General features: G+C 67.3%; 45 protein-coding genes and 2 tRNA genes. 32 read left to right on the top strand and 15 right to left on the bottom strand.

The genetic code is table 11. From position 1 onward, the window contains the following. The 3 genes from QZ755_RS00670 to QZ755_RS00680 all read right to left on the bottom strand — a co-directional run. Positions 1 to 1,000: alpha-ketoacid dehydrogenase subunit beta (locus tag QZ755_RS00670; protein WP_294318577.1), on the bottom strand; the 1,000-nt coding region annotated here is incomplete at its 3' end. Positions 1,001 to 1,010: 10 nt separating this feature from the next. Continuing rightward, positions 1,011 to 2,303 carry a 3-methyl-2-oxobutanoate dehydrogenase (2-methylpropanoyl-transferring) subunit alpha gene (locus QZ755_RS00675; RefSeq protein ID WP_294318460.1) on the bottom strand — a complete coding sequence of 431 codons (1,293 nt, stop codon included), beginning with the start codon at positions 2,301 to 2,303 and terminating at the stop codon, positions 1,011 to 1,013. Positions 2,304 to 2,443: 140 nt separating this feature from the next. After that, positions 2,444 to 4,576: a M3 family metallopeptidase gene (locus tag QZ755_RS00680; protein ID WP_294318463.1), complete on the bottom strand. Its 2,133-nt coding sequence runs from the start codon at positions 4,574 to 4,576 to the stop codon at positions 2,444 to 2,446. 102 nt (positions 4,577 to 4,678) lie between these two features. Here QZ755_RS00680 and QZ755_RS00685 point away from each other — a divergent pair, with 102 nt between their 5' ends. Beyond that, the gene (locus QZ755_RS00685; protein WP_294318466.1) at positions 4,679 to 5,149 is read left to right on the top strand and encodes a hypothetical protein; all 471 of its coding nucleotides are present in this window, start codon (positions 4,679 to 4,681) and stop codon (positions 5,147 to 5,149) included. Between the two features lie 146 nt (positions 5,150 to 5,295). On the opposite strand, the gene QZ755_RS00690 is transcribed toward QZ755_RS00685, so the two are convergent. Genes QZ755_RS00690 through QZ755_RS00700 form a run of 3 tightly spaced genes read right to left on the bottom strand, consistent with a single transcriptional unit; the run spans position 5,296 to position 7,900 of the window. Next, entirely contained in the window at positions 5,296 to 5,943 is a 648-nt protein-coding gene (locus QZ755_RS00690; RefSeq protein ID WP_294318469.1) for a DUF4893 domain-containing protein, read from the bottom strand. A gap of 7 nt (positions 5,944 to 5,950) precedes the next feature. After that, positions 5,951 to 6,736, bottom strand: a complete 786-nt coding sequence (locus tag QZ755_RS00695) for a 3-hydroxybutyrate dehydrogenase (protein ID WP_294318472.1) — start codon at positions 6,734 to 6,736, stop codon at positions 5,951 to 5,953. A 3-nt stretch (positions 6,737 to 6,739) separates the two neighbouring features. After that, positions 6,740 to 7,900, bottom strand: a complete 1,161-nt coding sequence (locus QZ755_RS00700) for a patatin-like phospholipase family protein (RefSeq protein ID WP_294318474.1) — start codon at positions 7,898 to 7,900, stop codon at positions 6,740 to 6,742. A gap of 128 nt (positions 7,901 to 8,028) precedes the next feature. On the opposite strand from QZ755_RS00700, the gene QZ755_RS00705 reads away from it, so the two are divergent. The 4 genes from QZ755_RS00705 to QZ755_RS00720 are packed head-to-tail and all read left to right on the top strand — an operon-like array spanning position 8,029 to position 10,009. Further along, on the top strand, positions 8,029 to 8,904 hold the full coding sequence (locus QZ755_RS00705) for a neutral zinc metallopeptidase (RefSeq protein ID WP_294318477.1): 876 nt from the start codon (positions 8,029 to 8,031) through the stop codon (positions 8,902 to 8,904). Then, positions 8,904 to 9,371, top strand: coding sequence for a GreA/GreB family elongation factor (locus QZ755_RS00710; RefSeq protein WP_294318480.1), 468 nt, complete (start codon positions 8,904 to 8,906; stop codon positions 9,369 to 9,371). Before QZ755_RS00705 ends, QZ755_RS00710 begins: the two co-directional genes overlap by 1 nt. Beyond that, entirely contained in the window at positions 9,368 to 9,820 is a 453-nt protein-coding gene (locus QZ755_RS00715) for a YaiI/YqxD family protein (protein WP_294318482.1), read from the top strand. Before QZ755_RS00710 ends, QZ755_RS00715 begins: the two co-directional genes overlap by 4 nt. Before the next feature lie 9 nt (positions 9,821 to 9,829). Then, positions 9,830 to 10,009, top strand: coding sequence for a hypothetical protein (locus QZ755_RS00720; protein ID WP_055763497.1), 180 nt, complete (start codon positions 9,830 to 9,832; stop codon positions 10,007 to 10,009). A 37-nt stretch (positions 10,010 to 10,046) separates the two neighbouring features. Here the strand turns inward: QZ755_RS00720 and QZ755_RS00725 are convergent, their stop codons facing one another. After that, entirely contained in the window at positions 10,047 to 11,036 is a 990-nt protein-coding gene (locus QZ755_RS00725) for an NADP-dependent oxidoreductase (protein WP_294318486.1), read from the bottom strand. 106 nt (positions 11,037 to 11,142) lie between these two features. Next, positions 11,143 to 12,303, bottom strand: a complete 1,161-nt coding sequence (locus QZ755_RS00730; RefSeq protein WP_294318489.1) for a DUF2171 domain-containing protein — start codon at positions 12,301 to 12,303, stop codon at positions 11,143 to 11,145. Positions 12,304 to 12,522: 219 nt separating this feature from the next. Here QZ755_RS00730 and QZ755_RS00735 point away from each other — a divergent pair. The 15 genes from QZ755_RS00735 (at position 12,523) to QZ755_RS00805 (ending at position 26,014) form a co-directional block, all read left to right on the top strand. Continuing rightward, positions 12,523 to 12,598, top strand: a tRNA-Ala gene (locus QZ755_RS00735). Between the two features lie 185 nt (positions 12,599 to 12,783). After that, the gene (locus QZ755_RS00740; protein ID WP_294318491.1) at positions 12,784 to 13,038 is read left to right on the top strand and encodes a hypothetical protein; all 255 of its coding nucleotides are present in this window, start codon (positions 12,784 to 12,786) and stop codon (positions 13,036 to 13,038) included. Positions 13,039 to 13,220: 182 nt separating this feature from the next. After that, complete coding sequence (epsC, locus tag QZ755_RS00745; protein WP_294318580.1) at positions 13,221 to 14,069, top strand: serine O-acetyltransferase EpsC; 849 nt, start codon at positions 13,221 to 13,223, stop codon at positions 14,067 to 14,069. 67 nt (positions 14,070 to 14,136) lie between these two features. After that, positions 14,137 to 14,832 carry an endonuclease/exonuclease/phosphatase family protein gene (locus QZ755_RS00750; RefSeq protein ID WP_294318493.1) on the top strand — a complete coding sequence of 232 codons (696 nt, stop codon included), beginning with the start codon at positions 14,137 to 14,139 and terminating at the stop codon, positions 14,830 to 14,832. Then, positions 14,829 to 17,126 (top strand): patatin-like protein, encoded by a 2,298-nt coding sequence (locus QZ755_RS00755; RefSeq protein ID WP_294318495.1) that lies wholly within the window; start codon positions 14,829 to 14,831, stop codon positions 17,124 to 17,126. Before QZ755_RS00750 ends, QZ755_RS00755 begins: the two co-directional genes overlap by 4 nt. Positions 17,127 to 17,201: 75 nt before the next feature. After that, complete coding sequence (locus tag QZ755_RS00760) at positions 17,202 to 17,522, top strand: LapA family protein (protein ID WP_294318498.1); 321 nt, start codon at positions 17,202 to 17,204, stop codon at positions 17,520 to 17,522. After that, positions 17,519 to 18,196, top strand: a complete 678-nt coding sequence (gene pyrF / locus QZ755_RS00765; RefSeq protein WP_294318500.1) for an orotidine-5'-phosphate decarboxylase — start codon at positions 17,519 to 17,521, stop codon at positions 18,194 to 18,196. Before QZ755_RS00760 ends, pyrF begins: the two co-directional genes overlap by 4 nt. A gap of 512 nt (positions 18,197 to 18,708) precedes the next feature. Next, positions 18,709 to 19,476, top strand: a complete 768-nt coding sequence (locus QZ755_RS00770; RefSeq protein ID WP_294318503.1) for an SDR family oxidoreductase — start codon at positions 18,709 to 18,711, stop codon at positions 19,474 to 19,476. Beyond that, positions 19,473 to 20,429, top strand: coding sequence for a glycosidase (locus QZ755_RS00775; RefSeq protein ID WP_294318505.1), 957 nt, complete (start codon positions 19,473 to 19,475; stop codon positions 20,427 to 20,429). Before QZ755_RS00770 ends, QZ755_RS00775 begins: the two co-directional genes overlap by 4 nt. 158 nt (positions 20,430 to 20,587) lie before the next feature. Next, positions 20,588 to 21,223, top strand: coding sequence for a phosphoribosylanthranilate isomerase (locus QZ755_RS00780; RefSeq protein ID WP_294318507.1), 636 nt, complete (start codon positions 20,588 to 20,590; stop codon positions 21,221 to 21,223). A 40-nt stretch (positions 21,224 to 21,263) separates the two neighbouring features. Further along, complete coding sequence (gene trpB, locus QZ755_RS00785) at positions 21,264 to 22,493, top strand: tryptophan synthase subunit beta (RefSeq protein ID WP_294318509.1); 1,230 nt, start codon at positions 21,264 to 21,266, stop codon at positions 22,491 to 22,493. Between the two features lie 44 nt (positions 22,494 to 22,537). Continuing rightward, complete coding sequence (locus QZ755_RS00790) at positions 22,538 to 22,918, top strand: endonuclease domain-containing protein (RefSeq protein WP_294318512.1); 381 nt, start codon at positions 22,538 to 22,540, stop codon at positions 22,916 to 22,918. A gap of 1 nt (position 22,919) precedes the next feature. Beyond that, positions 22,920 to 23,720 carry a tryptophan synthase subunit alpha gene (gene trpA, locus QZ755_RS00795; RefSeq protein WP_294318514.1) on the top strand — a complete coding sequence of 267 codons (801 nt, stop codon included), beginning with the start codon at positions 22,920 to 22,922 and terminating at the stop codon, positions 23,718 to 23,720. Beyond that, on the top strand, positions 23,717 to 24,568 hold the full coding sequence (gene accD / locus QZ755_RS00800; protein WP_294318518.1) for an acetyl-CoA carboxylase, carboxyltransferase subunit beta: 852 nt from the start codon (positions 23,717 to 23,719) through the stop codon (positions 24,566 to 24,568). The genes trpA and accD overlap by 4 nt, the downstream gene beginning before the upstream one ends. A gap of 141 nt (positions 24,569 to 24,709) precedes the next feature. After that, positions 24,710 to 26,014, top strand: a complete 1,305-nt coding sequence (locus tag QZ755_RS00805) for a bifunctional folylpolyglutamate synthase/dihydrofolate synthase (protein ID WP_294318522.1) — start codon at positions 24,710 to 24,712, stop codon at positions 26,012 to 26,014. 179 nt (positions 26,015 to 26,193) lie between these two features. Here the strand turns inward: QZ755_RS00805 and QZ755_RS00810 are convergent, their stop codons facing one another. Further along, entirely contained in the window at positions 26,194 to 27,837 is a 1,644-nt protein-coding gene (locus QZ755_RS00810) for an MFS transporter (protein ID WP_294318524.1), read from the bottom strand. A gap of 148 nt (positions 27,838 to 27,985) precedes the next feature. After that, positions 27,986 to 28,420 carry a response regulator gene (locus tag QZ755_RS00815; protein ID WP_294318527.1) on the bottom strand — a complete coding sequence of 145 codons (435 nt, stop codon included), beginning with the start codon at positions 28,418 to 28,420 and terminating at the stop codon, positions 27,986 to 27,988. A 173-nt stretch (positions 28,421 to 28,593) separates the two neighbouring features. Here QZ755_RS00815 and QZ755_RS00820 point away from each other — a divergent pair, with 173 nt between their 5' ends. The 3 genes from QZ755_RS00820 (at position 28,594) to QZ755_RS00830 (ending at position 31,877) form a co-directional block, all read left to right on the top strand. Beyond that, positions 28,594 to 30,075: a pseudouridine synthase gene (locus tag QZ755_RS00820; protein WP_294318582.1), complete on the top strand. Its 1,482-nt coding sequence runs from the start codon at positions 28,594 to 28,596 to the stop codon at positions 30,073 to 30,075. Next, positions 30,075 to 30,614, top strand: coding sequence for a 16S rRNA (guanine(966)-N(2))-methyltransferase RsmD (gene rsmD, locus QZ755_RS00825; RefSeq protein WP_294318529.1), 540 nt, complete (start codon positions 30,075 to 30,077; stop codon positions 30,612 to 30,614). The genes QZ755_RS00820 and rsmD overlap by 1 nt, the downstream gene beginning before the upstream one ends. Before the next feature lie 81 nt (positions 30,615 to 30,695). Beyond that, positions 30,696 to 31,877, top strand: a complete 1,182-nt coding sequence (locus QZ755_RS00830) for a GGDEF domain-containing protein (RefSeq protein WP_294318532.1) — start codon at positions 30,696 to 30,698, stop codon at positions 31,875 to 31,877. A gap of 1 nt (position 31,878) precedes the next feature. Here QZ755_RS00830 and QZ755_RS00835 read toward each other — a convergent pair whose 3' ends face one another. Next, positions 31,879 to 33,144: an MFS transporter gene (locus QZ755_RS00835; protein ID WP_294318535.1), complete on the bottom strand. Its 1,266-nt coding sequence runs from the start codon at positions 33,142 to 33,144 to the stop codon at positions 31,879 to 31,881. 135 nt (positions 33,145 to 33,279) lie between these two features. Further along, on the bottom strand, positions 33,280 to 33,582 hold the full coding sequence (locus tag QZ755_RS00840) for a UrcA family protein (RefSeq protein ID WP_294318537.1): 303 nt from the start codon (positions 33,580 to 33,582) through the stop codon (positions 33,280 to 33,282). Between the two features lie 187 nt (positions 33,583 to 33,769). On the opposite strand from QZ755_RS00840, the gene QZ755_RS00845 reads away from it, so the two are divergent. From QZ755_RS00845 to QZ755_RS00870, 6 genes are all read left to right on the top strand, one after another. Next, positions 33,770 to 36,049, top strand: a complete 2,280-nt coding sequence (locus QZ755_RS00845; RefSeq protein WP_294318540.1) for a UvrD-helicase domain-containing protein — start codon at positions 33,770 to 33,772, stop codon at positions 36,047 to 36,049. Between the two features lie 101 nt (positions 36,050 to 36,150). Next, entirely contained in the window at positions 36,151 to 36,333 is a 183-nt protein-coding gene (locus QZ755_RS00850) for a hypothetical protein (protein ID WP_294318543.1), read from the top strand. 85 nt (positions 36,334 to 36,418) lie between these two features. Continuing rightward, on the top strand, positions 36,419 to 37,243 hold the full coding sequence (locus tag QZ755_RS00855; protein WP_294318545.1) for an alpha/beta hydrolase: 825 nt from the start codon (positions 36,419 to 36,421) through the stop codon (positions 37,241 to 37,243). A gap of 190 nt (positions 37,244 to 37,433) precedes the next feature. Further along, a complete protein-coding gene (locus QZ755_RS00860; RefSeq protein WP_294318548.1) occupies positions 37,434 to 38,762 on the top strand; it encodes an MFS transporter in 1,329 nt (442 codons plus the stop codon). Further along, a complete protein-coding gene (gene cysK / locus QZ755_RS00865) occupies positions 38,759 to 39,679 on the top strand; it encodes a cysteine synthase A (RefSeq protein ID WP_294318554.1) in 921 nt (306 codons plus the stop codon). The genes QZ755_RS00860 and cysK overlap by 4 nt, the downstream gene beginning before the upstream one ends. Before the next feature lie 134 nt (positions 39,680 to 39,813). After that, entirely contained in the window at positions 39,814 to 41,136 is a 1,323-nt protein-coding gene (locus tag QZ755_RS00870) for a cell wall hydrolase (protein WP_294318556.1), read from the top strand. Here QZ755_RS00870 and QZ755_RS00875 read toward each other — a convergent pair. Continuing rightward, positions 41,126 to 42,580 carry a PH domain-containing protein gene (locus tag QZ755_RS00875; protein ID WP_294318559.1) on the bottom strand — a complete coding sequence of 485 codons (1,455 nt, stop codon included), beginning with the start codon at positions 42,578 to 42,580 and terminating at the stop codon, positions 41,126 to 41,128. The two genes, QZ755_RS00870 and QZ755_RS00875, sit on opposite strands and share 11 nt — an antisense overlap. Beyond that, complete coding sequence (locus tag QZ755_RS00880) at positions 42,580 to 43,053, bottom strand: PH domain-containing protein (protein WP_294318562.1); 474 nt, start codon at positions 43,051 to 43,053, stop codon at positions 42,580 to 42,582. The genes QZ755_RS00875 and QZ755_RS00880 overlap by 1 nt, the downstream gene beginning before the upstream one ends. 125 nt (positions 43,054 to 43,178) lie before the next feature. Between QZ755_RS00880 and purS the strand changes: the two genes are divergently transcribed. Then, positions 43,179 to 43,409, top strand: a complete 231-nt coding sequence (gene purS / locus QZ755_RS00885; protein ID WP_294318567.1) for a phosphoribosylformylglycinamidine synthase subunit PurS — start codon at positions 43,179 to 43,181, stop codon at positions 43,407 to 43,409. After that, on the top strand, positions 43,406 to 44,074 hold the full coding sequence (gene purQ, locus QZ755_RS00890; RefSeq protein WP_294318570.1) for a phosphoribosylformylglycinamidine synthase subunit PurQ: 669 nt from the start codon (positions 43,406 to 43,408) through the stop codon (positions 44,072 to 44,074). Before purS ends, purQ begins: the two co-directional genes overlap by 4 nt. A 7-nt stretch (positions 44,075 to 44,081) precedes the next feature. Here the strand turns inward: purQ and QZ755_RS00895 are convergent, their stop codons facing one another. Continuing rightward, on the bottom strand, positions 44,082 to 44,831 hold the full coding sequence (locus QZ755_RS00895; RefSeq protein ID WP_294318574.1) for a queuosine precursor transporter: 750 nt from the start codon (positions 44,829 to 44,831) through the stop codon (positions 44,082 to 44,084). A gap of 56 nt (positions 44,832 to 44,887) precedes the next feature. Between QZ755_RS00895 and QZ755_RS00900 the strand changes: the two genes are divergently transcribed. Continuing rightward, positions 44,888 to 44,964 (top strand) — tRNA-Arg (locus tag QZ755_RS00900). Positions 44,965 to 44,967: the final 3 nt, after the last annotated feature.

Here is a 44,967-nt window from a genome sequence, read left to right on the forward strand (position 1 = left end):
CCTGCATGATCTTCTTGAGCGCCTGTCCGATGCGGACCGGCCCCGGGAAATACGCCCATTCGAGGCTGTGCGGATACGGCGTGTCGAAGCCGGTCACGCGCTCGATCGGCGCTTCGAGATGGTGGAAGCAGCGTTCCTGCACCAGCGCCGACAATTCGGCGCCGAAGCCGCCCGTCCGGGTCGCTTCATGCACGATCATGCAGCGACCGGTCTTCTTCACCGACGCCTCGATCGCCTCGATATCGAGCGGCACGAGCGTGCGCAGATCGAGGATTTCGGCATCGATCCCGGCGGCCTCCACGGTCGCCTGCGCGACATGGACCATCGTGCCATAGGCCAGGATGGTCAGGTCGCTGCCCTCGCGTACGACCTTCGCCTTACCCAGTTCGATCCGGTAATAGTCCTCCGGCACTTCGCCACCGGGATGCTTCGACCAGTTCTGCGCCGGCTTGTCCCAGTTGCCGTCGAACGGGCCGTTATAGATGCGCTTGGGTTCGAAGAAGAGGACCGGATCATTGTCCTCGATCGCGGCGATCAGCAGGCCCTTGGCGTCGTACGGCGTCGACGGGATCACCGTCTTGATGCCCGAAACGTGGGTGAAGATGCCCTCGGGCGACTGGCTGTGGGTCTGCCCGCCGAAGATGCCGCCGCCGAAGGGCGAGCGGACCGTGATCGGCGCGGTGAAGTCGCCGGCCGAGCGATAGCGCAATCGTGCCGCCTCGCTGACCAGCTGGTCGAGCGCGGGGTAGATGTAATCTGCGAACTGGATTTCGGGCACCGGACGCAGGCCATAGGCGCCCATGCCGACCGCAACGCCGATGATGCCGCATTCGGTGATCGGCGTGTCGAACACGCGGGTCTTGCCGTATTTGGACTGGAGGCCGGCGGTCGCACGGAACACGCCGCCGAAATAGCCGACATCCTCGCCCATCACGATCACGCTAGGGTCGCGGTCCATCACCACGTCCATCGCGGAATTGATCGCCTGGATCATGTTCATCCGCGCCATGTCAGTGGCCCTCCTTGCGTGCCCAGGGGCGGCCGGAGGCTTCCTCTTCCGCCATCATCTGCGCCTGTTGTTCGCGAAGGTGCCACGGCATGTCCTCGAACACGCCATCGAACAGCGTGTCGAGCGGCTGGTGCAGGCCATGGCCGAGGATGCCGTTGGCCTCCGCCGCCTTCTGCGCGGCGCGGACCTGTTCGGCGACCTCGCGGTCCATCGCGGCGTGGCGTTCGTCGTCCCACTCGCCGATCGCGACGAGGTGCGCCTTCAACCGGGCGATCGGATCGCCCAGCGGCCAGGCGGTCGGCTCCCCGGCCGAGCGATATTGCGACGGATCGTCCGACGTCGAGTGCCCCTCGGCGCGATAGGTGAAATGCTCGATCAGCGTCGGCCCCTGATTGGTCCGCGCCCGCTCGGCGGCCCAGGCGGTTGCGGCATAGACCGCCAGCGCGTCGTTGCCATCGACGCGCAGGCCGGCGATGCCATAGCCGATCGCGCGCGCGGCAAAGGTCGTCGCCTCCGCGCCGGCGAACCCCGAAAAGCTGCTGATCGCCCACTGGTTGTTGACGACGTTGAAGATCACCGGCGCGCGATAGACGGTGGCGAAGGTCAGCGCGGAATGGAAGTCACCCTCGGCGGTACTCCCCTCCCCGCACCATGTCGCCGCGATGCGGGTATCGCCCTTCGACGCCGACGCCATCGCCCAGCCCACTGCCTGCGGATATTGGGTGGTCAGGTTGCCGGAGATCGAGAAGAAGCCGAAGTCCTTCGACGAATACATGATCGGCAACTGCTTGCCCTGCAACTTGTCGCCGCTGTTCGAATAGATCTGGTTCATCATCTCGATCAGCGGATAATCGCGCGTGATGAGGATGCCCTGCTGGCGATAGCTGGGGAAGGTCATGTCGTCGCGGTCGAGTGCCATGGTTCCGGCAACCGCAATCGCCTCTTCGCCCGTGCATTTCATGTAGAAGCTGGTCTTGCCCTGCCGCTGGGCGCGGAACATGCGTTCGTCGAACGCGCGTACCGTCGCCATCTTCAGCAGCATCCGCCGCAGCATGTCGGGGTCGAGGCGCGGGTTCCACGGACCGACCGCCTGGCCTGCTTCATCAAGGACACGGACCAGCGTGTAGCTGAGGTCGTGGAAGCTGTCGGGCGCGGCGGCGGTGTCGGGGCGGGCCTGCGCCCCTGCCGGCGGCACGGCGACGTCGGCGAAATCCACCGCGTCGCCGGGACGGAATTTGGGTTCGGGCACGTGCAGCGCCAGGCGCGGCAGATTCGTGCGGCTGTCGCCGGTCATGCACTCTCCATGTCCGCTGCGTCGACCGATCGGCCGCGCAGACTCGTTACAAACGCTTGTTATATAATTTCAACGCGCTTGGCGAGAGGCTGGTAGCAATTGTTACGGGTTTTCCCCCGGCATTGACCGGGGGAAACAGATCACTTCGTCGGAAAGCCGCGCCGCTTGAACAATGCGGTCACGTCCGGGTCGCGGCCACGGAACGCACGATAGGCGTCCTTGCGATCCGTTTCGTTACCGGTCGACAGCAACGTCTTGCGGAAGCGGTCCGCCGTCGCCTTGTCCCACACGTTGCCCGTCCCCACGAACGCGGCCCAGGTGTCGGCATCCATCGTTTCCGACCACAGATAGGAATAATAGCCGGCAGAATAGGCATCCGAGGAGAACAGGTGATTGAACTGCGGCAGGCGGTGCCGCATCACGATCTCCTTCGGCATCCCGAGCTTCGCCAGCGTGTCGCGTTCGAACGCTGCGACGTCGGTCACCGGCGTTTCACGATCGTGCAATTCCATGTCGACGATCGCCGAGGACAGATATTCAACCGTGTCGAATCCCTGGTTGAAGGTCGACGACTTTTCAATCTTGTCGACCAGCGCCTGCGGCATCGGCTGTCCGGTCTGGTAATGCTTGGCATAGCGATCCAGCACATCGCGGGTCAGCAGCCAGTTTTCGTTCACCTGGCTCGGATATTCAACGAAGTCGCGCGGCGTGCCGGCAAGCCCCGGATAGGTCACGTCCTGCAGCAGCGAATGGATGGCGTGGCCGAATTCGTGGAACAGCGTCGACGCATCGTCGAGGCTGATGAGGGTCGGCTGCCCGGCGGCGCCCTTCACGAAGTTGTTGTTGTTCGACGCCAGCACGTTCGTATCGCCGCCCAGCTTCTGCTGCCCACGATAGCGCGTCGCCCATGCGCCCGACCGCTTGCCGCTGCGCGCGAAGCCGTCGAAGTAGAACACGCCGACATTCCGGCCCGTCCGCGCGTCCGTCACGACGAAGGTGCGGACATTCTTCTCGAACACCGGAATCTGCCCGGTATTCTCGGTGAACTTCAGGTCGTAGAGCCGCCCTGCCGCATAGAAGGCACCGGCGAGGATGTTGTCGAGCTGGAGATACGGCTTCACCTCGCTTTCATCGAGGTCGTATTTCGCCTTGCGCACCTTTTCGGCGTAGAAGCGGTAATCCCACGGCTCGATGGTGAGGTTCGCGCCGTCCTTGCGCGCCAGCGCCTGCATGTCGGCGACTTCCTCGCGCACCCGCGCCACCGCGGCCGGCCACACGCGCATCATCAGCGCCTTGGCATTGGCGGGCGTGCCGGCCATCGTGTCGTCCATGCGCAGATAGGCATGGTTGCGGAAACCGAGCAGCTTCGCCCGCTCCTGCCGCAGCTTCAGGATGGTTGCGATCGTCGCCTTGGTATCGTTGGCATTGCCGTTGTCACCGCGCATGACGAACGCACGCCATACCTTTTCCCGCAGACCCCGGTCGGTAGCATAGGTCAATACCGGCGCAACCGACGACCGCGTGTTCACGATCGCCCATTTGCCCGACAGATCGCGTTCGTCCGCCGCCGCCTTCAGCGAGGCGACGAAGCTGTCGGGCAGGCCCGCCAGTTGCTTTGCGTCGTCGACGACGATCCACGTTTCCTCATCGGCCAGCACCTTCTGGCTGAAGTCGTTATAGGCGACCGACAATTGCTGGTTGAGCCTCGTCACCTGCTGGCGCTGCGCATCGGTCAACAGGCTGCCGCGCCGGACGAAGCTGCGATAGGTCCGCTCCAGCAGGCGCAACTGTTGCGGATTGAGGTTTTGCCTGGCGCGGGTGTCGTAGGCGGCCTTGATCCGGGTGAACAGCTTCGGGTCGAGGAACAGTTCGTCGTTGAACGCCGACAGTTTCGGCGACCATTCCCGGTCGATCGCCTGCACCTCTTTCGTCGCGAGGTTGCTGGTATAAACGCCCCACATCGACCCGACCCGGTCCATCATGTCGCCGGCCAGTTGCAGCGGCTCGATCACCGTCTTGAACGTCGCAGGCCGCTTGTCGTCGCGGATAGCGTGGATTTCGCGGCGCATCTCCGCCATCGCGACCGGAAAGGCGGCCGGGAACATTGCCGGGGTCACCTTGTCCCACGGCGGCACCCCCTGGTACGGTCCCGGCCATTTCGCGGTCAGCGGGGTGGCATTCACGGCGGCGGCGGGCGCCTGCGGCATCGACGCGGCATGGGCCGGCAGGACGGACATCGTGGTGGCGAGCAGGGCGCCGATACGCAGGATCATGCAACTATCCGTTTTTCTGGGCAAATTCGTATCGAGGGTAACGATCGGGAGCCGGTTGGCAAGATCGGCGTTGATGCGGCAACGAAACGACACGGGGCTTTCATGAAGATCACTTCGCTGACCGAACTCGACCGCGTGCGCGATGACGCACGCAAGCTGGTGACGAAGCGCGCACTGGTATCGGCCGGCGCGTCGGCGGTGCCGGTGCCCGGTGCGGACCTGATCGTCGATGCCAATATCCTGACCAAGCTGCTGCCCGAGATCAGCAACCGGTTCGGGCTGGACGAGAAACAGGTCAACGCACTGGAGCCGGATCGGGCGAAGCAGGTCCTGCTGATCGCCGCCAATCTGGGCAATGGCGTGATCGGTCGGTCGATCACCCGGCGGATCGTCACGATGCTGATCCGCAAGGTAGGCGCGCGCTATGCCAGCAAGTCGCTGCTTCGCTTCGTGCCGTTCGCGGGACAGGTCGCAGCGGCGGGCATCAGCTTCGGGGCGATGAAGCTGGTCGGCAATTCGCATATCGACGATTGCTACGAAACGGTGCGGCGGACATTGGAGGGCAAGGCGTAACGGCGTTTATCGGCCCCGGTGCCACCACCGTCACCCCAGCGCAAGCTGGGGTCTGCCGCGGCTCCTGCTGCGCACTATCACGGGGCGATCCCAGCCTTCGCTGGGATGACGCTTCTGGTTACATCAAGGGGGCCAGGTCGACAGCCCTACTCCGCAGGGACCAGCTCGATCACGTCCAGCATCGATTCGAATCGCGGATAGGGCAGCACGAGCCTCCAGCGCCGCTCCCCGATCCGCTCCAGCAGGCCCGCCATGTCGCGGTCGCGATCCTGGCCATATTGCAGCGCCGCTCGCTCGTCGCCCAGCAGCAGCGTGCCGAGAAAGACGGTGCGATCACCATCGGGAAACAGCAGTCCGACCGGGCGCTGCGATCCGCTTTCCTTGTAGAAGCTGCGGACGCTGCCTTCGTCGCTGATCCGGCAGTCGAACGCCGGATAGGCGGTGAAGTCGCGCATCGCGCTGCCCATGCCGCCCAGTTTGAAGACCCGGCAGCGATAGCGACCGGCGGGCGCCGCCGGTCCAGCCAGAACGCCATCGGGTGCGAACAGCACTCCCTGCGCAGCCACCCCCGCCGGGTCGGCGGCGCGGGCGCGGGGAAGTGCCGCCATCCACGCGTCCCGCCACCGGCGCAACCGATCGCGATCGGCCGAGGTCGCCACCCGGCGCCAGTCGTCGGATACGGCAGGCGCGGTCGTCGCCGTTGCCTTGGCACCCGCAGACGCGACACCGGTGCCGCCGCACGCAGTGGTCGCACAGCCGACCAGGACCGTCGCCAGCGATGCAAGGCGGATCATGCCGCGATCACGCCGCGGTCCAGCCGCCGTCGATCGACAGGTTCGCACCCGTGATCGCCTTCGCTTCTTCGCGGCACAGGTACAGCGCGAGGCTGGCGACCTGTTCGACGGTGACGAATTCCTTGGTGGGCTGCGCTGCCAGCAGGACGTCGTTCATCACCTGCTCGCGCGTCAAGCCGCGCGACGCCATCGTGTCGGGAATCTGGCTTTCGACCAGCGGGGTCCAGACATAGCCGGGCGAGATGCAGTTGGCGGTGATGCCGCAGGTCGCGACTTCCAATGCAACCGTCTTGGTCAGGCCGGCAAGACCGTGCTTGGCGGTAACATAGGCCGACTTGTTGGGGCTGGCGACCAGGCTGTGCGCCGATGCGGTATTGATGATCCGGCCCCAGCCCGCCTTCTTCATATGCGGCACGGCAGCGCGGATCATGTGGAAGGCAGACGACAGATTGATCGCGAGGATCGCGTCCCATTTGTCGATCGGGAACTCCTCGATCTTCGCAACATGCTGGATACCGGCATTGTTGACGATGATGTCGACCGATCCGAACTCGGCCGCCGCCTTGTCGACCATTGCCGCGATCTGGTCCGGCTTGGTCATGTCGGCGGCGTCGTAGCGGGCCTCGGCGCCGCTCGTCTGCGCCAAGGCGGCGCGTTCCTTCTCGATCGCGTCCGCGTCGCCGAAGCCGTTGATGACGACGCTCGCCCCCTCGGCCGCGAACGCCCTTGCATAAGCGAGGCCGATGCCGGACGTGGAACCGGTGACGATCGCGGTCTTGCCTTTGAGGAACATCGATTATCCTTGGCGTTGGTGAAGGTGGTTGGTGAGGTCGAACGCGGCGGTACGCCCGTCGAGGATGTTTTCGGCGACGACACGGGCATTGGCCATCGTCTCGGCAATGGCGGCGCGCCCGGCCGCCCAATGTTCCTGCATCGCGCGTGCGGAGAATTCATAGTCGCGCGCGCCGCCTTCCCAACGGTTCGCGCGGTAGATCAGGTGGACGAGGCTGAGCGGATGTTCGTCGGCCATCGCCTCCAGCGCGCGGACATCGGCATCGTCGCGCAGTTCGACCGGTAGCTTGCCGACCAGCCGGCGGATCAGCTCACGTTCCTGCCGCAGGCGCAGCCGTTCGGCGGTCACCTGCCGCGTGCGGCTGGAGAAGCGGATTTCCTTTTCCCGTGCCACCACGTCGCCGATCGTGCGCGGCAGGTCGGCCTCAGCGGAGAACAGGTCGACTTGAAACACCAGCATCGGATCGCGCTGATGGTCGAGGATATGGGTCAGCGGCGTGTTGCTGACCAGGCCGCCGTCCCAATACCAGCGCCCGTCGATCTCGACCGGCGGCAGGCCCGGCGGCAGCGCACCCGACGCCATGACGTGCCGCGCGTCGATCCGTTCGCGCGCACTGTCGAAATAGACGAAATTGCCGCTTTCGATGTCGACCGCACCGACCGACAGCCGCACCGGACCGTCGTTCACCAAATCCCAGTCCACCAGCAGGTCCAGCGTTTCGCGCAAGGGCGCCGTGTCGTAATAGCTGAGCGCCGCCGGCGTCCCTGGCGCGGCGTATTGCGGGGCCAGCCCACGCGGCCGGAAGAAGCCGGGCACCCCGGTCGCCAGCACGACGCCGGCCGACCATTCATGCACCCATTCGCGCACCCGGTCGTCGGGCAGGATCGGGAACCACGGCAGCACGCCCGCTGCCGTCTGCCAGAATTGCCGCAGCCGTTCGATCCGGCGTTCGGGCGGATTGCCGGCCACGATCGCGGCATTGATCGCGCCGATCGAGATTCCGGCGACCCAATCGATCTCGATCTGCGATTCCCCCAGATGCTCGATCACGCCCGCCTGATAACTGCCCAGCGCCCCGCCGCCCTGCAACACGAGCGCCACGCAATCGGGTAACGGAAGTTCCGCAGGGGATTGTCGACGCAAACGGGGATCAGCTTCAGCCATCGACGATACTTTGCGGGTTATACGAACCAGGTTCAACGGCTCTTCAACCGATTTCCTGCGCGGTGGTTGCAACATCGTGACGGTTTCGCGCATTTCAGTACGCAGCTTCAACGATTGGACCGCCGCCCATGCGCCTCGACGATCTCGATCCCTCCAGCAATGTCGACGATCTGGGCCGCGGCGGCGGCGGCATGGGCGGCGGCGGATTCAACCTGCTGGGGCTGTTGCCGCTGCTGCTGGGGCGTGGCCTTGGCTGTGGTACGATCGGCATCATCGCAATCATCGGGGCGGCGTTCCTGATGTTTTCGGGCGGTGGCGGCCTGATCGGCGGCGGTTCGCAGGCGCCGACGACGCAGCAGGGTTCGGCGCAGAACGTGCCATGTGACACGGCTGAGGAACTGTTCGCGTGTCGGGTGCTGAAGTCGACCGAACAGGTCTGGGGCCAGATCTACGCCGAACAGGGTGCGCGCTATACGCCGCCGCGCCTGCGCTTCTACCAGCAGGGTGCGCAGTCGGGCTGTGGCGCGGCGCAATCGGCGATGGGGCCGTTCTACTGCCCGCCCGATCGTGGCGTCTATCTCGACACCGACTTCTTCCGCGAACTGTCGCAGAAATATGGTGCGGGTGGCGACTTTGCGCAGGCTTATGTCGTGGCGCACGAGGTCGGCCATCATATCCAGAACCTGACCGGACAGGCCGAAGCGGTCAGCCGCGCGCAGCAGACGCTGCCAACGGCGCAGGGCAACGCCCAGTCGGTGCGACTGGAATTGCAGGCCGATTGCTATGCCGGCGTCTGGGGCAAGCGCAGTGGCCGGATGGAACCGGGCGACCTCGAGGAAGGGCTGCGCGCGGCGGAGGCGATCGGCGACGACCGGTTGCAGGGCAATCGCGCCTCACCGGAAAGCTTTACCCATGGCACCTCGGCCCAGCGCGCTTATTGGCTCAAGCGCGGGTACGAAACGGGCGATCCCGCCCGGTGCGATACGTTTTCAGGGACGATTTGATGAGCGTTGCGTTTCGGCGAGAGGATGACGACGAGCATAAGGAACCACGGTTCGAACTGCCGCTGCCGCCCGGACCCAATCTGGTGACCAGGCGCGGGCTGGCCGCGATGGCGGGCGAGGTCGAGCGGCTGGAAGGCGAACTGCACGCGGCGGAGGGCGATGTCGAGCGCGTAACGGCGATCAAGCGCGACCTGCGCTATTGGCGGACGCGACATTCGACGGCGGAGATCGCCCCGGCCCCGACCGATGAAGTGGCGTTCGGATCACGGGTCACCTACACGCTGAACGGACAGCGCAAGATGATCGAACTGGTCGGCAGCGACGAGGCCGACCCGGCGGCAGGGCGCATTCCCTTCACCGCGCCGCTCGCGTTGGCGATGACCGGACTGATGGCGGGCGAGACAGCCGATTTCGGCGGACGCAGCGACGCGATCGAGGTGATCGAGACCGGCCCGATCGAGCCATGACCCGCATTCTGGTCGACGCCGATGCCTGTCCGGTGAAGGACGAGGTATACCGCGTCGCCGAACGCCATGGCGCGCGGGTGTCGATCGTCAGCAACAGCCATTTCCGCGTGCCGCTCCTTCCCTGGGTCGAACGGATCGTGGTGTCCGATGGGTTCGACGCCGCCGACGACTGGATTGCGGCAGCGGCAGGCACGGATTGTGTGGTGGTCAGCGCCGACATCCTGCTGGCGGATCGTTGCCTGAAAGCCGGGGCGATCGTGCTTGCCCCCAATGGCAAGCCGTTCACCGGTGCATCGATCGGCGGCGCGATCGCGACCCGCGCGATCATGGCCGATTTGCGGGCGGGCGGCGAGCAGCTGGGCGGGCCGCCGCCGTTCGGCAAGGCGGACCGTTCGAAGTTCCTGCAGTCGCTCGACGCCGCGCTGGTGCGGCTCGGGCGCAATCGATAGGAGACGCCCATGGCCGAAAAATTCGAACGTCACCGCCAGCCGTGGCGGCCCGATGAAATCCAGAAGCTCCACCAGCTGGCGGGCAAGGGCATGGCATTGAAGGCGCTCGCCAAGGCCCTGACCCGCAGCGAGGAATCGATCAAGGACCGCGCAAAGGAAGATGGGCTGAAGATCGCAAAGTTGCGGTAGGGCGTAGGTCCTCCCCGCGTAGCGGGGAGGATTTGCGTTACAGCTTTACCAGCATCTTGCCCTTGTTCTGGCCGGTGAACAGACCGAGGAACGCGTCCGGCATGTTTTCCAGCCCTTCGACGACGGTTTCCTCACGCTGAAAATTGCCGCTGGCGACGATTTCGCCCATGCCCTGCTGGAATTCGCCGATGCGGCCGAGGAAGTCGCTGACGATAAAGCCCTGGATTCGGATGCGTGCGGCGATGACCCGCATCAGGTAGCGCAGGGCAACCGGCTGCGACGCGTTATAGCCGTCGATCATCCCGCAGATCGCGAAGCGCGCGCCCTGTTTGGCATGGGCCAGCGCCGCATCGAGGTGGTCGCCACCGACATTGTCGAAATAGACGTCGATCCCGTCCGGTGCAGCGGCGCCCAGCGCCTTTACCAGCGGCACGTCGCCTTTGTAGTCGATCACGTGATCGGCACCGAGCGAGCGGACCCATTCGACCTTTTCCGCGCCGCCGGCCGAACCGATGACGGTCATGCCCTTCGCCTTGGCGATCTGCACCACGACCGACCCGACCGCACCGGCCGCCGCCGACACGAACACCGTCTCGCCCGGCCTCGCATCGCCGACCGCCAACAGCCCGAACCACGCGGTCATGCCGGTCAGGCCCAGCGCGCCGAGAAACGCCTGGTCCGGCAGGCCGATATCGGGAAGCTTCTGCACACCCTTCGCCGGGACGATCGCTTCGTCGCGCCAACCGGCCATGTGCTGGACGCGGGTGCCGACGGGCAGGTCGGCGGACCGGCTCTCGATCACTTCGCCGACCGCGCCACCCTCCATCGGCGCGTCGAGCTGGAACGGCGGGACATAGCTTTTCACGTCGTTCATCCGGCCGCGCATATAGGGATCGACCGACAGCCAGCGATTGGCGATGCGGACTTCACCATCCGCCAGTTCACGCTGCGGCAGATCGCGAAACGCGAAATCCTCCATCACCGGCATCCCCTGTGGTCGCCGTACCAGATGCCACGCCTTCGCCATGATCATTGCTCCATATCAGTTTCGGACCGCAACTTAAGCGCCCGTTTGGCAAAAGCAAAGGGGCGCGGTTTCCCGCGCCCCTCCGCCTGTCGCCACTGCGAACGCTTTAGTAGGTTCCGGGGAAGCTGCGATTGAGGTTGGTATCAGTGTCGTTGGTCGAACCGCTCACACCGGTACCCGCCGTGGTCGAGGTGCCCGCCCCCAACGACTGGCCGGTCGTGGTCGACGCACCATAACGGTTCGCTTCTCGCGCGCGATCGTCGTTATCACCCTGCGTGCCGAAACGGTCGCTGCCATAACGCTGTTGCGATTGGTTGCCGAACATCGCCTGCTGCTGTTCTTCGTCGCGCCATGCCTGCTTGGCTTCGGCGGCAGTCTTGCGCAGCTTCACCTTGCCATCGACCGACGAAACCCAGCGCGACGGGATCGAATGGTGATTGCCGCCGGCGTCCGGATCGCTCTTGGTCAGAATGATACGGTCACCCCGTACCTTGTCGACCGTGCCGACATGTTCATCGTCCGACCCGACGACTTCCATATGCTCGCTGACACGCGTCAGGCTGTCGCGCTGCGTCTGACGTTCGGTGCGGAACGCGTTGAACTCGCTCTGGAACCGCTGCGAGTTTTCCTGGCGATATTCGTCATAGTCGCGGTCGAACGCACTGACCTGCGTATCGCGCCACGAGCGATAGGCGTGATCGCTGTGGCGATCGTCATAGCGTGCCATCTGTTCGTCGTAGCGCTGGTCGCGCTCACGCCGACGCTCGGCTTCCTCATCACCGAACCACGAGCGGACTTCATCGCCGGCGCGTGCCAGGAACCCGCGATCCGCCGAATCATAATCGAGCCGGTCGCGCTGCTGCGAACGGTCACCGCGGAAGCGGTCGTTGCCATAACGCGATTCGCGTTCGCCCTGATCGCCGAACCGCTGGCGATCACTGCCGTAACGGTCGCTTCGCGCGCCGTAGCCCCGCGATCCGCGATCAGCATAGTCGAAGTCCCGGCTACCCAAGCTGCGTTCGCGATCCGCGCCATAGCTCGATCCGTAGGATGAACGCCCGCCATAATAGTCACTGCCGTCGCGATCGTCACGCTGCTGCGATCCACTGCCATAGCCCCGGCTGCCATAGCCCTGCGCGCCATATCCGCCCTGTCCGCGATCGTCCCGGTCGCGCCAGCGGCCTTCGTCGTTGCGGCTGTTGCGCGACCAGTCATCGTCGCGGGTGTAGCGATCATAGGCCATGAAAATCTCCTGCAGATGGTTCATGTTTATCGCGGCGCAGCGGCATCGTGGCCGCCATGTCGTATCCAGAGAAGCGCCAACCCCGCCGATGGTTCCGGCATGTTAGCTACCCGCACGACGAAGGGGTTCGCCGTAGCGACCGGATGCGGCCAGAGGATTTTGATCGGGAAACGTGCGAGACCCGTTGCATCCGCATTTTCGGGCCGCTAAGGGAACGGCCCCGGCATCGTCCGGGAACGGGGCGGGGCTGTAGCTCAGATGGGAGAGCGCTGCAATCGCACTGCAGAGGTCAGGGGTTCGATTCCCCTCAGCTCCACCACCCCGCCATCCTCTCGACATCGCTGATCCCTTGCTCGACCGATGCGCGCGTCGCCGTCGACTGTCGCCATCGGTTGATAGCGGAACAATACCCCACTAAAGCAATAGGATTATTCCCCACGCTGGTCGACGCCCTACAACGGGGAGCGACATCGCCGATACCGGCGGTTCCGAAAACGGGGAGGCATGGGTTTGAAGCCATTTATCGCACCGCTCGCGACCATCGCGCTGCTGGGTCTGGCGGCATGTTCGAGCAATACCGCTGCTGAGAATGCCGCAGCGGAAAACGCCGTGATCGAGACGAACCTGACCTCGCTCGACGAACCGCTGGCGAACGATACGGCACTCGGCAACGATGTCGCCCTGCCCGGTGACAATGTCGTGCTGAACGACGCCGCGCCCAACGCAGCCGATCCGGTGGCGAACGCCACGGGCCTTTGAGTTTCGCCGCGCCCCGCGCGCGGCCGTCCGCATCGCTTTGGTTAGCTCCCTAAGCGCAACTCGGGCCGGACGGTGGATGCCGCCCGGCCTTTTTTCTTTGAAGAGCCTGTCCGATGACCCAGAGCGATGACCAACGACGCCGCGCGATCGACCATGCGACCCGCGCCCTGTCGAGCGCGCGGATGGCGTGGCGGCAAGCGCAGCCCAGTCGGCGGCAGCCGGGCGATTTTCCCCGGCGTGCGCCGCTCGCCCGCGCGGTCGAGCTGCTGGCGGCGGCGCTGTTCCCGGCGCGGATCGGTGGGTTCGTCGGCGACGCGGCGGCGGAGGACGGGTTCGTCGCCGAACGGCTGACCGAGGCGTTCGCATTGCTCGACGCGGCGATCGTCGCCGAATTCGCCTATTGGCGCGACGCGGCGGGGGTCGAGGCGGCGTCCGATCGCCCGGCGGAGATCGTGCGGTTGTTCGCAGGTACGCTGTCGCGGGTACGGGCGCTGGTCGACACCGACGTCGCGGCGATCTTTCGCGGCGATCCGGCCGCGCGCAGCGTCGACGAGATCCTGATCTGCTATCCCGGAGCCACCGCAATCCTGCACCACCGGCTGGCGCATGAGCTGGACGCGCTGGGTGCGCCGATCGTCGCGCGGATCGTGTCGGATATCGCCAACGAACGCACCGGGATCGACATCCATCCCGGCGCCACGATCGGTCCCGGCTTCTTCATCGACCATGGCACCGGCGTCGTGATCGGCGAGACGGCGGTGATCGGCGCACGGGTGCGGCTGTACCAGCATGTGACGCTGGGCGCGCGGACTCCGCACCGGTTGCAGCCTCGCAGCGAAGGCGGCCCCTTTGCCGAACGCATCCCCCGCCATCCGATCGTCGGCGACGATGTGGTGATCTATGCCGGCGCGACGATCCTTGGCCGGGTGAAGATCGGCGATCGCGCGGTGATAGGCGGCAATGTGTGGTTGTTGAAGGATGTCGCGCCGCGCAGCGTCATCGTGCAACCCGAAGCGGTCGAGGCGTCCTGATCTTTCGACCGCGCTTCGAGGACGCAGGCGAAACGAAATCGTTCACCGCGACGTTGTGCGGTGAACGATGATAAAGGTAGCCAGCTATAACATGCGGAAAGCGATCGGGACCGATCGCCGCCGTATGCCCGAACGCACGCTGGACGTGCTGCGCGAGGTCGATGCCGACATCATCGCGCTGCAGGAATGCGACCGGCGACTGGGGGAGCGGGCCGGCGTCATCCCGCTCCACATGCTGGACGATCACAGCGACTGGAAAGCGGTGCCGATCGCGATCCGCGCGCAGTCGATGGGGTGGCACGGCAACGCGCTGCTGGTGCGCAAGGATGCGGTGGTCGGCGCCCCCCGGCGGATCGACATCCCGGCGCTGGAGCCGCGCGGTGCGGTGCGCGCCGATGTGACGCTGAACGGGATGACACTCCGGGTGGTCGGAATGCATCTCGACCTGTCCGGGCTGTGGCGGCGCAAGCAGGCCCATGCGATCCTGCACGATGTCGATGGCTGCCAGCCGCCCATGCCGAGCGTGCTGATGGGCGACCTGAACGAATGGACGCCGCAATCGGGATGCCTGCGCGATTTCGGGCGGAACCACCGCTTTGCCGAAACCGGGCCGAGCTTTCATGCCAGGCACCCCGTCGGGCGGCTGGACCGGATCATGGTGTCGAGCGAATTGCGGATCGTCGCTTCGGGCACCCACCACAGTGCTGCCGCGCGCAAGGCATCGGACCATCTGCCGATCTGGGCGACGCTCGAAGCGGCATGAGCGACGCCCCGCCCCCGCTGCACGACCGTGAGTTGCGACTGGCCCTGGTCTGCTACGGCGGAATCAGCTTGGCCGTCTATATGCACGGGCTGGTCAAGGAGGTGTGGCATATCGCGCGGGCCAGCCGGGCGATGCAGGATGACGGCGATGCGCTGGCCGGTAGCGCCGGCGTGTACCAGGCGATGCTGCATGAACTGGCGACGCTCAGCGGCATCCGGTTGCGCGTGCTGGTCGACATCGTGGCGGGGGCAAGCGCTGGCGGGATCAACGGCGTGTTCCTCGCCCATGCGGTCGCGACCGGACAGTCGCTCGACCCGCTGACCGAATTGTGGCTGGAGGGCGCGGACATCGAGGCGCTGATCGATCCGGCACAGGCCCCGGCGAGCGCACTGTCGCGGCCATGGGCGCGGCCGATCGCGTGGATGGCGCTGGGCCGTGAGGGTGAGGATGTGTCGAGCGTCGACATCGCCGCGCGCGACGAACTGCGCGCCAAGCTCGACCGGTTCGTGCGGGCGCGGTGGTTCGAGCCGCCCTTTGGCGGGCGGGCGATGGTCGACATGCTGCTGAACGCGTTCGAGGCGATGGCGGCCGGACCGGTCGGACCGCGCCTGTTGCCGCCGGGCCAGCCGCTCGACCTGTTCGTCACGGTCACCGACTTTGCCGGGCATCCCGAACTGCTGCGGCTCAATTCGCCGCGGGAGGTGGTGGAAACCGAGCATCGCATCGTCATCGGCTTTACCGACCATGGCGACGGGCCGCTGGCCGATCCGGCCGAACTGGTGTTCGCGGCGCGGGCGACGTCGAGCTTTCCCGGCGCGTTTCCGCCGTTCCGGGTGGGCGAGCTGGATGCGGCGCTGCAGGATCGCGGCACGGCATGGCCGGGGCGTGAGGCGTTCCTGCGCCGGGTGTTGCCACGACAGGCGGCGGTGGGGATGGTGGAACAGGCGGCGCTGATCGACGGATCGGTGCTGGCCAACGCCCCGTTCCGCCCGGCGATCGACGCCCTGCGCGAACGCCCGGCCCGGCGGCAGATCGACCGGCGCTTCGTCTATCTCGATCCCGCACCCAACCACAAATTCGGCATCGGGACCGAGACGAAGGGGCCGCCGACCTTTTTCCAGACGATCCTCGGCGCGCTGTCCGAACTGCCGCGCAAGCAGCCGATCCGCGACAATCTGGACGCGATCCAGCACCGGTCGGAACGGATCGAACGGATGCTGGCGATCGTCGAGAAGCTGCGCGGCGGGGTGGAGGCGGAGGTCGAGCAGTTGTTCGGCTATACCCTGTTCCTCGACTGGCCGACGCCCTCGCGGCTGGCCGGCTGGCGACAGCGGGCGCAGGTCCAGGCGGCCAAGCGCGCCGGGTACGGCCATGCCGCCTATGGATTGCTGAAAGTCGATCAAGTGCTCGACCGACTGGCCGAAAGGGTCGTGACGCTGGCCGACGATCCCTCCCCCGACCGGCGGCGGCGGTTGCGCGCGGCGTTCCACCGGATCGTCGTGGAGCGCGGTGCGGACCAGTTCGACGGCGACGGCGCATCGGCGGCGACGATCGATTTCCTGCGGGCGCACGACCTGGCCTTTCGCATCCGGCGGTTGCGGCTGCTGGTGCGGACCGTTTCGGCGATGGAGCCGGAACAGGAGCCGCACGCGCTGGCCCCGGTGCGCGAGGCGATCTTTGCCAGCCTCACGCCCTATCTGGCGTGCCAGCACGCTGACCATTTTGGCGCCGTCCGGGTCCTTGCCGCCGACAAGCGCGTCGACCCCGCCACGTTGCTGGCCGCGATGGCGGAGGCGATGGACCTTGCGACACTCGACGCCCGTGCCGAGGAACTGCTGTCCGCCGCGCTGTCCGCCGCGCCGCGCGACATTCGCCGGCCGGTGCTGCTCGCCTATCTCGGCTTCCCGTTCTTCGACATCGCGACCTTGCCGCTGCTGGGCGGCGAAGGGCTGGACGAGTTCGATCCGGTGCGGGTCGACCGGATCGCGCCCGACGACGCGCCCTCGATCCGATCGGGCGGGGCGGAGGCGACGTTGAAGGGCATCCGCTTCAACAATTTCGGGGCGTTCTTCAGCCGGTCGTACCGCGAGAACGACTATCTGTGGGGCCGGCTGCACGGCGCGGAGCGGATGATCGACATCGCGCTGTCGGCGCTGCCCGGCGACATCCGCCTGCCGCCGGGCTGGATTACGCGGCAAAAGCGGGCCGCGTTCCTGGCCGTCCTGGACGAGGAACAGCCGCGGCTGACCATGATCCAGCCGTTGTTCGACGAACTGCGCGCCACGATCGGCTGACGCGCCGCTATTGGAAATTTCCAATCGACCGGCGTAAGGATGGGCACGCAAGCATAACGACGAAGGCGCCCACCGATGCAGTTCCTGAAAACCCTCTTCTGGGCCTTGCTGGTCGGGGTGATCGTCGCCTTTGCGCTCAACAACATGACGATGGTGCCGCTGAAGCTGTGGGGATCGCTCTATGCCGATGTGAACCTGCCGCTCCTGCTGATCGTGACGTTCCTGGCCGGGTTCCTGCCGACGTTCGTCGCGCTGCACCTGACGCGGTGGCGGCTGCGACAGCGGATCGCGGCGACCGACCGGACGCTGGCCGAACTGCACCGCGTCGAGCCGCTGTCGGTCCCGGCCGACCCCGCCCCCATCCCCACGCAAGTCACTCCCGGAGCCGTGCTGTGAGCCGTTCGCCGATCTATGTCGCCCTCGATACGCCGGACCTCGACCGGGCAAAGGCACTGGCGCAGCAGGTGCGCGGCCATGTCGGCGGGCTGAAGCTGGGCCTGGAGTTCTTCATGGCCAATGGCCGGGCGGGCGTGCGGACGATGGCCGATCTGGGCCTGCCGATCTTCCTCGACCTGAAGTTCCACGACATTCCCAATACGGTGGCGAAGGCGATCCAGGCGCTGGGGCCGATGAACCCGGCCATCCTGACGGTCCATGCCGCCGGCGGCCGGGCGATGCTGGAGGATGCGAAGGCCGCCGCGCCGGTGGGGACGAAGGTCGTCGCGGTGACGATGCTGACCAGCCTCGACGGCCATGACCTGTCGTCGATCGGCCTGTCGCCCGACCCGCACGAGCAGGTCGTGCGGTTGACGGAGCTGGCCAAGAGCGCCGGGATCGACGGCGTGGTGTGCTCGGGCGCCGAGGTCGCGGCGGCGAAGAAGGCGTGGCCGCAGGGGTTCTTCGTGGTGCCGGGTGTGCGGCCGGCGGACGGCCCGGTCGGCGACCAGAAGCGGGTGGTGACTCCCCGCGCCGCGCTGGATGCCGGGGCGTCGGTGCTGGTGATCGGGCGGCCGATCACGCAGGCGGAGGACCCGGATCAGGCGGCTCGGGCGATCGAGGGGACGTTATAGGACGCGCCGGGCAAGGCGCAGCGGAGCTGCACCGCGCCGCACTAGGCGCGTCCGGCCGGCGGCGCGGAAGGCGCCGTCCGACGACGCGGGCTGTGCCCGCGGCGGGAGCTTTCCCGACCGGCCGACCCATACCCCGTTCGTCCTGAGTAGCCGCTGAGCCTGTCGAAGCGGCGTATCGAAGGACCGCCAAAAGTGCTTCGATACGGGCCTTCGACTTCGCTCAGTCCCTACTCAGCACGAACGGTTCTGCGTCACGTCATTACGCCCTAAACCATTTTAAATAAAGCAATTGCCCCACAGTCGAAATTCCAAAGTTCACTAAGTTCACACTCGTCACTTTTTCGCGCGCCTTGCGAATGACTTGCATTACCCCCTGTCAAATACCCCGCCGACCGCATAGGCGCGACGATCCTCGGCCATCCTGCCCGTTCGTCCCTTTGTAGGAAAGTCGTTGCGCCCCTGAACCAACGCCCCCGCCCGACGTTGCCCGCACGAGCATGGTTGGAGGAATGATGGACAGGCGGACAATCTTCGTGACCGGCGGGGAATCGGGCATCGGCGCGGCCTGTGCGGCAGCGTTCGGAACGCTCGGCGACAGGGTTGCGATCGGCTATCATTCCGACAGCAAGGCCGCCGGCGCCAGCGCCGACGCGGTGCGGCGCGCCGGGGGCGAGGCGATGACGGTGCAGGCCGATGTCGCGGACGAAGCGTCGGTCGACACAGCCTTTGCGGCGGTCGAGCAGGCATGGGGGCCGGCGAGCGTGCTGGTCAATTCCGCCGGGCTGAACATGTCGGGCGTGAGCGTGCGCGACATGACGCTGGAGCAGTGGCGGCGGTTGATCGACACCGACCTGACCGGGGCGTTCCTGACGTCGCGGCGGTTCCTGACCGGGCGGGGCACGGCGCCGGGGGATGCGGCGATCCTGCATATCTCGTCGATCCATGCCTATGCGGTGCGCGCGGGCGGCGCGGATTATTGCGCGGCCAAGGGTGGCCTCTCGAACCTGGTCGAGACGCTGGCGATCGAAGAGGCGCCGCGCCACATTCGGGTGAATGCGATCGAGCCGGGCATGATCCTGACCCCGATGAATGCGAAGGCGAGCGCGGATGCGACCTATCGCGCGACGCTGGAACGCAACATTCCGCTGGGGCGTGCGGGCGAGGCGAGCGAAGTCGCCGATCTGGCGGTGTTCCTCGCGTCGGACAGGGCGCGCTACATCACCGGTGCGCGGATCGTGATCGATGGCGGGCTGTCGCTGATGCAGGCGCTAGGCGCATGATTCCGTTCGACTCCCCCATCGCCGATCCGCATCGCAAGGACGCGGTGGCCGACAGCCCGATCGCGCTCGATTTCAACGTGAAGCGGATCGAGGACGTCACGATCGAGGGGCCACCCGAGTTGATGGCCCGCGACCTGATGAGTCCCTATGTCTGGCGCGAGCCGGACGGGCGCTATGCGATGATGGTGCGCGCGGTGGTGCCGCCGGGGCAGGAACTGACCGATACCGGCGTGATCTGGGCCGGGTGGAGCGACGACGGGCGGCATTTCCGGATGCTGGAGGCGCCGTCGATCGTGCCGGGACCGGGCGACCATGATGCGGGCGGCGTCGAGGACCCGACGGTCGTGCGGACCGACGCGGGCTATGTCGTCTATTATTCGGGCGTGCTGTCGGATCATTCGCATGGCGAGTTGTCCTATGCCGCCGGCCCGACGCTCGACGCGCTGACCAAGAGCGGCGTGGCACTGGCGTCGTCCAAATCGGAGGGGAATACCAAGGAGGCGACGGTCGACCGCACCCCCGATGGCGGATGGCGGCTGTTCTATGAATATGCCGCCGACGAAGCGTCGCGGATCGGGCTGGCGGTGGGCAGCGACGTCGCCGGGCCGTGGGACGAGCAGCCTACGCCGTTCACGCCGCGCACGGACAGCTGGGACGACTGGCATTTGTCGACCGGGCCGCTGCTGACCGACGATCCGGCGATGCCGGTCATGTTCTACAATGGTGCGACCCGCGATGCGCGCTGGCGGATCGGATGGGTGGCGTTCGATGCGGATTATACGCGGGTGGTCGCGCGCGGTATCCAGCCGCTGGTGACGCCGCCGCCGGTCGATGATCGCAGCGCGACGGACATCGCGTTCGCGGCGTCGGTGGTGGTCGTCGATGGCGCGATCTGGCTGTATTATTCGCTGGAGGACCGGCGGCTGGCGCGGGCGTTGATCCGGCGGAGCTGAGCCTCGCTCTGTCACTCCCGCGAAGGCGGGAGTCCATAGGCTCTGACGTTGCGAATTGCGTCGAGACGTTGCGTTTATGGATTCCCGCCTGCGCGGGAATGACGATTGTGGCGGGCGTCCGGTTCTCTTTCCTCCCGCAACGCTCTAAGCCCCCGCCCATGACGCTCATCAAGATTTGCGGCCTGTCCACGCCCGACACCCTGTCCGCCGCGCTGGGTGCGGGAGCGAGTCATGTCGGGTTCGTGTTCTTCCCGCCCTCCCCGCGCAATGTCGGGTTCGACGTGGCAGCGGGTCTTGCGCAGGCGGTGCCGGGGCACGTCGCGAAGGTCGGGGTGTTCGTCGATCCCGACGACGCGCTGATCGATGCGGCGATGGCGGCGGCGCGGCTGGACGTGGTGCAACTGCACAAGACTGCGCCCGAGCGGATCGCAGCGATCCGGGCGCGGACCGGGCGGGAGACCTGGGGCGCGGTGGCGGTGAAGACGCGCGCCGACCTCGATGGTGCGCGGGCGCTCACCGGCGCGGCGGACCGGGTGCTGTATGATGCCAAGACCCCGCCGGGCGCGGCGTTGCCGGGCGGCATGGGATTGCGGTTCGACTGGGGGCTGCTCGACGGGTTTCGCCATCCGCTGCCCTGGGCGCTGTCGGGCGGGCTGGACGCGGGGAATGTCGCAGAGGCGATCCGGGTGACCCGCGCGCCGCTGGTCGATGTATCGTCGGGGGTCGAGCGCGCGCCGGGTGTCAAGGACGCCGGCCGTATCCTGGCCTTTTGTGCAAGTGTACGGGGCGCCTGATCGATAGACATGGCGGCGCGCTGGGCGTAACGAGCGCGGCATGAACGCCCCCAATTCCTATCGCGCCCAGCCAGACGAGCGTGGGCATTTCGGCGATTTCGGCGGCCGCTATGTCGCGGAAACGCTGATGCCGCTGATCCTCGACCTCGATCGCGAATACAAGGCGGCGAAGGCCGACCCGGCCTTTGCGGCGCAGTTCGACGACCTGATGACCCATTATGTCGGGCGGCCCAGCCCGCTGTATCATGCCGAGCGGCTGTCGGAGACGCTGCGCGCGTCGGCCGAACCGGGCATGGGGGCGCAGGTCTGGTTCAAGCGCGACGAGCTGAACCATACCGGCGCGCACAAGATCAACAATTGCATCGGCCAGATCCTGCTGGCGATCCGCATGGGCAAGACGCGGATCATCGCCGAGACGGGTGCCGGCCAGCATGGCGTGGCGACGGCGGCGGTGTGCGCGCGCTTCGGCCTGCCCTGCGTCATCTATATGGGTGCGCGTGATATCGAGCGGCAGCAGCCCAACGTGTTCCGCATGAAGCTGCTGGGTGCCGAAGTGCGGCCGGTGACGAGCGGGGCGGCCACGCTGTCGGATGCGATGAACGAAGGGCTGCGCGACTGGGTCGCGAACGTCCACGACACCTTCTACATCATCGGCACCGCCGCCGGCCCCCATCCCTATCCGGAGCTGGTGCGCGATTTCCAGAGCATCATCGGCCGGGAAGCGCGCGCGCAGATGCTGGAGCGGACCGGCCGCCTGCCCGACCTTCTGGTCGCGGCGATCGGTGGTGGGTCGAACGCGATCGGGCTGTTTCATCCGTTCCTCGACGATGCCGAGGTTGCGATGCTGGGCGTCGAGGCGGCGGGCCATGGGCTGGACAAGGACCATGCCGCGTCGCTGGCCGGTGGCTTCCCCGGCATTCTGCACGGCAACAAGACGTATCTGCTGCAGGACGAGGACGGGCAGATCGCCGAGGGGCATTCGATCTCGGCGGGGCTGGACTATCCCGGCATCGGGCCGGAACATGCGTGGCTGCGCGACATCGGCCGCGTCGAATATGACAGCGCGACCGACAAGGAGGCGCTGGACGCGTTCCAGCTGCTGTGCCGGAGCGAGGGGATCATCCCTGCGCTGGAGCCGGCGCACGCGATTGCCGCGGTGGCGCGGCGGGCGAAGACCATGCGCAGCGATCAGATTATCCTGGCGAACCTGTGCGGCCGCGGAGACAAGGATATCTTCACCGTGGCCAGTGCGCTGGGGGTGGATATCTAGAAAGCCCTCTCCCCGCTTGCGGGGAGCGGGTTGGGAGAGGGGCAGTGCGAGACGCCGGTTTGACGGAACGCGCCAAGGCGGCGCGCAAGGCCCCTACCCCGGCAGAACAGACGCTGTGGTTCGCGTTGCGGGCCGAACGCTTCGCCGGCGTCAAATTTCACAGGCAGAAGGTGATCGGGCCGTATATCGCGGACTTCGCCAGTAACGTGCCGAAGGTGGTGGTCGAACTCGACGGCAACCTCCACGGCGAAACAGCCGTCTACGACGCCGAACGAACCGCCTATTTGACGCACGCCGGCTATCGGGTAGTGCGGTTCACCAATGCCGATGTGATCCATAATCTCAACGGCGTGCTGCGCATATTGGAAGACGTTGTACATGACCCCCTCTCCCAACCCTCTCCCCCAAGGGGGAGAGGGCTATAAGATGAACCGCCTCGCTGCCGCGTTCGGCAAGGGCCGTCCGGCGCTGGTGTGCTTCGTCACCGCCGGCGATCCGACGCCCGACGCCACGCCCGCCATCCTCGACGCGCTGGTCGCGGGCGGTGCGGACGTGATCGAGCTGGGGATGCCGTTCACCGATCCGATGGCTGACGGACCCGCAATCCAGTCGGCCAATATCCGCAGCCTGAATGCCGGCACGCGCACCGCCGACGTGCTGCGCATCGCCACCGGCTTTCGGGAACGTCACCCCGACGTGCCGCTGGTGCTGATGGGCTATGCCAATCCGATGGTCCGGCGCGGGGCGGAATGGTTCGCGCAAGGCTGCGTCGCGGCGGGCGTCGATGGCGTGATCTGCGTCGATATCCCGCCCGAGGAGGACGACAGCCTCGGCACGACGCTGCGCGCGCACGGCATCGCGCCGATCCGGCTGGCGACGCCGACGACCGACACGGCGCGGCTGCCGCAGGTGCTGGAGGGGGCCGGCGGCTTCCTCTACTATGTCTCGGTCGCGGGCATCACCGGCAAGCAGCAGGCGGTACAAGCGTCGATCGACGACGCCGTTGCCCGGCTGAAGGCCGCGACCCCCCTGCCGATCGCGGTCGGCTTCGGCGTGCGTACGCCCGAACAGGCCGCCAATATCGCCCGCGTGGCCGATGGCGTGGTCGTCGGATCGGCGATCGTGGAAATCGTCGCCGAGCATGGCGCCAACGCCGCCGAACCCGTCCGCACCTATATCGAAACCCTCGCCACCGCGATCGCGCAGGCGAGCAAGGAACCCGCATGAGCTGGCTCAACCGCGTCCGTAACGCCCTCCCCTTCGTCGCGCGCAAGGAAACGCCCGACCATCTCTGGCACAAGTGCAAGGGATGCGGGCAGATGATCTTCACCAAGGAGTGGGAAGAAAATCTGCACGTTTGCCCGAAATGCGACCATCACGGGCGCATCGGGCCGAAGGAACGGTTCCAGCAGCTGTTCGACGAGGGTAGCGTCGACATCCTGCCGAACCCGAAGGTCGCCGAAGACCCGCTGAAGTTCCGCGACAGCAAGCGCTATGTCGACCGGTTGAAGGCCGCGCGGACCGACACCGGTGAGCAGGACGCATTTCGCAACGCCTATGGCACGATCGACGGCAACGGCTGCGTGATCGGGGTCCAGAACTTCGCGTTCATGGGCGGATCGATGGGCCAGTATGTGGGCGAGGCGTTCATCGCCGGGGTCGAGGCCGCGATTGCCCGCGGCGTGCCCTATATCGTGTTCACCGCCAGCGGCGGCGCGCGGATGCAGGAGGGTATCCTGAGCCTGATGCAGATGCCGCGCACGACCGTCGCGATCGAGATGCTGCACGATGCCGGCCTGCCGTACCTGGTGGTACTGACCGACCCGACCTCGGGCGGGGTGATGGCCGCCTATGCGATGCTGGGCGACGTGCAGATCGCCGAACCGAAGGCGATGCTGGCGTTCACCGGGCGGCGCGTGATCGAAAGTACGATCCGCGAAAAGCTGCCCGACGATTTCCAGACGTCGGAATATTATCGCGACCACGGCCTGATCGACCGCGTGACGCATCGTCGCGACCTGCCCGCGGAACTGGCGCAGCTGATCGAGTTTCTGGGGCGCAAGGAAGCGGCGTAAATTGCTCCTCCCCGCCCGCGGGGAGGGGGACCATGCGCAGCATGATGGAGGGGGTTTGCCCCAACCGCAACTGTTGTGGAGGTGGATAGCCCCCTCCACCAGCCTGCGGCTGGTCCCCCCCCATGCCGGGGAGGATTTGGTTTGCCCGATTTCGCGATTTCCGCCGATCCGGCCGTGCAGGCGCAGCTCGAGCGGCTGGTCACCCTCTCACCGGGGTCGGACATTCTCGGCCTCGACCGCATCACCCGGCTGCTGGCGCGGCTGGGCGATCCGCACCTGCGGTTACCGCCGGTGTTCCATGTCGCCGGTACCAACGGCAAGGGTTCGACCTGCGCCTATCTGCGCGCGGCGCTGGAGGCGGCGGGGCACCGGGTCCATGTCTATGCCAGCCCGCATCTGGTGCGCTTCAACGAACGCATCCGCCTGGCCGGCACGCTGATCGACGATGCGGCGCTGGCGGAGCTGCTGCGCGAGGTGCTGGACGTGGCCGAGGGGATCGGCGCGAGCTTCTTCGAAATCACCACCGCCGCCGCGTTCGTGGCGTTCGCGCGGACGCCGGCCGATGCGTGCGTGATCGAGGTGGGACTGGGCGGGCGGCTGGATGCGACCAACGTGCTGCCCGCGCCCGCCATATGCGGGATCGCCGCGCTGGGGATGGACCACGAAGCGTTTCTCGGCACGTCGCTGGTCGGGATCGCGGGGGAGAAGGCGGGCATCGCCAAGCCGGGCGTTCCGATCATCACGCAGCATTATCCGCCCGAGATCGCGGCGAAAGTGGATGAGGTCGCGACGGCGGTCGGCGCGCCGCTGAACCGGCGCGACCGCGAATGGAGCGTGACCGACGGGGTCTATCTGGACAGCTGGGGTCCGGTGAGCCTGCCCGAGCCGATGCTGAGTGGCCAGCACCAGCGCGACAATCTGGCACTAGCGGTCGCGATGTTGCGGCACCAATGGGTGATCGACGTGCCCGATGCCGCTCTGGTCGCAGCGGCAACGACGGCGACCTGGCCGGCGCGGATGCAGCGGTTGCGCAGCGGCGGGCCGCTGACCGGGCGGGTCGATCCGCGCCACGGCGTCTGGCTGGACGGCGCGCATAACGAATCGGCGGCGATCGAGGTGGCGCGGATATGGCCGCGGATCAGCCGGGGCGAGCGCTCGGCGCTGGTGCTGGGGATGCTGGCCAACAAGGATGCGGGCGCGGTGCTGCGCCATCTGGCCGAGGTGGTCGACCATGTCGTCGCGGTGCCGGTGCCGGGTCATGCCCATCATGCGCCGGCCGATCTGGCCCGCGTCGCACGGGGGCTGGGACTGACGGCCGATGTCGCGACCGATCCGGCGGCGGCGCTGGACCTGCTGGCGCGGTCGGAGCCGGAAGCGGTGCTGATCGCGGGGTCGCTGTATCTGGCGGGAACAGTGCTCGCGGCGAATGACGAGGTGCCGGTTTAGGTTTTTCACGCGAAGGTACGAAGTTCAGGAAGAGCGTGGTTCGCGCAGAGACGCGGAGGCGCGGAGAGGTCGTGAAACGGGCGGGCGTTGCCTTTCCGGCGAAGCCTTTCTCCCCAGGCAGGCCGTGAAGGGAGAGCCGTTATCGCGGCAAACGCAACCTCTCCGCGCCTTCGCGTGAATCAATCCTGCCTGACCACCCGCGCCAGCTCCCGCCGCCACCGCACCCATTCGAGCAGTACGAACACCACCGCGACCAGCCCCAGCGCGGCGGTGAAGCGGAAGACCGGGGCATAGCCCATCTGTTCGACCGCCTCACCCAATCCCGCGCGCCCCAGCGAGCCGACCAGCAGCGTCAGCGACGACAGCAGCGCATATTGGACCGCGCTATATTCCTTGCTGGCGATCGAGGAGAGATAGGCGACGAACGCCGCACCGGCCAGGCCGCCGGCGATATTCTCGCCCGAGATCGCGACCATCAGCCGCACCATTCGCGCATCGACGCCCAGATTGTGGAGGCCGAGCGTGCCCGCGACCGCATCGATGACCGGCGCCCCTGCGGCAAGATCGGCATAGAGCAGGTTGCTGGCCGCCGCGACGATCGCGCCGATCAGCAGCGTCGGCATCCGCCCGAGCATGGCGAACGACACCCCGCCCAGCGATACGCCGATGATCGTCATGCCCACGCCGAAAATCTTCGACGCGAACGCGACCTCGTCGTTCGTGTATTTCAGCTCCTCAAGATAGAAGGGATAGGCGAACGGTCCCCAGATCGAATCGCACAGCCGGTAGCTGAGGATCAGGCCCAGCACGATCACCACGCCGAAGCCCAGCCGCCCGACCAGTTCGGCCATCGGCAGAATCAGCGCGCGATAGCCATGTTCGACAAAGCCGGTGGCAGGCGCGGCATCGCCCGCTTCCCATCCGAAATAGCGGGCGTTGAGCGCACGGCGGTTGAGCCATGCCGCGACCAGTGCCGGCACCACTACCGTCGCGACCACGATCCACGGGCCGGTCAGCCGGGTGAAGTCACCGACGCTGGGCGGCGTTTCGCCCGCCGTCGTCCCCAACACCCGCGCCATGAAGGCGGCGATGGTCAGGATCGCCCAGCCCCAGCACAGGCCGACGATGACGAGGCCGGTGCGCTTGTCCTTCGCACTGGGACCGGCGATCGCCACGGCATCGTCCTGTCCCTCGGCACGCGGCGTGTCGGGCGCGAGCAGCGTCACCACCAGCAGCAGCGCCATCAGGCCACCCATGATCGCATAGACCGCCTGCCACCCGATCCGCGCGGCCAGCACCAGCGACAGCGCCCCGCCGATCAGCGTCGCGATACGGTAGCCGAGCTGATAGGTCGACGACAGGATGCCCAGCGTCGCGCGGTCGTCGGCGACGTCGATCCGCCACGCATCGATCACCACGTCCTGCGTCGCCGCCGCGAACGCGCCGATCACCGCGACCAGCGCGAACCAGCCGATCGCCACCGCAGGATCGCTGACCGCGAGCAGCAGGAAGGTCGCGACCAGCGTCCCCTGACACAGCAGCAGCCACGACCGCCGCCGCCCGAAGCGTTCGAGCAGCGGCAGGCGCAACCGGTCGACCAGCGGCGACCACAGGAACTTGAACGCATAGACCAGACCGATCCACGACAGCAGGCCGATGGTGGCGAGGTTTATCTTCGCTTCACCCAGCCACGCATTCAGCGTGCCGAGCAGCAGGGTATAGGGAAGCCCCGCCGCCAGGCCGAACGCGAACATCGCGCCGGTCTTGCGGTTGTTCAGCCCCATACGGATCAGCGCCAGCCCGGTGGGCGCGGCTTCGGTCATGCAAGTCCTCCAGGAAGGGGCGCGACCGTAGAGGGGGTTGGGATTGGCGGCAAGGTGGGCGCGGATAGACCAGGCAGCGCGTTCTCGACGGGCGCTTCCCGACCGGCTCGAAGCTGCTCGAACCGGACGGGGTGTGGTTGGGTTGGTGTCAGGCCGCCGTGCGGAAGAGGTTGAAGCCATTGGGCAGGCGCCGGGGCAGTTTCGCGCCGCCGATCACCGCGCCGATGGCGTCGATCGCACTCAGCAGATCCTTTTGCGGATAGGGTTTGGACAGGCACCCGGCCGCGAAGTCCTGTGCGCCCTGCGGACAGCTGCCCGTCACCAGCAGCACGGGCACGCCGCGTTCATGCGCACAGCGCGCGACGTCGAGGCCGCTGCCGTCCGACAGGTTGATGTCGACCAGCACGAGGTCGAGGTCCATCCCCCCCTCCAGCGTGGCACAGGCGGCGGCAACCGTGTCGACGGTCGCCGCGATCTCGAATCCCGCGCTGCCCAGGAAATGTTCGGTATCGAACGCGACCAGCGGTTCGTCCTCGACCACCAGGATCCGGTTGATGTGTCGCTTCTTGCGCCCGAACAACATATCCCCACTCGCTTTCCACCGGGATGCAACCAGCTTATACGAAGCCACAAACTCGCGAAGGCGACGAAGGTACCGCTTCGGCTGAAACTTTCGTCACATCGCCGCAAACGGATACGCACGTCATCGTTACGCCCCCTGAATCCCCGACCGAATCCCCCCGTGAAGGCCAGCGCATCGCCAAGCTGATGGCGCGCGCCGGCGTGGCATCGCGCCGCGACGTCGAACGCATGATCGCCGCCGGGCGCGTCGCGCTGAACGGCGTCACGCTCGATACGCCCGCCACCATCCTGCCGAACCTGAAGGGCGTGACGGTCGATGGCGCGCCCGTCGCCGCGCCCGAGCCGACGCGGCTGTTCCGGTTCCACAAGCCCGCCGGAACGCTGACCGCCGAGCGCGACGGCGCCGGACGCGCGACGATCTACGACCGGTTGCCCGCCGGATTGCCGCGGCTGATCCCGGTCGGGCGGCTCGACCTGAATACCGAGGGGTTGTTGCTGATGACGACCGACGGCGAGTTCAAGCGCCGTCTGGAGCTGCCCGCGACCGGGGTCGAGCGGACCTACCGCGCGCGTGCCTATGGCGAAATCAGCCAACAGCAGCTCGAAGACCTGATGATGGGGATCGAGATCGAGGGCGTGCGATACGGCCCGATCAACGCGAACCTCGAACGGCGCACCGGCACCAACACCTGGATCGAGATGACGCTGACCGAGGGGAAGAACCGCGAGGTTCGCCGCGTCCTCGAACATCTGGGGCTGAAGGTGTCGCGCCTGATCCGCACGCGCTATGGCCCCTTCTATCTCGCAGACCTGCCAGAGGGCGAGGTCGACGAGATCCGCCAGCATGAACTGGTCGCGTTCCGCAAGACATTGGCCAACAAGCCGACCAGCAAGCCCGTGCCCGAAGGTGCCGACCCCGCTGCGTTGAAGGCGTGGAAGCGTGCGACGCCGTTGCCCCGCCCCGAACCGGTGGCGAGCGGCGAACGCTTCGGCACCGAACGCCGCCCGCGGGTCGAACGCGATGGTCAGCGTTCGGGGTTCAGCGGGCGTCGTCCCGACCGCGACGCGCAGGACGGCGGCGAGCGACGCAGCTTCGGGAGCCGACCACAGGGTGGCGAGCGTTCCGGCTTCGGCGCGCGGCCGCAGGGCGATGCGCGGCGGGCCGGCCCGCGGACCCATGCGACGGAGCGGCCGGTCGAGCGCCGCGACGGCTTCGATCCGCTGGCGCAGGCGGGGCAGACCCCGGCCGAGCGGCGACAGCCGGGGCTGGGCGATCGACGCGCCTATGGCGATCGTCCGACCGACAATCCGCGCGCCAGGCGGGCGGCAGCCCATGCCGAGCGGCCGGGCTATGACGGGGTGGCGCGCGTGTCGCGCAAACCGCGTGAACAGGCGCCGGGCGGCGACCGCCCGGCCCGGTCCAACAACGTCCGCTCCGATCACGTTCGCGCCGACGACGCCCGGTCGGCGCGCGGTCCGGTCGACCGGCGGATGACACAGGCGGAAGCGGCGGATGCCGACCGGGCGAGCTTCGTCGACCGGCCCAAGCGCAAGCCGAGCGGCTGGGCCAAGGCCGGCCCCTCCCCCCGTATCGCCAAGGGCAAGCCGAAGGGCGGACGCCCCGGTGGGGGCAAGCCGGGCGGGGGCAAGCGCTGATGCGGGTCATTTCCGGACAGTGGCGCGGACGCCCAATCGTCGCGCCGACGGGCGATGCGACGCGCCCCACCGCCGACCGCACGCGCGAGGCGCTGTTTTCGATGCTGGCCAGCCGGGTCGGCAGCTTCGACGAACTGGCGGTCGCCGACCTGTTCGCCGGATCGGGCGCGCTGGGAATCGAGGCATTGTCGCGCGGGGCCGCCACCTGCCTGTTCGTCGAACAGGACAAGGCCGCGCTCGACGCGCTGCGCGCCAATCTGGCGAAGCTGGACGCGGCCGGGGCCGATGTTCGTGCAACGTCGGTACTGGCGCTGGGGCCTGCGCCGCTTCCGCTCGACATCGTGATGATGGACCCGCCCTATGGCAGCGGGGCGGGCGCGGTGGCGGCGGACAAGCTGGCACGGCTGGGCTGGATCGGCCCGGCGACCTGGGTCAGCATCGAAACCGCCAAGGGCGAGGCGCTGGACCTGCCGCAGTTCAGCGTCGATGCCGAACGCAGCTATGGCAAGGCGCGGTTGACGCTCTTGCGACTGCTGTGAGCCATAAAAGACCCGAGCGTTAACATTTTCGGCGAAGAATGGTGATAAGGGTCGCCGGATGAACGAACGGCGGGATCGGGAATGGACAGCGCAGTATATGCCCTGATCGTCAACGCCTGTATCGCCGGCCTGTTCGCGACGGCGTTTGCAATCGTTCGGGTATCCTATCCCGAACAGCGTTACGTGACCTGGTTCGTCCTGGCCTATCTGGTCGGCGGGCTGACGCCGCTCAGTGAACTGGGCGTGCGGCTGACCGATCATGTCATCGCCTTCACGATCCTCAGCTATGGGTCGTTCCTGGTCAGCATCGCGCTGTTGCCGGGCGGGCTGGCCGCGCTGGCGGGGCGGACGATACCGCGTGGACCGCTGATCGCGCTGCTGGCGTTCGGCATCGTCGACCGTACGCTGATCTGGAACGGGCCGCGCAACGCCCTGTGGTACGAAATCGCCTATCAGGCGCCGTTCCTGCTGGGCACGGGCCTGTCGACCGTCATCGCCGTCGATGCGGTCCGGCGGCGGCGCGGGCCGTTGTGGCTTGCCTTGGCGATCGCATCGGCACTGACGACCGCGCATTTCCTGGTCAAACCCTTCTTCGCCGCGACCTTTGGTTCGGGTTCGACGGCAAAGGCCTATGCCGCCAGCAGCTATGCCTTGTTCTCGCAGGCGACGGGTGGTGTGCTGATCGTCACGGCGGGGCTGCTGACACTGTTGCTGGTGGTGCAGGCGGCGATGGGGCGGTCGATTTCCGAATCGGAAACCGATCCGCTGACCGGCGTGGCCAACCGCCGCGGGTTCGAACGGCGCGCGATCCCGCTGGTCGCCGCCGCGCGGGAACGTGGCGAGCCGCTGGCCGCGATCCTGTTCGACCTCGATCATTTCAAGCGGGTCAATGACGGTTATGGCCATGCGACCGGCGATGCCGTGTTGCACGCCTTTGCCCGGATGCTGATCGAGCGTTTGCCGCCCTGTGCCGTCGTCGCGCGGCTGGGCGGTGAGGAGTTCGTCGCGGTGTTGGACCGTACGACACTGCGCGGGGCATGGCTGGCGGCGCAATCGGTGCGCGTTGGCATCCCGGCGATCGGCGGCCACCTTCCCCCGATCACGGTCAGCGCCGGGCTGGCCCTGCTGGAGCCGGACGATACGCTCAACAGCCTGATCGATCGTGCCGACCGCTGGGTCTATGATGCCAAACGCGCCGGCCGCAATCGCATCTGCCCGGTGCCGGAGGCGGTCGTCGACGCACAGGCGCTGCGGAGCGCTTAGCTCAGCGGGCGCGTGGGACCAGCAGCAGGCCGACGATGCTGGCGATGCCCGCCGCGCCTAGCACCGCGCCGACGGCGGACAGGCCATGCGACTGCGACAGCGCCTGCGCGATGCTGGGGGTCAGCCCGCCGCCGATGACGCCGCCGACATTGAACCCCATCGACGCGCCGGTATAGCGCACCCGCGCCGGGAACAGCGCCGGCAGCCACGCACCGAGCGGTCCATAGACGAACCCCATCGTCAGCAGCGCGAACGACAGCCACGCGCCGATCACGAACAGCGATCCCCCGCCGACCATCGGCGCCAGCAGGACGCCCGCCAGCACAACGCCGACACAGCCGCCCGCCAGCACCCTGGCCGGAGTCGACCAGTCGGCGAACCATCCGGCCAGCGCGATGCCGGCGGCCATGAACAGGATCGCGACCAGCTGCGTCTGGAGGAACGCGCTGCGGGTGTAGCCGAGCGTGGTGGTGCCATAGCCCAGCACGAAGGTGGTCGCGATATAGTAGAGCGCGAAACAGGCGACGACGCCGAACGTGCCCGCCAGCGTCGCGCGCAGATGGGCGCCCGCCAGTTCGGCGATCGGCACGGCGGCGGGCGCTTCGTGCGCCAGGGCGCGGGCGAAGGCCGGCGTCTCGTGCAGCTTCACCCGCACCCACAACCCGAGGCCGACCAGCGCCGCGCTGAACAGGAATGGCAGGCGCCAGCCCCATGCGGCGAAGTCGGCATCGGACAGCGCGAGGCCAAGCAGCAGGAACAGCCCGTTGGCGGCGATGAACCCGACCGGGGCGCCCAGTTGCGGCACCATGCCGAACCGCCCGCGCCAGCCCGGCGGAGCGTTCTCCACCGCCAGCAACGCCGCCCCGCCCCATTCGCCGCCCAGGCCCAGCCCCTGCGCGAACCGCAGCGTGCAGAGCAGCAACGGCGCGACCCAACCGACCATGGCATAGGTCGGCAGGAACGCGATCAGCAGCGTCGATCCGCCCATCAGCATGAGCGACGCGACCAGCGTCGACTTGCGCCCCAGCCGATCGCCGAAATGGCCGAACACGACCGCGCCGAGCGGCCTGGCGATGAAGGCGAGGCCGATCGACAGATAGCTGGCCATCAGCTGCGCCGACGCGCTGTCCGACGGGAAGAACAGCGGCCCGAACACCAGGGTCGCGGCGGTCGCATAGATATAAAAGTCGTAGAATTCGACCGATGTGCCGATCAGGCTGGCGATCAGGATGCGGCGATGGACGCGCATGGGATGCGGTTGGGTCATGCGCCCGCGTAACGAGTCGGCGCTGTAAGGCAAGAAGCGTTCGCGCAAGCGGGCCTGCACGTAATTAAAGGATCAAGCCCGCGAAGGATGTCACCCCGGAATCGATCCGGGGTGACATACTACCGTGTGACGGGCTTACTTCGCGCTGGCGACCTTTACCGGGGTCAATTGCGCGATCCGCACCTGCGCGTCGCGGTGCATTTCCTCGCGGCAGCGGCGCTCGTCGGTAACCCGGCGCAGGCCGGTCAGCTGCGACTGACATCCGCGCTGCGCCGCGCGGTCAATGCGGGCGTCGAGGAGGCGGCGCCCTTCCGACGAGGCAAGGTCGAGGCCAGCGACCGACACGCGTGCGATCACCGGCTCGCGCAGTTCGGCATGGGCGGCGGACGACAGGCAAGCGGCGACGGTCGCCGCAATGGCGAGGAAACGGACGGTCATGGGATAGCTCCTGCGAAAGCGTGCCCGTCGCGGCAGCGGTCGTCCGATATGACGCCGCCGTCCACCGGCCCTCGCCCGATACGCCAAGTATGTTGCATCGCAGCGAACGCGTGATGGCAAGTCGATGACGGTTCTGAAACGATTTCCTTGCTTGTCGCTTTACGGTTCGTTCCCTACCTGTTCGGCGATGTCGACTGCCCCTGCCCCCGCCGAACTGCCGCCCTACCTGCGCGGCCTGAACGAACCGCAGCGCGATGCGGTGCTGACCACCGATGGCCCGGTGCTGGTGTTGGCGGGTGCGGGAACCGGCAAGACCGCGGCGCTGACCGCGCGGCTGGCGCATCTCCTCTATACCCGCAAGGCGTATCCGTCCGAGATCCTGTCGGTGACCTTTACCAACAAGGCGGCAAAGGAGATGCGCGAGCGCGTCGGGCGGCTGGTCGGCGATCTGGTGGAGGGGATGCCGTGGCTCGGCACGTTCCACGCGATCGGTGCCAAGATGCTCAGGCGGCACGCCGAACTGGTCGGGTTGCAGTCGAACTTCACCATCCTCGACACCGACGACCAGCTGCGACTGTTGAAACAGCTGATCGTCGCCGCCAATCTCGATGAAAAGCGCTGGCCGGCGCGCAGCCTGGCGGGGCTGATCGACGGGTGGAAGAACAAGGGCATGACCCCGGCCGATGTCGATGCAGGCGAGAGCGAACGCTTCGCCAACGGGCGCGGCGGCGAACTCTACCAGCAATATCAGGACCGGTTGAAGGCGGTGAACGCCTGCGACTTCGGCGATCTGCTGCTGCACGTCCTGACGATCCTGCGGACCCATCGCGAGGTGCTGCAGCAATATCAGCAGCGCTTCCGCTACATCATGGTCGACGAATATCAGGACACCAACAGCGTCCAGTATCTGTGGCTGCGGTTGCTGGCGCAGGAACGGCGCAATTTGTGCTGCGTCGGCGACGATGACCAGTCGATCTATTCGTGGCGCGGCGCGCAGGTCGAGAATATCCTGCGGTTCGAACGCGACTTTCCGGGGGCAAAGATCGTCCGGCTGGAACAGAATTATCGCTCGACGCCGCATATCCTTGGCGCGGCGTCGGGAGTCATCGCCCATAATGGCGGGCGGCTGGGCAAGACGCTGTGGACCGAAACCGATGTCGGCGAGAAGGTCCGCGTGATCGGGGTATGGGACGGGCCGGAGGAAGCGCGCCGCGTCGGTGAAATGGTCGAGCGCGGGCAGCGTGACGGCAGGAACCTCGACAATTTCGCCATTCTCGTGCGTGCCCAGCACCAGACGCGTGAGTTCGAGGAACGGTTTATCGGCATCGGGATACCGTACCGGATCGTCGGCGGCTTCCGCTTCTACGAACGCGCCGAAATCCGCGATGCGCTGGCGTATCTGCGCGTCGTCAACCAGCCGGCGGACGACCTGGCGTTCGAACGGATCGTCAATGTGCCCAAGCGCGGGCTGGGCGACAAGGCGGTGCAGACCATCCACCGTTTCGCCCGCGCGACCGGCAGCTCGCTGATGACCGCCGCCGCGCGTATCCTCGACACCGACGAGCTGACCGGTGCGGCGCGGAAGTCGCTGGGGCGGCTGGTCGGCGATTTCGCGCGGTGGCGGGACATGGCGCAGAGCCTGCCGCACGCCGAACTGGCGCGGCAGCTGCTGGACGAAAGCGGCTATACCGCGATGTATCAGGCGGAGAAGACCGCCGAGGCAGCCGGACGGCTGGAGAATTTGACCGAACTGGTCCGCGCGATGGAGGAGTATGAATCGCTCGGCGCGTTCCTCGAACACGTATCGCTGGTCATGGATAACGAGGCATCGGCAGAGGAGCCGAAGGTCACGATCATGACCATCCACGCCGCCAAGGGGCTGGAGTTCGACACGGTATTCTGCGTCGGATGGGAAGAAGGGCTGTTCCCCTCGCAGCGCTCGCTCGACGAGGGCGGCACCGCCAGCCTCGAGGAGGAACGCCGCCTCGCCTATGTCGCGATCACGCGGGCGCGGCGGCTGGCGGTGGTCTTCCACGCCGCGAACCGGCGCATCTATGGCCAGTGGAATTCGTCGCTGCCCTCGCGCTTCGTCGGCGAACTCCCGCCCGAGCATATCGAGGCGGAGACCACCATGTCGGGCGGCGAGAGCCTGTGGCGGGCGAACTGGAGCGAGCGGGCCGATCCGTTCGCCGACGTCGCGCGCGGCACCGGGCGGGGTCCGGGCTGGCAACGCGCCGCTTCGCAGGGTTCGACCTTCACCACCGCCCCGTCGCGCGTGGTCGAGGCGCGGGCGAGCGCGATCAGCCTGGGCAACAAGGGGCGCGGCGACCTGACCAAGGGGCAGCGGGTGTTCCACCAGAAATTTGGTTATGGCACGATCGAGACAATCGAAGGCAACAAGCTGGAAGTGTTGTTCGAAACCGCGGGACAGAAACGGGTAATAGACAGTTTCGTCACGCCCAGTTAACGGTCCGCCGTTTCTGAACCCATGCTTGATATGGATCAGAGACGGCAGATAAATTACGGCATATGTAAGGTCCGCCAAGTACGAAGTACGAGGAGGGCATCATGCCGATCGACAACATCGATTATTATCGCCGCCGGCTGGACGAATCCCGCCACCGTGCGGCCGAGGCCAGCCTGCCGGAGGTGCGGCGGGTCCATGCCGAGATGGCGGATCGCTATTCGGCGATCCTGCGCGACGCCGAACGCGGCGTCGTCCGCCCGGTGCTGGGCATCGTTCCGCGCTGACCGTACGGTAGCGCCCGTATCGCAGAGGCAACCGCGCCACGGCTCGCTCGTTCACGGACCAGCAACTCCAGACGAGGACCGCGCAATGCCCTATGTAAAGACCCGTGACGGGACCAGCCTGTTCGTAAAGGATTGGGGACAGGGTCGCCCGGTCGTGCTGATCCATGGCTGGCCGCTGTCGGCCGACAGCTGGGACCCGCAGGCGATGGCGCTGGCCGATGCCGGGTACCGGGTCATCGCCTATGACCGGCGCGGCTTCGGCCGGTCGGACCAGCCGTGGTCGGGCTATGACTATGACACGCTGTCGGACGATCTGGCCGATGTCCTGAAGGAAACCGGCGTCACCGACGACATCGCACTGGTCGGCTTCTCGATGGGCGGCGGCGAGGTCGCCCGCTACATGTCGCGGCACGGTGGCAAGGGCGTGACCCGCGCCGGCTTCATCGGGTCGGTCGTGCCGTACATGCTGAAGACCGACGACAATCCCGACGGCGTGCCGCAGGACCAGCTGCAGGAGATCGCCGACAACATCAAGGCGGATCGCCCGCGGTTCTTTCGCACCTTCTTCGACCAGTTCTACGGCGTCGGCTTCATCACCAGCCCGGTGAGTGAGGAAACGCTGGACCTGTCGTGGAACACGGCGATGCTGGCGGGGCTGAAGCCGACGCTGGCGTGCGCGGAATCGTTCGGGACCACCGATTTCCGTCCGGACCTGCCGTCGATCACCGTGCCGACGCTGGTCATCCACGGCACGTCGGACCAGACCGTGCCGATCGACGCGACCGGCCGCGCGCTGGCCAAGGCGCTGCCCAATGCTACGCTGGTCGAATATGACGGCGCGCCGCACGGCCTGTTCGCGACCGAGAGCGACCGGCTGACCGACGATCTGCTGACGTTCTTAGGGCGGTAACCCGCCTCACGCCTTCGTCATTCCCGCGAAGGCGGGAGTCCATATACGCTGACGATTATGATGAACCGTAAGGTCAGCGTGTATGGACCCCCGCCTTCGCGGGGGTGACAAAATGGGGTGAAGCCACCGCCCAACACCCCCCAAGCCGATCTGCATTGCCCCGGCCTGCCACCGGACCTAAACCCCGCCCATGCGTCCCACTTCCCATCCGTTGTCGATCGGTCCCTTCCGGGCCTATTTCCTCGCGCGCCTGTCGAACACGCTGGCGCAGATCGCGATGGTCGTGGTCATCGGGTGGCAGGTGTACGACATCGCGCGGGAAACGATGACGATCAAGCAATCGGCGTTTCAGCTGGGGCTGATCGGGGTTGCGCAGTTCCTGCCGCTGCTGGTGCTGTCGCTGGTCGCGGGCTGGGTCGCGGACCGCGTCGACCGGCGCTGGATCGCGCGCGGGTCGGTCGCGCTGGAAGGCGGCTGCGCGCTGCTGCTGGCGTGGCTGACCTATAGCGGCGGGATCACCCTGCCGTGGCTGTTCTTCGTCGCCGCCATGCTGGGCGTTGCGCGCGCCTTTGCCGGGCCGGCGTTGCAGGCGCTGGCGCCCAACCTCGTACCGCCCGCCGTACTGCCGACCGCGATCGCGATGAGTTCGATCGCGTGGCAGGGCGGGTCGGTGCTGGGGCCGGCGATGGGCGGCTATCTCTATGCCTTCGGCCATTACCTGCCCTATGCGGTGTCGGCCGGACTGTTCCTGTTCGGGCTGGTGATGCTGTTCCTGATCCCGCCGATCCCGCGCGCGACGATCACCGGCAACATGAACCCGTGGCGGCAGATGCTCGACGGCCTCGCCTATGTCCGGCGCAACCGGCTGGTGTTCGGGGCGATTTCGCTCGACCTGTTCGCGGTGCTGCTGGGCGGGGCGACGGCGATGCTGCCGATCTATGCCCGCGACATCCTGCAGATCGGGGCGGATGGTCTGGGCCATCTGCGCGCCGCACCGGCTTTGGGGGCGGTGGCGGTGGCCGCCGTGTTCGCCATCAAGCCGCTGTCGAAGGACGTCGGGGCGAAGATGCTGCTGTCGGTGATGGGCTTTGGTGCGGCGACCGCCTTGTTCGGCCTGTCCGCGCCGTTGCTGATCCCGGTGTTCGGGCAGGCGGCGATCGGCAGCGATTTCGCGCCGGCCGCAATCCTTGCGCTGATTTCGCTATTCGTCGTCGGCGCGACCGACATGGTGTCGGTCTATGTCCGCCAATCGCTGATCCAGCTGCACACCCCCGATGCGATGCGCGGGCGGGTCGGCGCGGTGTCGACGCTGTTCGTGTCGGGATCGAACGAACTGGGCGAGGCGCGGTCCGGCTTTCTTGCCGCACTGGTCGGGCCGGTCGTCGCGGTCGCGGGCGGGGGGGTACTCGCGATCGGCGTTACGATGCTATGGTCGCGCCTGTTCCCCGAACTGCGCGCCGCGCGGAGCTTTACGCCGCCAGAAGATTTGGAAGTCATCCCCAAGGAGACACAGCCATGAAGGCCGATACCATCCTGCAAACCATCGGGAATACGCCGCACGTCCGCGTCCGCCGGCTGTTCGGCGATGCCGAGGTGTGGATCAAGTCCGAACGGTCGAACCCCGGCGGGTCGATCAAGGATCGCATCGCCCTTGCCATGATCGAGGCGGCCGAGGCGTCGGGCGACCTGAAGCCCGGCGGCACGATCATCGAACCGACGAGCGGCAATACCGGTGTCGGGCTGGCGATGGTCGCTGCGGTCAAGGGCTATAAGCTGATCCTGGTGATGCCCGAAAGCATGAGCATCGAGCGGCGTCGCCTGATGCTGGCCTATGGCGCCAGCTTCGACCTGACGCCCCGCGAAAAGGGGATGAAGGGCGCGATCGAGCGTGCGCACGAGCTGGCGGCGGAAACGCCCGATGCGTGGATTCCGCAGCAGTTCGAAAACCCGGCGAACGTCGACGTCCATGTCCGCACCACCGCACAGGAAATCCTGAAGGACTTCGCCGATACGCCGATCGACGTCATCATCACCGGCGTCGGCACCGGCGGCCACATCACCGGCGTCGCCGAGGCGTTGAAGGCGGAATGGCCCGAGCTGAAGGTGTTCGCGGTCGAGCCGGAACTGTCGCCGGTGATTTCGGGCGGACAGCCGGGGCCGCATCCGATCCAGGGTATCGGCGCGGGCTTCGTTCCCGCCAATCTCCACACCCGCGCGATCGATGGCGTCATCAAGGTCGACGCGGCGGTGGCCAAGGACATGGCGCGGCGCTCGGCCCGCGAAGAGGGGATGCTGGTCGGTATCTCGTCCGGCGCGACGCTGGCGGCGATCCTGCAGAAGCTGCCCGACCTGCCCGAAGGGGTGCGCGTGCTGGGCTTCAATTACGACACGGGCGAACGGTATCTGTCGGTGCCGGACTTCCTGCCGGAGCAGTAAGCCCCTCCTCCTTCCTCCAACACTCCGTTCGCTTCGAGCGGAGGGTCGAGCTTGTCGAGGCCCGCAGTCGAGGATGTGTTCTCGACGAACGTTTCTCGACAGGCTCGAAACTGCTCGAACCGAACGGATTACTGTTGGCAACCACGCCCTTAGACGAACCACCTTCCGGACGCGGCATCCGCAGCGGATCGACCGCGATCGACGCCGTGCTGGTCGCGCTGTCGATCGCCGTCGCGGTCGTGCCCGCGCTGATCGTCGAGCGCGCGCCACCGGTTCGGGTCGAACCTCGCATCGCAACCGGTCAGCGCGGCGTCGCTGGTCGCACCGCCGAGCCGACGATCCCCCCGCCCCCGGTCGAGCCGGCGGAGTTCCGCAACCTGCCGCCCGATGAAGCGCGCGCGTTCAACGCGACCGTGCCGTTTATCGACGGCCCCAATCCGCCCGCGCGGCCGTTCCGCTTTGCCGGGGATACCGAAAACCTGACCCGCGCCACCGACTGCCTCGCCGCCGCCGTGCTGTACGAAGCGGGCGACGATACCAAGGGGCAGCGTGCCGTGGCGCAGGTCGTGCTGAACCGGGTCCGCCACCCAGCCTTTCCGGCCAGTGTGTGCGGCGTGGTGTTTCAGGGATCGGAACGGCGCACCGGGTGCCAGTTCACCTTTACCTGCGACGGCGCGCTTGCCCGTGCGTATCCGCAGGTGTTCTGGGACCGCGCGCGCAAGGTTGCGAACGCCGCGCTGACGGGCAGCGTCTATGCGCCGGTCGGCTATGCCACCCATTATCATACCGATTGGGTAGTCCCCTATTGGCAGTCGAGCCTGTCGAAGATCGCGGCGGTCGACACGCACCTGTTCTTCCGCTGGGCCGGATGGTGGGGCACGCCCGGTGCGTTCCGCCAGCGCGCACGGGGCGAGGAACCGCGCATCCTGCAACTCGCCCCCTATTCCGACGCCCATAAACTGGCCGAGGTGCTGGCGGTCGAACGCGAGGCCGGGGTGTCGACCGGGCGGTTCGCGGGCGGATCGATGCCGCGCCCGAGCAGCGACGATCCCGACACCTTCCTCGTCGCGCTCGACACCGGCGGGCCGCCCGATCAATGGCCGACGCTGGCCGCAGCGGCGTGCGGCGACCGGGTGCGGTGCAAGTTCCTAGGCTGGCGTGATCCGGCGGCGGTTCCTGCGCAGGCGGCCCTGGCCGGCGAACCCGCGGTCCTCACCGCGATGTCGTTCAGCTATCTGCGCGACCGGACGCAGCCGCTCGAACGGCGGCTGTGGAATTGCCAGCAGGTGCCCCGCCCGGCGGCGGACTGTATGCGCCGCGCGGTGGCGCCACCCCCACCGCCGCCCACCGCCGCGCCCGCGATCATCCGGTCGGACCCGATCCAGCCCGGTGCGCCCCTGACCGGGGTGCGCCGGCGCGGCGATCCGGCGCCGACGCCCGCCCCTGTCACGCCGTAACGGTCGATCCGCGCGGCCCGTCCGCCAGCAGCGCCCGCGCCAGTGGATAGGCATCCTCGACCGCGAGATCGGTGATGTCGGGCCGGCCCATCCCCTTGGCCCCCGCACTGTCCACCCGCACCGTCGCGATGCCTAGCAACCGTTGCAGCGGCGACCGGGTGACCGACACGCTCTGTATGTTCGCCAGCGGCACGATCCACGCCTGTTGCGTGAGGACGCCGCGCATTACCTGCAACGTATCGCCCACGACCGCGTAGCGGTGGCGCCGCCGCGCCAGCAGCGCGACGGCTACCGGAACCGGCACCAGCAGGAACGCGAACGCGGCAAGTGGCACGAACCAGCTGGCCACCGCGACACCGACCAGCGGCACCCCGCCGCGTAGCACCGCCGTACGCACGACATGGCCGAACGCGACGGCACGCAGCGGCAAGGGATCGAACGCCGGATAGCCCGCCGCCGCCAGCACCCGCGTCACCTCCGCCTCCCGCGCAAACGGCGCGACCTGTTGCCGCCCGCCGGCGTCGTCGCTGCCGCCCAGCGTCTGCAACCGCAGACCCGACCAGCCCAGCCGGCCGCTGACCATGCCCCGTTCGATCATCGCGAGCTGAATCCGCGCCACGCTGACCACGACCTCGGTCCGGGTGGTCAGACCCCGGACGCGGCGCAGGCGCGCGCCCTCCCGCTCAAGGCGAAAGCCGTGTTCGATGAAGAAGGTGCGCGCGACGCCGCTGATCGCACCGACCGCCAGCGCGGCGATGGCGGCCAGCAGCGCGAACAGCGGCGTGGCCAGCGCCCATGCCTCCCGCCCCGCGATCCCGGCCCAGTTCCACCAGCCGTTCCAGTCAAGGCCGATCAGGTCGCCCAGCTGGTTGATCGCGGCGAACAGCACGCCGACCCACACCAGCGAAAAGCCGAACAGGCCCATGGTCAGTACGCGACGCGTGTCCATCGCAAAGACGACGTCGCGTGCCGGCGCCTGCTGCGTCGCTGCCACGACCGACGCGTCGCGACCGCGCAGCACGGCGCGCAGCCGTGCGGCCTCCGCCAGCGATACGCTGTCGAGCGACGCCTCGTCCGCCTCCCCGCCGCCGGTTTCGATCCGCACGCGCGCGAGGCCGAAGACGCGGGCCAGCAGCTTCTGGTCGATCGACACGTCCTGAATGCGTTCGAACGGGATCGAGCGGCGGTTGCGGTGGAGGATGCCGTCGGCGATGACCAGCTCGCCCTCGGCGATGCGATAGGTGAACGACCGCCAGCGCAGCCACGTTACCAGCCCCGCGCCGACCAGCACCAGCGCGGCGACGCCGGCCATTACCAGCAATCCGCCCTTTGATGCCGCCGCCGACAATGCGACCAGCCCCGCGACATTCTGCGGCGCCTTCACCACGATCCTGAGCGCGATGGTACCGGGATGCAGCCGCCGCGCCGCATCGGGCGCGCTCACTATGGCGACGCCCCGATCGCAGCACGGATGCGGTCGCGGACTTCTTCGGCCGCCTCGCGCGACAGGCCGGGGACCGCGACGCGGCTATGATCGGTGCCGGCGGTGTGCAGCACCACCGTCGCCACGCCGCACGCCCGCTCGATCGGTCCCTGCGACAGGTCGATATGCTGGACCCGCCCGATCGGCACGACAGTATGGACCCGCATCAGCCAGCCATGGGCGACCTGCAGCTCGCGGTCGTCGAGCGCAAAGCCCCAATGGGTGAATTTCCGCGCCGGCGCGACGAAGGTCAGCCAGGCCCCGAACGCCAGCGCGGGCACGGCGGCGAGACCGTTCGGCAATCGCTGATCGGCGAGGACCAGTTCGCCGATCGCGGCCACTGCCAGCAGGATCAGCGCCTTGATCGCGCCGCGCCAGCGCAGAACGTTCAGGAACCGACGATCGAGCGAGCCAAGCGCAGGGATATCATCCATGGCCGGTGTGATAGGGGCGCAACACGCCCTGCTCAAGCGAATCCGACGCAGGTCGCCTACGCTCTTGTGCGCGGACGCCGCCGGGGCCATAGCGCGCGCATTATTTGTGCAGTCGAGGGCTATCCATGAAACTCCGCATCGTCGTGACGCTCAAGAACGGCGTACTCGATCCGCAGGGCAAGGCGATCGAACACGCGCTCGGCGCGCTCGGCTTTGCAGGCGTGGGCGAGGCGCGCGTCGGCAAGCTGATCGAGCTGGACGTCGCCGACGATACCGACGACGAAACGATCGATGCGATGTGCCGCAAGCTGCTGGCCAACACCGTCATCGAAAACTACCGGGTCGAACGCGCATGAAGACCGCGGTCATCGTCTTTCCGGGGTCGAACTGCGACCGCGACATCGCCGTCGCGCTGGAATCGGTCACCGGCACCGCCCCGACGATGGTGTGGCACCGCGACAGCGCGCTGCCGGACGATATCGGCCTGGTCGCCGTGCCCGGCGGCTTTTCCTATGGCGATTATCTGCGCTCCGGCGCGATCGCGGCGCGGTCGCCGATCATGCGCGCGGTGGTCGATGCGGCGGGCAAGGGCCTGCCGGTGCTGGGCATCTGCAACGGGTTCCAGATTCTGACCGAAGCCGGCCTGCTGCCCGGCGCGCTGATGCGGAACCGGGGCCTGTCGTTCGTGTGTCGCGACGTGGCGCTGACCGTCGGCGATACCCGTTCGGCGTTCACCAGCGGCTATCGCGCGGGCGATACGATCAAGGTGCCCGTGGCGCATCATGACGGCAATTATACCGCGGACGACGCGACGCTCGATCGGATCGAGGGCAACGGCCAGGTCGCGTTCCGCTATGCCGAGCCGGTCAACGGATCGGCACGCGACATCGCCGGCCTCGTCAACGACGCCGGCAATGTGCTGGGCATGATGCCCCACCCCGAACGCCGCATCGAAACGGCGCATGGCGGCCGCGACGGTCGCGCGCTGTTCGAAGGGCTGCTGGCGAAGGTCGGCGCGTAAGGCACGCTCACCGCGACCGGCGCTCTCCCGCAAACGGGGAGAAGTCGGTCGCGGCGTCGAAGATCTCGACCCCCTCGCGCTGCTTCAGCCAGCCGACCACGACATAGGTCAGCGGCGTTAACACCACTTCCCACGCGACCTTCATCGCCCAGTTGGTGGCCATCACCGTTACCACCTGCTGCGTCGGCCAGACGTAGAGGAACGCCAGCGGATAGAAGATCGCGCTGTCGACCGCCTGCCCGACCACCGTCGACCCGATCGTCCGCGTCCACAACGCGCGGCCCTGCGTCCATAGCTTCATCCGCGCCAAGACATAGGCGTTGACGAACTCGCCCGCCCAGAAGGCAGCGATCGAGGCGAAGACGATCCGCGGCACCTGTCCGAACACCGCTTCATAGGCGCCCTGGCCCGTCCAGTCCGCGGCCGGTGGCATGGCGACCACCGCCCATGCCATGAACGCCATGAACAACAGCGCCGCGAACCCGACCCAGATGCACCGCCGCGCGCGGGCATAGCCATAGACTTCGGTCAGCACGTCGCCGAGGACATAGGAAACTGGAAAGAACAGGATGCCCGCGCCGAACACGAATGGCGTCCCCGCGACCTCGATCGCCGCGACCTTGCCCGCGCCGATGATGTTGGACAGCAGCAGGATGGTGACGAACGCCGCCATGACCAGATCGAAATGGCGAAATGCGCGCGCCGGAACGGCGTTGGCATCGACACGGTTCAGGACGCGATCGGACGGTTCGTGCATGACCGCGTTATGATAGCGGTTCCGCTCGGCCGCAATGCGCGCTAACGAAGCGGCGGGCACCCGTAGCTCAGCTGGATAGAGCAAGGAGCTTCTACCTCCTTGGTCGGGGGTTCGAATCCCTCCGGGTGCGCCATTG

Origin of the sequence: uncultured Sphingomonas sp. (genome assembly GCF_913776855.1) — a bacterium.
Lineage (GTDB): Bacteria > Pseudomonadota > Alphaproteobacteria > Sphingomonadales > Sphingomonadaceae > Sphingomonas.

Bases quoted from the DNA above. Each gene is read 5' to 3' on its own strand.
- QZ755_RS00685 (WP_294318466.1), top strand. From the start codon at position 4,679: ATGAAGATCACTTCGCTGACCGAACTCGACCGCGTGCGCGATGACGCA.
- purS (WP_294318567.1), top strand. From the start codon at position 43,179: ATGAAACTCCGCATCGTCGTGACGCTCAAGAACGGCGTACTCGATCCG.
- QZ755_RS00895 (WP_294318574.1), bottom strand. From the start codon at position 44,831: ATGCACGAACCGTCCGATCGCGTCCTGAACCGTGTCGATGCCAACGCC.
- QZ755_RS00775 (WP_294318505.1), top strand. From the start codon at position 19,473: ATGATTCCGTTCGACTCCCCCATCGCCGATCCGCATCGCAAGGACGCG.
- QZ755_RS00725 (WP_294318486.1), bottom strand. From the start codon at position 11,036: ATGGCGAAGGCGTGGCATCTGGTACGGCGACCACAGGGGATGCCGGTG.
- QZ755_RS00730 (WP_294318489.1), bottom strand. From the start codon at position 12,303: ATGAACCATCTGCAGGAGATTTTCATGGCCTATGATCGCTACACCCGC.
- QZ755_RS00850 (WP_294318543.1), top strand. From the start codon at position 36,151: ATGCCGATCGACAACATCGATTATTATCGCCGCCGGCTGGACGAATCC.
- trpB (WP_294318509.1), top strand. From the start codon at position 21,264: ATGAACGCCCCCAATTCCTATCGCGCCCAGCCAGACGAGCGTGGGCAT.
- QZ755_RS00675 (WP_294318460.1), bottom strand. From the start codon at position 2,303: ATGACCGGCGACAGCCGCACGAATCTGCCGCGCCTGGCGCTGCACGTG.
- QZ755_RS00880 (WP_294318562.1), bottom strand. From the start codon at position 43,053: ATGGATGATATCCCTGCGCTTGGCTCGCTCGATCGTCGGTTCCTGAAC.
- QZ755_RS00750 (WP_294318493.1), top strand. From the start codon at position 14,137: ATGATAAAGGTAGCCAGCTATAACATGCGGAAAGCGATCGGGACCGAT.
- QZ755_RS00740 (WP_294318491.1), top strand. From the start codon at position 12,784: ATGGGTTTGAAGCCATTTATCGCACCGCTCGCGACCATCGCGCTGCTG.
- QZ755_RS00835 (WP_294318535.1), bottom strand. From the start codon at position 33,144: ATGACCCAACCGCATCCCATGCGCGTCCATCGCCGCATCCTGATCGCC.
- purQ (WP_294318570.1), top strand. From the start codon at position 43,406: ATGAAGACCGCGGTCATCGTCTTTCCGGGGTCGAACTGCGACCGCGAC.
- QZ755_RS00720 (WP_055763497.1), top strand. From the start codon at position 9,830: ATGGCCGAAAAATTCGAACGTCACCGCCAGCCGTGGCGGCCCGATGAA.
- QZ755_RS00695 (WP_294318472.1), bottom strand. From the start codon at position 6,736: ATGTTCCTCAAAGGCAAGACCGCGATCGTCACCGGTTCCACGTCCGGC.
- QZ755_RS00860 (WP_294318548.1), top strand. From the start codon at position 37,434: ATGCGTCCCACTTCCCATCCGTTGTCGATCGGTCCCTTCCGGGCCTAT.
- QZ755_RS00840 (WP_294318537.1), bottom strand. From the start codon at position 33,582: ATGACCGTCCGTTTCCTCGCCATTGCGGCGACCGTCGCCGCTTGCCTG.
- accD (WP_294318518.1), top strand. From the start codon at position 23,717: ATGAGCTGGCTCAACCGCGTCCGTAACGCCCTCCCCTTCGTCGCGCGC.
- QZ755_RS00705 (WP_294318477.1), top strand. From the start codon at position 8,029: ATGCGCCTCGACGATCTCGATCCCTCCAGCAATGTCGACGATCTGGGC.
- epsC (WP_294318580.1), top strand. From the start codon at position 13,221: ATGGCGTGGCGGCAAGCGCAGCCCAGTCGGCGGCAGCCGGGCGATTTT.
- QZ755_RS00710 (WP_294318480.1), top strand. From the start codon at position 8,904: ATGAGCGTTGCGTTTCGGCGAGAGGATGACGACGAGCATAAGGAACCA.
- cysK (WP_294318554.1), top strand. From the start codon at position 38,759: ATGAAGGCCGATACCATCCTGCAAACCATCGGGAATACGCCGCACGTC.
- trpA (WP_294318514.1), top strand. From the start codon at position 22,920: ATGAACCGCCTCGCTGCCGCGTTCGGCAAGGGCCGTCCGGCGCTGGTG.
- QZ755_RS00855 (WP_294318545.1), top strand. From the start codon at position 36,419: ATGCCCTATGTAAAGACCCGTGACGGGACCAGCCTGTTCGTAAAGGAT.
- QZ755_RS00810 (WP_294318524.1), bottom strand. From the start codon at position 27,837: ATGACCGAAGCCGCGCCCACCGGGCTGGCGCTGATCCGTATGGGGCTG.
- QZ755_RS00760 (WP_294318498.1), top strand. From the start codon at position 17,202: ATGCAGTTCCTGAAAACCCTCTTCTGGGCCTTGCTGGTCGGGGTGATC.
- QZ755_RS00770 (WP_294318503.1), top strand. From the start codon at position 18,709: ATGGACAGGCGGACAATCTTCGTGACCGGCGGGGAATCGGGCATCGGC.
- QZ755_RS00690 (WP_294318469.1), bottom strand. From the start codon at position 5,943: ATGATCCGCCTTGCATCGCTGGCGACGGTCCTGGTCGGCTGTGCGACC.
- QZ755_RS00815 (WP_294318527.1), bottom strand. From the start codon at position 28,420: ATGTTGTTCGGGCGCAAGAAGCGACACATCAACCGGATCCTGGTGGTC.
- QZ755_RS00780 (WP_294318507.1), top strand. From the start codon at position 20,588: ATGACGCTCATCAAGATTTGCGGCCTGTCCACGCCCGACACCCTGTCC.
- QZ755_RS00715 (WP_294318482.1), top strand. From the start codon at position 9,368: ATGACCCGCATTCTGGTCGACGCCGATGCCTGTCCGGTGAAGGACGAG.
- QZ755_RS00755 (WP_294318495.1), top strand. From the start codon at position 14,829: ATGAGCGACGCCCCGCCCCCGCTGCACGACCGTGAGTTGCGACTGGCC.
- rsmD (WP_294318529.1), top strand. From the start codon at position 30,075: ATGCGGGTCATTTCCGGACAGTGGCGCGGACGCCCAATCGTCGCGCCG.
- QZ755_RS00845 (WP_294318540.1), top strand. From the start codon at position 33,770: ATGTCGACTGCCCCTGCCCCCGCCGAACTGCCGCCCTACCTGCGCGGC.
- QZ755_RS00830 (WP_294318532.1), top strand. From the start codon at position 30,696: ATGGACAGCGCAGTATATGCCCTGATCGTCAACGCCTGTATCGCCGGC.
- QZ755_RS00700 (WP_294318474.1), bottom strand. From the start codon at position 7,900: ATGGCTGAAGCTGATCCCCGTTTGCGTCGACAATCCCCTGCGGAACTT.
- QZ755_RS00680 (WP_294318463.1), bottom strand. From the start codon at position 4,576: ATGATCCTGCGTATCGGCGCCCTGCTCGCCACCACGATGTCCGTCCTG.